A 57671-nucleotide genomic window follows, 5' to 3' on the forward strand; every position below is an offset into this window, starting at 1 on the left:
CATCCTTGCGGCGGGGTCTGGCACACAGCACCCGACCGTTGTCGATGTGCACCCAGGCCACCGTATCGATGAAGTCCGCACCCGATACTCCTGTCACCCGGGTAGCCTAACGAGGATCGCGTACCCGCATCTCGCGCTCCCGACGCCGAAAGCGACGACCGAGGTCGAGCGACATGGAATCGAGGCGCCCCTCACGCCGCGATACGCAGACCCAGTTCCGACTGCCCCAGCGCCACACCCACTCGCGTGACGGCCTCGTCCAGTCCGGCACGGGGCAGCGGCGCCCCGTCGAACATCTCCACCGCGACGGCCCCGTCGAGAATTTCCCAGGTGCCCGCGATCCGACCGCCCACCACGACCAGCGGCGCGATCCACCCCGCCGTCCGACTCACCGCTCGCCGATGCGCGGCCGGCAGCAGCGCGGTGTCGCCGGTACCGGGGCCCAGAACGTACTGGTCGAATCCGCCCAATAGATGCACCGAGGTCGCGGGATCGGTATCGAGGAGTTCGTCGACATCCGCGCGACGCAGATGGCCGCGGCGGCCTTCGACCTCGACTTCGATCAGTTCGTCCCCCAGATCGGCGAACCAGCGCCGCACGGTCGCCTTACGGTGGGCGCCCCGGGTGAGCCAGGCATCGAACGTGTCCGGAGTGGCGGGGCCGTAGACACCCAGGTAGGCGGGAATCACGATCGCCGCGGCCCGGTCCGGTTCCGGGAGGCCGGGCCAGTCGGGGATCGCCCGGGCGGGGGTGGTGAACGTGACCGCGTTACCGCGCATCGGCCCGTGGCACAACGCTCCCTGCCAGGCCAGGGGTTTGAGCAGCGTTCCCCACCCCGAGCCCAGATGTTCGGCCAACGGAGCGAGTTCCGGTTCGGTGACCAGTTCGGCGACCAGCTCCGCTCGGGTGAGTATCGCGGTGTCGAGCAGATGCGCGACCCTGTCGGCCAGTGTCGCCATCTGTGCCGGGGAGATGCCGAAATTACGCTGCCAGACCGGTTTCTCCCAGGTGCGCGCGGCGCCGACGAGACCGAGGCAGGCCGCCGCCAGATCCGGCGTCATGGCATGCAGTGTTCCCCGCATGGCCCAGGTCTTGATCAGCTCACCGGCGGCCAACGCGCGCCCCACCGCATCGCGTTCCGGGTGCTGCCGACGCAGCGCAACGGCCAGTTCCGCGGTGGAGGCCACCTGCGCCTGCACTCCGCACAGCCGCCGGGCCACCGCGACCGCGTCGTCCGCGGTCGGCGGGGCGACGAATTGTCGCCGTAACCGCCAGGCGAACACCTGCTCCCAGCCGACCCGGATCATCGACCCACCTTCCGCATCCGATGTCGTTGCATTTCGTCCGGTGCACCGGGCACCCCCGCATACCGTAGGCCGGCACACCGACACCGAGGGCGGGTGATATCGCCCGGCGACGCCCGGCCGGCACGGCGAAACGCATCGATCCGGCGAAGCTGCCCCCGCGGAGGCCGTAGCGGACGTACCATTCCGACGTGGCCGATACGAATCCCCCCACCACCCTGCGGGTTCTGGTCTACAGCAGCGATGCCGACACCCGGAGCCAGGTGATCCTGGCGCTGGGCAGACGGCCGCACCCCGCTCTACCGCCGTTCGACTACATCGAAGTGGCCACCGCACCGGTGGTGTTGCAGCACATGGACGCGGGTGAGGTCGATCTGGCCATTCTCGACGGTGAATCCACCCCCGTCGGCGGTCTCGGTGTCGCCAAACAGCTCAAGGACGAAATCGATAACTGCCCACCGCTGGTGGTGCTCACCGGCCGGGCCGATGACGCCTGGTTGGCGAGTTGGTCCCGTGCGGAGGCCATGGTCGCGCACCCCATCGATCCGTTCCGCCTCACCGAAACCGTGGTGGCGTTACTGCGGAACCGCTCGGCGGCCTGAAGCACATCCAGCCCCTTCCATGACCGTTCACGTGCCCTGATTAGCCTCGTTTGCTCATAAATGTCAGTTTCGAATTCGATCAAATGGGCTGTTGAAACCGTGATCGTGCAGCCGAAACGGTTGTAGGCTGTGCCGTAGCTCACATGAGCGCGGGAGATGACGCGATACCCCGCGACGCCAGATTCCCCCACAGCCCCGCCTCGTCGGACGAGCCACCCTCACCCGACGAGGCCATGAGGCGATCCGGCATTGCGGGGCACCCGCCACCCACCCGAACCCCATTGAGGACGGACGGCACAACCGCCCGCTCCAGTTCGCAAGGAGGGGAAGTGCAGTCGTGAACACCGAACTGCCGATACTGGTACTCGGCGCGGTCGCCGCCGCATTCGCCGTGGTCTCGGTGCTGATCGCGAGCCTGATCGGTCCGAAACGCTACAACCGAGCGAAACTACAGGCCTACGAATGCGGTATAGAGCCCACGCCCCACGCGGTCTCCGGGGGCCCGGGAAGTACGACGGGGCAACGTTTCCCGGTGAAGTACTACCTCACCGCGATGTTGTTCATCATCTTCGACATCGAGATCGTCTTCCTCTACCCGTGGGCGGTCCACATCGATGCGCTGGGGGTGTTCGGCCTGGTCGCCATGGCGTTGTTCATCGTCAACGTCTCGGTCGCCTACGCCTACGAATGGCGTCGCGGCGGCCTGGGCTGGGACTGACGCGCACGAACCGACAACCGATCCCCCGCGCCCGCGGGGGGTGCCCCCGTAGTCGACCCCCAGGAGTAACCGACATGGGTCTGGAAGAAAAACTGCCCAGCGGCTTCGTGCTCAGTACCGTCGAAGCCCTGGCGGGTTATATGCGCAAGGGTTCGCTGTGGCCGGCCACCTTCGGCCTCGCCTGCTGCGCCATCGAGATGATGTCCACCGGTGCCGGACGCTTCGACTCGGCGCGCTTCGGTATGGAGGTGTTCCGCGCCTCCCCTCGACAGGCCGATCTGATGATCGTCGCCGGTCGGGTGAGCCAGAAGATGGCACCGGTTCTACGGCAGGTCTACGACCAGATGACCGAGCCGAAATGGGTACTGGCCATGGGTGTCTGCGCCTCCTCGGGAGGCATGTTCAACAACTATGCCATCGTCCAGGGCGTAGACCATGTGGTGCCGGTCGACATCTACCTACCCGGCTGCCCCCCACGGCCGGAGATGCTGCTCAACGCGATTCTGGCGCTGCACGACAAGATTCAACGGACGCCGATGGGTGTGAACCGCGAAGAGGCCATCCGCGCCGCGGAACAGGCCGCACTGGCGGCCACGCCGACCATCCGCATGGAGGGCCTGCTGCGATGAGCGTCGACCACCCCGAAAACACCGGCACTTCCGGCGGATCCGCACACCCCGCCGACACCGACGCCGAGATCATCGGTGTCCGCCGCGGCATGTTCGGCGCATCCGACACCGAGGACACCTCCGGATACGGGCGACTGATCCGCAAGATCACCCTGCCCGGCAGTACCCCGCCACCGTACGGCGGTTACTTCGACACCATCGTCGAAGCACTGGAACATGCGCTGCCGTCGGGGATCGACTTCGAGACCGCCATCGAGAAGGTTGTGGTCGACCGCGACGAACTCACCCTGCACGTACGACGAGAACGGCTACCGACCGTGGCCCGCGCACTACGCGACGACCCGGCACTGCGGTTCGAACTCTGCCTCGGGGTCAGCGGCGTCCACTACCCGGAGGACACCGACCGCGAACTGCACGCCGTGTACCACCTGATGTCGATCACCCACGGTCGGCGAGTGCGCCTGGAGGTGTCCGTTCCCGACACCGATCCCCATATTCCGTCGCTGTACCGGGTGTATCCCACCACCGACTGGCACGAGCGGGAAACCTACGACTTCTTCGGTATCCGGTTCGACGGGCATCCCTCGCTCACCCGCATCACCATGCCCGACGACTGGCGCGGTCACCCCCAGCGCAAGGACTACCCGCTCGGCGGGATACCGGTCGAATACAAGGGCGCGCGCATCCCGCCGCCCGACGAGCGGAGGGCATACAGCTGATGAGCGAAATCGATATCAGGCCCGGTACCACCCCCGGGCAGGAGCGCGGCAACCCGAGCGGAAATCCCGGCGAACCCCCTCGCGCCGACGACACCACCGGACCGAACGAAGCACCTGTCGTCACCGTGGTGGGGCAGGACTGGAGCGATGTCGCCGAGGCCCTGCGCGGAGCGGGCGAGGAACGCATCGTCGTCAATATGGGTCCGCAGCATCCGTCGACCCACGGTGTGCTGCGGCTGATCCTGGAGATCGAGGGCGAGACCGTGGTCGAGGCCCGCTGCGGAATCGGCTACCTGCACACCGGGATCGAGAAGAACCTCGAATTCCGCACCTGGGCGCAGGGCGTCACCTTCGTCACCCGCATGGACTACCTGTCGCCGTTCTTCAACGAAACCGCCTACTGCCTCGGGGTGGAGAAACTGCTCGGCATCACCGAACAGATCCCCGAACGCGCCACCGTGGCGCGGGTCATGCTCATGGAGCTCAACCGGATCTCCTCGCATCTGGTGGCGCTGGCGACCGGCGGCATGGAACTCGGCGCACTCACCCCGATGCTGTTCGGGTTCCGGGAACGCGAACTCGTCCTCGACGTCTTCGAGGCCATCACCGGGCTGCGGATGAACCACGCCTACATCCGTCCCGGCGGACTCGCCCAGGACATCCCCGACGACGCCGTGACCAAGGTGCGCGAACTGCTGCAACTGATGCCGAAACGGTTGCGGGACATGGAGCACCTGCTCACCCACAACCCGATCTTCAAGGCCCGCACCTGCAATATCGGCTACCTCGATCTCACCGGCTGTATGGCACTCGGGATCACCGGCCCGGTCCTGCGCTCCACCGGGCTACCGCACGACCTGCGCAAGGCCATGCCCTACTGCGATTACCAAACCTACGAATTCGATATCCCCACCACCGACACCTGTGACTGCTACGGGCGCTACCTCATCCGGATCGAGGAGATGAAGGAGTCGCTGAAGATCGTCGAACAGTGCCTGGACCGGCTGCGGCCCGGGCCGGTGATGATCGAGGACCAGAAGATCGCCTGGCCCGCCGACCTCCAACTCGGCCCCGACGGTCTCGGCAACTCGCCCCGACACATCGGTCGGATCATGGGCACCTCCATGGAGGGGCTGATCCACCATTTCAAGCTCGTCACCGAAGGTATTCGGGTCCCCGCAGGCCAGGTGTACGTCGCGGTGGAATCGCCGCGCGGCGAACTGGGGGTGCACATGGTCAGCGACGGCGGCACCCGGCCCTATCGCGTGCACTACCGCGACCCCTCGTTCACGAATCTGCAAGCGGTGGCGGCCATGTGCGAAGGCGGGATGGTCGCCGATGTGATCGCCGCCGTGGCAAGTATCGATCCCGTCATGGGCGGAGTGGACCGATGACCGAAATACTGTTGCGTCTGAGCACCCGGCCGGAACCCTTCCCGGCCGAGGTCCGAGCGCGTCTGGAACCGGACGCGAAACAGATCATCGCCCGATACCCGCAGCCGCGGTCGGCGCTACTGCCGCTACTACACCTGGTACAGGCCGAAGAAGGGTATGTCAGCGGTGCCGGTATCGACTTCTGCGCCGAACAACTCGGTCTCACCGCCGCCGAGGTCACCGCGGTGGCCACCTTCTACTCGATGTACCGGCGCACCCCCACCGGCGACTACCACGTGGGGGTGTGCACCAACACCCTGTGTGCCGTCCTGGGCGGGGACGCCATCCTCGCCGCCCTGCGCGAACACCTGGGCATCGAGCACGGACAGACCACCGAGGACGGCACCATCACCCTCGAACACATCGAGTGCAACGCGGCCTGCGACTACGCCCCCGTCGTCATGGTGAACTGGGAGTTCTTCGACAACCAGACCCCGGAATCGGCGCGGGCCCTCGTCGACGCCCTACGCCGCGGCGACACCGTGACCCCCACCCGCGGCGCACCGCTGTGCACCTTCCGAGAGACCGCCCGCATCCTGGCCGGTTTCCCCGACGAACGCCCCGGAGCCCTCGACGGCGAACCGGGCGCTCCCACACTCGCCGGGGTGGACCTCGCGCGCGAACACGGGATGAGCGCGCCCGACCCCGCCGACACCGATCCCACCAGGGGTGCGTGATATGACGACGCTGACACCCGTACTCAGCCGGAACTGGGGCCGACCGCGTTCGTGGACCCTGGACGCCTATCGCGCACACGACGGATACCGGGCCCTGCCGATCGCCCTGGGCATGTCCCCCGACGAGGTCATCCAAACGGTCAAGGACGCGGGATTGCGCGGCCGCGGCGGCGCCGGATTCCCCACCGGAATGAAATGGGGTTTCATCCCGCAGGCCCCCGAACCCGACGGCAGCGTCAAACCCCACTACCTGGTGGTCAACGCCGACGAATCCGAGCCGGGGACCTGCAAGGACATCCCCCTCATGCTCGCCGAACCGCATGCGTTGATCGAAGGGGTGATCATCGCCGCCTACGCCATCCGCGCCGGACACGCCTTCATCTACCTGCGCGGCGAGGTCGTTCCCGTACTGCGCCGCCTACAGGCGGCGGTCGCCGAGGCCTACGCCGCCGGGTTGCTGGGCCGAAATATCCTCGGCTCCGGCTACGACCTCGAACTGATCGTGCACGCCGGCGCAGGGGCCTATATCTGCGGTGAGGAGACAGCGCTGCTGGATTCCCTCGAGGGCCGCCGCGGTCAGCCCCGACTACGACCGCCGTTTCCCGCGGTGGCGGGTCTTTACGCGAGCCCGACCGTGGTCAACAATGTCGAATCCATCGCCAGCGTGCCACCCATAATCCGCAACGGCACCGCCTGGTTCCGATCCATGGGCAGCGAGAAATCCCCCGGATTCACCCTGTACTCGCTGTCCGGCCACGTCACCCGACCGGGCCAGTACGAGGCCCCGCTGGGGATCACCCTGCGGGAACTGCTCGACTACGCCGGCGGTGTCCGCGCCGGCCATGATCTGAAGTTCTGGACCCCCGGCGGCTCGTCCACCCCCCTGCTCACCGCCGAACACCTCGATATTCCCCTGGACTACGAGAACGTGGCCGCCGCCGGCTCCATGCTCGGCACCAAGGCGCTGCAGATCTTCGACGAAACCACCTGCGTGGTACGAGCGGTTCTGCGCTGGACGGAGTTCTACGCACACGAATCCTGCGGTAAGTGCACACCGTGCCGGGAAGGCACCTATTGGCTGGTTCAGCTGCTCACCCGACTCGAGGCCGGTAAAGGCACCGAGGCCGACCTGGAGAAACTGAACGACATCTGCGACAACATCAACGGCAAATCGTTCTGCGCCCTCGGCGACGGCGCCGCCAGTCCGATCATCTCCTCACTGAAGTATTTCCGCGACGAGTACCTCGAGCATCTACGGCACGGCGGCTGCCCGTTCGACCCCGCCCGCAGCACCGCCTGGGCCGACGCCGCGCCCGGAGAGGGAGTCCGATGACCGCCACCGTCCGCACCGACACCAGCAGCAGCCGGCCCGCCGACCTGGTCACCGTCACCATCGACGGCACCACCGTCAGCGTTCCCGCGGGCACCCTGCTCATCCGCGCCGCGGAGCTGATCGGCATCCAGATCCCCCGCTTCTGCGACCATCCACTCCTCGACCCGGTCGGCGCCTGCCGCCAATGCCTGGTGGAGGTGGAGGGACAACGCAAACCGGTGGCCTCCTGCACCGTGGCCGTCACCGACGGGATGGTCGCGCACACCCAGCTCGGTTCCCCGGTCGCCCGGAAGGCCCAAGAGGGTGTGATGGAGCTGCTGCTGATCAACCATCCGCTGGACTGCCCGATCTGCGACAAGGGCGGCGAATGCCCATTGCAGAACCAGGCCATGTCCACCGGACGACCCGAAACCCGATTCGAGGGCACCAAACGCACCTATCCCAAACCCATCCCGCTGTCCAGCGCAGTGCTGCTGGACCGGGAACGGTGTGTTCTGTGCGCCCGCTGCACCCGGTTCTCCCAGCAGATCGCGGGTGATCCCTTCATCGAACTGCTGGAGCGTGGGGCATTACAACAGGTCGGCACCGCCGACGCCGAACCCCTCAACTCCTATTTCTCCGGCAACACCGTGCAGATCTGTCCGGTCGGGGCGCTCACCGGCACCAGTTACCGGTTCCGCGCCCGCCCGTTCGATCTGGTGTCCAGCCCGAATATCTGCGAACACTGCGCCTCGGGCTGCGCCCAACGCACAGACCACCGTCGCGGTAAGGTCCTGCGCCGGCTGGCCGGCGACGACCCGCAGGTGAACGAGGAATGGAATTGCGACAAGGGCCGCTGGGCATTCGCCTACGGCACCGAACCCGATCGGATCACCACCCCGCTGCTGCGCGGCCCCGACGGTGAACTGGCCCCCTGCTCCTGGTCCGAGGCCCTCGCCGCCGCCGCACGTGGTCTGCGGGCGGCGTCCGACGGTGTGGGGGTGCTGGTCGGCGGCCGGGCCACCCAGGAAGACGCCTACGCCTACGCCAAGTTCGCCCGCGTCGTGCTGGGGACCAACGATATAGATTTCCGGGCCCGCCTCCATTCCGCCGAGGAGGCCGACTTCCTCGCCGCTCGCGTCGCGAACCGGGCCGGCGGGGTGAGCTACGACGGGCTGGCCGCCGCACCGGTCGTGCTGCTCGTCGACTTCGAGCCCGAAGAAGAATCGCCGATCGTCTATCTGCGTCTGCGTAAGGCGGCCCGCACCCGCAACCTGCGGATCTACTCCCTGGCCGCCTACGCCTCCCGCGGACTGGAGCGTATGTCGGGCACACTCATCCCGACGATCCCGGGCGACCAGGCCCGGCTGTTGGACATCATTCGGGCATGCGGCTCCCCCGACGGCAACCCGAACCCGGGTCACCACTCGGAACTCGACACCGTATTCGCCGAACTCGGCCGGCTGCTTCGCCAACCGGGTGCGGTGGTCATGGTCGGAGAACGTGCCGCCGCCGCACCCGGCACCCTGTCGGCGACGGCACGACTGGCCGACGAGACCGGCGCCGCCCTGGCCTGGGTGCCGCGCCGGGCCGGTGAACGCGGCGCGGTGGCGGCCGGTGCGCTGCCCGACCTGCTGCCGGGCGGGCATCCGCTGATCGACGCCCGCGCCCGCAGCCGGGTCGGTGCGGTGTGGAACATGCCGGAGCCGCCCACCGAACCCGGACGCGATACCGACGGTATCCTCGCCCGCGCCTCCGCCCGACGCGCACTCCTCGTCGGCGGTGTGGAACTCGCCGACCTGCCCGATCCACACCGGGCCCGGACCGCGATCGACATCACCGGTTTCGTCGTCGCACTCGAACAGCGGCACAGCGAGGTCACCGCCCGCGCCGATGTGGTCTTCCCGGTGGCCACGGCCATGGAGAAATCCGGCACATTCCTCACCTGGGAGGGCCGTCCACGTCCCTTCGACACCGCCCTGGGCGAAAGCACCGTCCGGCGCGCCGCGGCACCGCTGTCCGACCAACGGGTCCTGCACGCCCTCGCCGCCGAGATGGGCGTATCACTGGGACTGCCCGATACCGCCGCCGCCCGTGCCGAACTCGCCCGAATCGGCACCTGGGACGGGCCGCCACCACCCGACCCCACCCGGCTTCCCGACCCGCTTCCCCGCCCCGAACCCGGCACCGCCGTCCTGACCGGCTGGCGGATGCTGCTGGACCGGGGACGTATGCAGGACGGGGCACCCGATCTGGCCGGCACCGCCCGACCACCGGTGGCGCGACTGTCCGCAACCACCGCGGCGGAAATCGGCGCCCGTGACGGCCATCCGATCACCGTGCACACCGACAACGGTGCGATCACCCTTCCCCTGACCGTCACCGAGATGCCCGACCGGGTGGTGTGGCTACCACTGAACTCGCCCGGATCCACGGTGTACGCCGACCTGGGCGCCCGACCCGGTGAGGTCGTGACCCTACGACGCGCCGACGAGCGGACGGAGGAGGAACACCCCCATGTATGACCTGTCGCTCTTCGGCCACGACCCCCTGTGGCTGGTTGTCGCCAAAGCGATCGCCATCTTCATCTTCCTCCTGCTCACCGTGCTGTTCGGGGTGCTCGTCGAACGCAAGGTGGTGGCCTGGATGCAGATGCGCGTCGGCCCGAACCGCGTCGGCCCCAAAGGACTGCTGCAAAGCGCTGCCGACGGGGTGAAGATGGCGTTCAAAGAGGACATCGTCCCCGCCATCGTGGACAAACCGATCTTCGTCCTCGCCCCCGTCATCGCGGTGATCGCGGCGGTTATGGCCTTCGCGGTGATCCCGTTCGGTCCCGAGGTGTCCGTCCTCGGCCACACCACCGCACTCCAACTCACCGACCTGCCCGTCGGGGTGCTCTACATCCTGGCGATCACCTCCATCGGCGTCTACGGGATCGTGCTCGCCGGATGGGCATCCGGTTCGACATACCCGCTGCTGGGCGGGCTGCGCTCCACCGCCCAGGTCATCTCCTACGAAATCGCCATGGCCCTGTGCTTCGCCGCGGTGTTCCTACTCGGCGGCACCATGGCCACCTCCGGGATCGTCGCCGCGCAGGACGACACCTGGTACGTCTTCCTGCTGCTGCCGTCGTTCCTCATCTACTGCGTCTCCATGGTCGGCGAAACCAACCGGGCCCCGTTCGACCTCCCGGAGGCCGAAGGCGAGCTGGTCGGTGGTTTCCACACCGAATACTCGTCACTGAAGTTCGCCATGTTCATGCTCGCCGAATACGTGAACATGACCACGGTCTCGGCCCTGGCGACCACCATGTTCCTCGGCGGCTGGGCGGCACCGTGGCCGTTGAACCTGTGGTCGGGCGCGAACAGCGGCTGGTGGCCACTGCTGTGGTTCACCGCCAAGGTGTGGATGTTCCTGTTCGTGTTCATCTGGTTGCGCGGCACCCTGCCGCGACTGCGCTACGACCAGTTCATGAACCTGGGCTGGAAACTACTCATCCCTGTCTCGCTGCTGTGGGTGCTGCTGGTGGCTGCCGCCCGGGTCGCCGAAAACGAGGGCTACCACATCCGCACACCCGTCCTCGTCATCGGCGGTGTGGCGATCACCGCCGCGATGATCGGTCTGTTCCTGCGCGCCGGCCGTGCCCCCGCAACCGCACCACCGGCCGAACCCGCACCGGCCGAGCCGCGCGGTGACACCGAATCGTCCGGCGGCGAACCCGTCTTCCTCGGGTTCCCGGTGCCGCCGCTACCGGAGAACCCCACCCACATCCGCACCGAACCCGGTCTGCTGGAACCGCTCGCGGGTTTCGCGGTCACCGCCGCCACGATGTTCAAGAAACCCAATACGGAGTTCTATCCGGAACAGAAGGTGCCCACCGCGCCCCGCTACCACGGTCGCCACCAGCTCAACCGGTATCCGGACGGGCTGGAGAAATGCATCGGCTGCGAACTGTGCGCTTGGGCCTGCCCCGCCGACGCCATCTATGTGGAGGGCGCCGACAACACCGAGGATCAACGGTACTCCCCCGGCGAACGATACGGCCGCGTCTATCAGATCAACTATCTACGCTGCATCGGCTGCGGACTGTGTATCGAGGCCTGCCCGACCCGGGCGCTCACCATGACCAACGAGTACGAACTCACCGACGACAACCGCGCCGACCTCATCTACGAAAAGGACCGGTTGCTCGCCCCCCTCGAGCCGAGCATGCAGGCGCCCCCGCACCCCATGCAACCCGGCACCACCGAGGCCGACTACTACCTGGGCACCGTTCGCGGCGCCGAGGACCGGCCCACCGCGGCCGCGGAAGGAGGCACCCGATGATCCCGGGGAGCGCACTCGCCGCCGAACCACTCACCCACACCGGGACCGGCGAAACCGTGCAGTTCTGGATCCTGGCCCCCCTCGCCCTGATCGGTGCCCTCGGCACGGTATTCGCCGCCAAGGCCGTCTATTCGGCGATCTGCCTGGCCGCCACCATGATCTCACTGGCCGTCATGTACATCGCCCAGGACGCCCTGTTCCTCGGGGTGGTGCAGATCGTCGTCTACACCGGCGCGGTCATGATGCTGTTCCTGTTCGTCCTCATGCTCGTCGGCGTCGACTCGGCCGAATCGCTGCGCGAAACCCTACGCGGTCAACGAATCGCGGCCGTCGCGGTCGGTATCGGCTTCGGACTGCTGCTCGTCGCCGGTATCGCTCGCGGCATCCGCAACTCCGCGGTCGAATTCCCCGCCACCGGATTCGACGGACGCGAGGTGATCACCGAACTGGCCGAACTGATCTTCGTCCGCTATGTCTGGGCGTTCGAACTCACCGGCGCGCTGCTCATCACCGCCACCATCGGCGCCATGGTGCTCGCCCACCGGGAACGCTTCGGGCCGCGAACGGACCAGCGGGAACTGTCGCGCCGTCGATTCCGCGACCTCGAACACGGTCGCCCCACCCCGCTGCCCACCCCCGGCGTCTACGCCCGACACAACGCCGTCGACGTCCCCGCCCGACTACCGGACGGCTCCTTCGAGGAGCTGTCGGTCTCGACGATTCTGCGGCACCGCCGTACCCAGGCCCTCACCGAAGCCGCCGTCATCTCGGTGGGTTCGGCGAAGGGCGGCCCCGGCCACGACGAGGAAGGCACACGGTGAATCCGGAAAACTATCTGTTCCTATCCGCGCTGCTGTTCACCATCGGCGCTGCCGGGGTGCTGTTGCGGCGCAACGCCATCGTGGTGTTCATGTGCATCGAGCTCATGCTCAACGCGGTCAACCTGGCCTTCGTGGCCTTCGCCCGCATGCACGCGAATCTGGACGGTCAGGTGTTCGCGTTCTTCACCATGGTGGTCGCCGCGGCCGAGGTCGTGGTGGGTTTGGCCATCATCATCACCATTTTCCGCGCCCGTCGCTCGACCTCGGTCGACGACGCCAACCTGCTGAAGTTCTGACGTGGATACCGCAACGCTGTGGCTGCTGCCCGCCCTGCCCCTGGCCGGCGCCGCCGTACTGCTGCTCGTCGGACGCCGTACCGACGCGTGGGGCCACCTGCTCGCCACCTTCGCCGCGCTCGCATCCTTCGCGGTGGCGCTCATCGCCTTCGCCGATATGCTCGGCCGCGCCGAAACCGAACGTCCCATCGCGCTGACACTGTTCGAGTGGGTACCGGTCGGCGGCCTGCAGGTCGATTTCGGACTCCAACTCGATCAGCTGTCGATGTGCTTCGCACTGCTGATCACCGGGGTCGGTTCGCTCATCCACATCTACTCGGTCGGATATATGAGCGACGACCCCGGACGCCGCCGCTTCTTCGCCTACCTCAACCTGTTCCTCGCGGCCATGCTGCTGCTGGTGCTGGCGAACAACTACCTGGTGCTGTACCTCGGGTGGGAAGGTGTCGGCCTGGCCTCCTACCTGCTGATCGGCTTCTGGTACCACAAACCGTCGGCGGCCACCGCGGCCAAGAAGGCGTTCGTGGTCAACCGGGTCGGCGATATGGGTCTGGCACTGGCCATGATGGTCATGTTCTCCACTTTCGGCTCCATCGGTTTCGCCGACGTTTTCGGCGCCGCCGAAACCGCGAGCGACGGCACCCTCACCGCCATCGGATTGCTGCTGCTCCTGGCGGCCTGCGGTAAGTCCGCCCAGGTGCCGCTGCAGTCCTGGCTCGGTGACGCCATGGAGGGGCCCACCCCGGTGTCGGCGCTCATCCATGCCGCCACCATGGTGACCGCCGGCGTATACCTGATCGCCCGCTCCAACCCCGTCTACGACCTGGCCCCCACCGCGCGAACCGCGGTGGTGCTGGTCGGCGCGGTGACCCTGTTGTTCGGGGCGATCATCGGCTGCGCCAAGGACGACATCAAGAAGGCGCTGGCAGCCTCCACCATGAGCCAGATCGGTTACATGGTGCTCGCCGTCGGACTCGGCCCGGCCGGATACGCCGTCGCCATCATGCACCTGCTCACCCACGGCTTCTTCAAAGCGGGACTGTTCCTCGGCGCCGGGTCGGTGATGCACGCCATGAACGACGAAACCGATATGCGCCGCTACGGTGGCCTACGCACCCTCCTGCCCATCACCTATGTGACCTTCGGGCTCGGATACCTGGCCATTATCGGTGTGCCCCCGTTCGCCGGATTCTTCTCCAAGGATCGGATCATCGAGGCCGCCTTCGCCGCCGAAGGCGCCGCCGGTCCGATTCTCGGCGCCGTCACCCTGTTCGGCGCGGGACTCACCGCCTTCTACATGACCCGGGTGATGCTGTTGACATTTTTCGGGGAACGTCGCTGGAAACCGGACACCCATCCGCACGAGGCCCCCGCTGTCATGACCGGACCGATGATCCTACTGGCCATCGGCTCGGTGGCCTCGGGCGCGCTGTTCGTATGGGGTTCCGCACTCCAGCACTGGCTCGCACCCGTCGTCGGGGAACAGCACGGTGAGCCCGCGCTGCCCGTTCCGGTGATCACCGCCTCGGCGCTGCTCACAGTGGCCGCGGGCGTCGCACTCGCCTATGCGCGGTACGCGCGCGTCACAGTGCCCGAAACCGCACCGGAAACGGTGAGCGCGCTGACCGTCGCCGCCCGTCGTGACCTGTACGGGGACGCGGTCAACGAGGCCGTGTTCATGCGTCCCGGCCGGCATCTGACCCGTTCCCTGGTCTTCGTCGACAGTCGCGGTATCGACGGTCTGGTCAACGGGACGGCCGCGGCCATCGGCGGACTGTCGGCGCGAATCCGCCGGGTACAGACCGGTTTCGTCCGGTCCTACGCCCTGTCCATGTTGGCCGGCGCGGCCTTGGTGGCCGCCGCCCTACTGGCGGTGAGGATCTGGTGAACGCCATGCCCTGGTTGTCCATACTGTGGTTGCTTCCCGTGGCGGGTGCGGTGGTCGTCGGACTGCTACCCGCCGCCCACCAACTCGCGGCACGCTGGGTGGGCCTGCTCGCCTCGGTGACCGTCCTCGCGGTGGCGATCGGACTGGCCGTGGCCTTCGAACCGGGCGGCGAACACTTCCAGTTCGTCGAATCGGTCCGCTGGATACCGGCTTTCGGTGCCGGCTACACCCTCGGCGTGGACGGTATCGCCCTGGTGCTGATCCTGCTCACCACGGCGCTGGTGCCGGTGCTCATCGTCGCGGGCTGGCACGACGACCGCGCGGTCGGCACCGGCCGGCGGGTGGCGCACACCTACATCGCGCTCATCCTGCTGGTCGAGGCGATGGTGTTGGTCTCCTTCCTCGCCCTCGACATCCTGCTGTTCTACGTGTTCTTCGAGGCGATGCTCATCCCGATGTACTTCCTCATCGGTGGATTCGGGCCGCGCACCGACGCCGCGCAGATCCGCGGGCAGCGTTCCCGGGCGGCGGTGAAATTCCTGCTGTACAACCTGTTCGGCGGGCTCATCATGCTCGCCGCCGTCATCGGCCTGTACGTGCTCACCGTACGGGAGGGTCTCGGCGACGGTTCGGCAGGAACCTTCGATCTGCGCACCGTGATCGAGGCCGCGGGCAACGGCCAACTGGGCGCCGGTCCCGGGGTGCTCAACGCTCTGTTCCTGGGTTTCATGTTCGCCTTCGCAGTGAAGGCGCCACTGTGGCCGCTGCACACCTGGCTCCCGGATGCCGCGGTGGCCGCCACCCCGTCCAGCGCGGTGCTGATGATGGCGGTGGTCGACAAGGTCGGTACCTTCGGGATGCTGCGCTACTGTCTGCTGCTGTTCCCCGACTCCGCCCGGACCTACGCCCCGCTGGTCGTCGCCCTCGCCGTGATCGGCATCCTCTACGGCGCTCTGCTGGCCATCGGCCAGACCGATGTGATGCGACTGATCGCCTACACTTCCATCTCGCACTTCGGTTTCATCATTCTCGGCATCTTCGCCATGACCAGCCAAGGCCAGGCGGGGGCGACGCTGTACATGGTCAATCACGGCATCTCCACCGCGGCCCTGTTCCTGATCGCCGGATTCCTGGTATCGCGGCGCGGCACCCGCCTCATCGCAGACTACGGCGGTGTCCAGAAAGTGGCGCCGGTCCTGGCGGGCACCTTCCTCGTCGCGGGCCTGGCCACCCTGTCACTACCCGGGCTGGCACCATTCGTCAGCGAATTCCTGGTTCTGATCGGCACATTCGGTCGCTACCGGGTCGCGGCCGTGATCGCCACCGTCGCCCTGGTATTGGCGGCGATCTATGTGCTGTGGTTGTACCAGCGGATGATGACCGGTCCGGTGACCCAAGGCAACCACGGGATCAAAGACCTCGTCCCGCGGGAACTGGCCGTGGTGGTTCCACTCCTCGGCGCGCTCATCGTTCTCGGGGTATATCCGAAACCGATGCTGGAGTTCATCGATCCCGCGGTGGATCGGACCCTCACCACCATCGGCATCCACGATCCGCAACCCACCGCCCCGGTGACCCCGGAGGCGAGCTCGGCGAACACCGGAGGCGCGCACCATGAGCGGTGAACTCGAAATCGGGACGGTCCTGGCCGCGTCCGTCGCCACGCCCAGTATCGAATATCACGCGCTGGCGCCGATGCTCATCGTCTTCGGCGCCGCCGTACTCGGGGTGCTGGTGGAGGCGTTTCTACCGCGGCGAGTTCGCTACCCGGTCCATCTGGCGCTCACCATCACGGCACTCACCGTGGCGCTGGTGGCAGTGATCCTGTTGGCGGGAACGGAAACCTCCGCCGTAGGCGGTGCGGTCGTAATCGACGGAGTAACCCTTTTCCTACAGGGAACCCTGCTGGTCGTGGCGATTCTGGCGATACCGGTCCTGGCCGAACGCGGCCCGCTGCCCCGACCGCGTTCGGGCCCGGGAACCTGGAGTCGCGCCGCGGCCACCACCGCCTACGCGATGGATGCCTTCACCCCGCAGGCCTCGGCCGTGCCCGGAAGTTCGGCCGAACGGTCCGCCGAACGCGCCGGTGTCGATGCCACCGAGGTGTTTCCGCTCGTCCTGTTGGCACTCGGTGGTCTCCTGTTGTTCCCGGCGGCCGGCGATCTGCTCACTATGTTCGTGGCGCTCGAGGTGCTGTCACTGCCGCTGTATCTGCTGTGCGGACTGGCCCGGCGGCAGCGACTGCTGTCGCAGGAGTCGGCGATGAAGTACTTCCTGCTCGGCGCGTTCTCCTCCGCCTTCTTCCTGTACGGGGTAGCGCTGCTCTACGGGCAGGCGGGCACGGTACGCCTGCCCGGTATCGCCGATGCCATCGCCGCGGATGCCGGTGAGTCCACCTTTGCCCTGCTCGGGGTGGCGCTCCTGGCGGTCGGCCTGTTGTTCAAGATCGGCGCGGTACCATTCCAGGCCTGGGTGCCCGATGTGTACCAGGGCGCTCCGACGCCGATCACAGCGTTCATGGCGGCCGCCACCAAGATCGCCGCGCTCGGCGCGATGCTGCGCGTCCTGCACATCGCCGTCCCGGGCCTGGTCGACGATTGGCGGCCGGTACTCGCGGCCATCGCCGTCGCCACCATGCTGGTGGGCGCGATCATGGCCATTACCCAAACCGATGTGAAGCGCATGCTGGCGTACTCATCGATTGCGCACGCCGGTTTCCTGCTCACCGCACTGGTCGCCGCCAATGCGGCCGGTATTTCCTCGGTGCTGTTCTATCTCGCCGTCTACGGGGTCGGCACACTGGGCGCGTTCGCGCTGGTGGGCCTGGTGCGGGAAGCCGACGGCACCGAGGCCACCGCCCTGTCCCGGTGGGCCGGGCTGGGCCGGCGGGCACCGTGGCAGGCGGCGATCTTCGCGCTGCTGTTGCTGTCCTTCGCCGGGATCCCGTTGACCGGCGGCTTCGTAGCGAAGTTCGCCGTATTCCAGGCCGCGGCCGAGGGCGATGCCGCGGCCCTGGTGGTGGTTGGTGTACTCGCCAGTGCCATTGCGGCCTTCTTCTACATCCGGGTGATCGTGTTGATGTTCTTCACCGCCGAGCCCGCCGATGCCCCGGTGGTCACCGCTCCGAAGCCGACCACAACAGTGGTTGCTGTGACGGCCGTCGTCACGCTGGTGCTGGGCATCATCCCCCAACCGCTGCTGGACCTGGCCGAGCACGCCGGCACCTTCGTTCGGTAATCAATCGGGTGGCCGGTCGGCGGACCGGCCACCCTTCTCCTGTCGAATCCCGCCTCGAGAGCAGATTTCTACCGGCAAAAATGCGCAGGCAGTCCTTCTCACTCCTATGGCCTCACTCCTATGGCGGTATCGCGGCCGAGCAAGGATAGGGCAGCCGTAGAAGCGGCGAGTGCGGATCGATTCGGCCTAGGCGGTCATCTGTGCAATTTGCGAGTGCCACGGCACCTTTTGTGTGATCCGACGTCTCCCCAGGAATATCACATTTCAAAATGCGCATATCTTGGTATCGGCAATTTTTCTACTACCCACGATATTCCCTCCCCGGACCCACGGAACGCGTGACTCTCGCCGCCGATGGCGGCGAGATATCGAGAAACGGATCGTCAGATGACAAAGGCGTCCATGATACTGCCCGCGCTCGTCGCAATCGTGCCGCCGAGCAATCCGCCCACGATCATCTTCGGCGAGGCCAGCGCCCCACCGTTCCACTTCTCCCAGGCGAACCGCCCGCCGGCGAAGGTGATCCCCATGATTCCGGATAGCAGGGCGAACCAGGTGAAGTAGCGAACGAGCCCGAGGATCTCGGCCGACAGCGGCGGCGCCTCGGGCGTCGTATCGGCGACCTGAGCGACGGCCGTGCCCGTAAGAACCATGTCGTGTAGTGCGTACACCATCATGCTCACCCCGATAACGGGTCGTCGGATCATATGGAGCATCTGACACAGAAGAACAGCAAAAGTATCCGGTCCGCCGTCTACCAGCGTCAATCGGTAATTCGCCCAGCACCCTTGACGGCATACGGCCCATCGAACGAAACGCACGCCGCGGTATCGCCCGCCGCCCCCGCGGCGACGGCCGGGCGCACGACCGCGAAACGAAAAGCGGTGCCGACGTCCGCACGGTTTCACGTCGGCACCGCGCGAGATCGTCAGGTCCAGAGCGCGGCGATCAGCACATTGACGATGCCCAAACCGCCCGCTGCATGCGTCATCCAGGCAAGTTCCTTACCACGTTTCGCCTCCGCACGACCCATTTCGGCGAAGGCGGCGACCAGGAAGGCAACCACGAGCTTGACACCGATCTTCACCATGTTCAGATCCTTGTCGAGCGAGTCGATGGCCTCGGCCATTCCCACCAGGACCAGACCGGTGAGGATCTGCAGGCGCGCGCCCCAGACCATGAGGGAGTTGACGGTGGGTTGCCCGGCCGCATAACCGCCGACCAGCGCCGCCATACCGAGCAGGTGCGTAACGAGCACGGCGTTGTAGACGAAATCCATAGAGTAGAACGCTACTCGATCACACAGCCTTCTACTACATGTGGTCGTAATCAGTGGGATATGCTTCGACCTCCGCGCCGGCCGGCGGTTCTCACACTCCACACCGGCCATATCGAACTCTGAAACCGCGATACCCTCTGCTCCTCTGGGCCCGGGGCGTGGCTTGTTTCGGACACAGTGCTCACCACACCCGGTATTCGACGGTCCCGGTATAACCCGTGGCCCGTCCGGTGATCACGGTCAGCCGCAGAGACCACCGACCGGCCAACGGGACATGGGTGGGGCGGGACACGAAATAGTGGGGGGCGAGCTCCACCGGTTCGACCCGACGAAAAGCGATATCAATCGGTCCCAGATCACCGTCCGCACGGACGAGGCGGGCGGTGACCTCGGACGCATCGATCGGGTGACCATCCGTGTCGTACAGGCGAACCGTCAGTTCCTGTTTCCCCGCCGCCGCACCGTCCACGGCGATATCCGCGCGCACCGGCCCCAAGTCGATGACCAGGGTGGTCGGGGGATCATAGGCATCACGTGCGGGCGTGACCCCGGCCAGCGCGGCCGTGACCGCCAGCACGGCCAGCTGCGCACCCAACTCGACCCGCACCACCACCGTGGGATTCGCGCGGCTGCGGACCATTCTATGGGCGATCGCCGCCGCGACGACGGCGACAAGCACCAGGACGAGCTTCAGCAACAGCAGCCGTCCCCAGTCGGTGGCCCATAGTGCGGGCACGGGATACACCGAACGCCAGGCCTGATAGGTACCTGTGATCGCGAGTACCGCAACGGCGCCCAGCGCGATACCGCCGAACCGGGACGGCCATGCGATCGGTCCGGCGCGGCGCCACACCAGCACTGCGAGGACGAGACCACCCACCCACACCGACATGGCGACCAGATGCGCGACCGTAGCGGCGATCGCGGCGTATCGTTCCGGTCCGGAGATGGCGTGGCCCGCGAATACGGTCGATCCCACGATCACCGGTACCGCCATCGACAACGCGACCCGGCGGGCCGGGAACACCGCGGGCACGACGGCGGCCACCGCTCGGACCAGCATCGCCACCCCCGGCGTCGAGGTGACCGCCTGCCACCACACCCGAGGGTCGGTCCATCCGTCCGCAGCGCCGAGCCGGGCGGGTATCGCCGCCACGATGAGCATCGAGCTCACCGCAGTTGTGACGGCACCGATCCTGATCAGTTGCGCCACCGCCGGAGCGAAAACCCGGTCCCGGTGGCCGAGCCGGGCCACGACGGGGATACCGACCACCAGCGCCATACCGAGATACGCGAAACCGGCGAGGATGCGAACCACCGTGTCCGCGGCAACCGATACCGGATCGCGCGGCGGGTCGCCCGAGGTCGTATCGGGAGATACCCCGATACCGAAGACGCTGGACCCACCGACCGTATGCCCGTCGGCCGACAGCACCGTCCAGCCGAGCAGATAGGTGCCGTCCGGCAGGTCCGGGAACAGAGCAACCGAAACGGTGTGCGCGTTGTCCGCGTAGACCGGCTCACCGGTGTCGACTCGTCTTCCGTCGCCGTCGACCACCGTGATCCCCGTATCCGCCACCGTCACGGGTTCGTCGAACATCACCGAGACCTGTCGCGGTGTGGTGTCGACGGTCGCCCCATACGCGGGGTCGGTGCCGACGAGCGCGGCATGGGCCGCCGCCGGTGCGGTGGCCCACCAGAGGAGGGCCACCGCCATGACGAGCACCGCCGCAATCCGAGGCCTCGTTCCCGAACCGACCGCCCGGCGAACGAACGGAGCCCATCGGGCCCTTCGACCGGGCCGCGGACGGAGCGGAAATACGATCCGGTACCCCGAGCCCGATGAGCCGAAAACGCGCACCGCTCCGATACGCCGGGATCCGGGCGATATCGCCGACCACACCCGCGCATTCGGCGGGATCCGGTATGTCGCGGTCGGATCGTTTCCTCCCGACGCACGGGTCGGTTGCTCACCTTCGTCCCGAAATCCGCGGGTACCACCGTGGTGCGGGTGGGCGGCCACAACCGGTTCGCTCATTCGGCGGACTTGCGGCGCGCCAGGGGCAGTCCGGCGAGCACGAGCGACAGTCCGGCGAGCACGAGCGCGACGAACGCGACGACCAATGCCAACCGGCCGATCCCGGTGTCGTCGGCATTCGGTTCGTCGTGTCCCGGATTCACATCGGTGGTTTCCCGCTCTCGCGCCGCACCGTGCGCATGGTCGGAGGCGGGGTCGGAGAGCCGCAGGATCGGAGCGGGTTTATCCGGTTCGGTGCCGTCGAAACTCTGTTCCACCCAGGAGACGACGGTGCCATCGCTGTAGGTCTGGATCGTGGGCAGCGCCAATGTGGGCACCGCGGGCAATGGACCCACCTGCAGGCGGAACTCGGCGAACTCGCCGGGATGGATCGCGGACGCCTCGTCGCGGGCGCGGAAGGTCACCGAGGAGACAGCCTCGGTGACAGTGCCGCCGTGGTCGTCGGTGACCGGAGTGGGCAGGGCGGTTCGGCGCACCGTGACCTCCCATCCCGGAGTGGTTTCGGCGCGGACCGTGGCCATGGGATACCGCTCGGGTAGAACCACTTCCAACGCCACCGTGCTCGCGGTCGTCGATTCGGTCGGAACCCGCAGGGTCACCACCGCGCTCCGCCCGGCCACCGCGTCCACGGCCGAGGCCGTCACATGGGCCGATGCCACTGCCGCCGTGACCGACTGCGCACCGGACACGACGAATGCGAGCAACACGGCGAACGCTCGTCGATACCTCATCGATCGACTCCCCGTACCGGCGCTCATCCGACGAACCCGCCCGATTGTCCGAGCAGCCCGAGAATATCGCGCCGCAGCCGCAGATAGTCGGGATCGTCGTGGTCACGCGGGCGCGGCAACTCGATGGGCAGATCCCGCACTATCTTTCCGGGGCGGGGCGTCAGTACGACCACCCGGTCGGCCAAGCGCAGTGCCTCGTCGACATCGTGGGTCACCAGGACCGCGGTGAAACCGTCCTGTTGCCACAGTCGCGCTATCTCGGTTTGCATCGTGGCCCTGGTCAGGGCGTCGAGCTTGCCGAGCGGTTCGTCCAGTAGGAAAAGCCGCGGCCGGTTCACCAGGGCCCGCGCCAACGCCACCCGCTGGGCCATACCCCCGGACAATTGCGCGGGAAACGCATCGCGGAAACCGTCGAGTCCGACGAGCGCCAATGTTTCGGCGATACGTTCCCGATCGGCGACCTGGGTGCCGCGGGCCTGCGGACCGAGTGCGATGTTCTGTTCCACGGTGCGCCAGGGGAACAGCGTCGGGTCCTGAAACATCAGGGCGCGATGCGGATGCGGTCCACGGATCGGATCGCCGTCGGCGCGTAGCTCACCGCGGGAGGGCCGCTCCAGGCCTGACAGCAACCGCAGCAGGGTGGATTTACCACAGCCGGACGGCCCGAGCAGCGCGACGAACTGGCCGGGTTCGATACGCAGCGATATGTTCGTCAGCACTCGCAGTCGCCCGAGTTCCTGGGCGCGGGTCGGGGTCGGCGCCGGACGTCCGAGCAGTCGATCCGCCAAGGTGCGTTTTCGCGCCGCGGCCACGCGGAACTGGTGGGACACCCCTTCGATCTCGATGGCGCTTCCGCGGACGACACCGGAATCGCCCACCAGGCCCCGCACATCGGAATTCACCATCGCACCAGGTCTTTCTCCCAGATCAGCACTCGGTTGCGTACTCGGAACAGCACCAGCATCAAAGTGCGGCAGACCACCACCATGATGATGATCGCGGCATACATGCGCGGATAGGCGGCCCACCCCTTGGTCCATTGGATGTACCATCCGAGTCCGTTGTCCACCCCGAGCAGTTCGGCGACGGCGAGCGCGCCGAGCGAGGCACCCAGCCCCATGAACAGTCCGGTGAAGATGCTCGGCAGCGCACCGGGTACCGCCACCCGCCAGATGAGAAACCGTTTGGACGCGCCGAGGGTTTGGGCGACGTCGAAATAGCCGCGGGGGACCCCGGCGATACCGGCCCTGGTGAGCACCGCGACCGGGAACCACACCCCGAAGGCGACCATGAAGACACTGCCGCTGTAGGTACTCGGGAACAGAACGAGCACCACCGGTAGCAGAGTGCCCGCGGGCACCGGCCCCGCGGTCTGGAGCACCGGGTTCCCCCAGTAGGACGCGATCTTCGACCAGCCCATGGCGATACCGGTGCTCACCCCCGCCACCGAACCGATGACGAACCCGGTCAGCAACAGGACCAGGGAATGCCAGGTGCTCGCGGCCAGAATCTCGGCATCGGTGTAGAACACCAGCAGCATCTGCTGCGGCGAGGCGAAATGCGGCGGCCGCAGCAATCCGGTTTTGGCGGTACCGAACTCCCACACCAGCATCCATACGCCGATGAGGCCGATCCACGGGGTCCGGTACCGCAGCCGCAGGGCGGCTTCCCGGTTCCGGTATCCGAACACGGCCCACCCGGTCAGGGCCACCGTCCACAGGGCGAAGAGGATGCCCACCGCCAGGGGGTCGGCGACGTCCAGGGCGTCCGGGACGAACAAGGTCGCCCCCGATGTGAGCACCCATATCGACCAGGTGCATACGAAGCCGAGGGTCGGTGGATAGCGTCTACGGCCGCCGCCGGTCGGGGGCGTCGGGGACCGTGGCACGGTGTCGATGGTGCTGGTGGTCGTCATAATGGCGTCACCAGCTCAGGCCCAGATCGACGTACACCTTGTCCGCGAGGGCCCGCGGATCGGTTTTCTTGTCGAGGTAACCGGTTTTGGCGAATTTTTCGATGCCCGGGATGATCTCGTCCTTCAGTCGGGCCGCCGAGGGGTTGAAACCATAGGTCTTCAGGATGGCCTCGATGGTGTCGCGGTCCGCAGCCGCGTACTGGTTGTCGACCTCGATGGCCGCGGTCTGCGCAATATTGGCGCCCGCCCATCGACTGCCCTCGGCCCATGCGGTGACCAAGGAACGCGCGATATCGGGTTCCTCGCGCAGCAGTCGCCCGTTCAGCACGGTCGCGCAGCAGTACAGCTGCCGGTTGGGCCCCTGGCTGTTGTTGGTCAGCTCGCGGGCCTTACCGCTCAATGTCGGCAGGAGGGCTATCGGGTCACCGGCGGCGATCGCCACGACCTCTCCGCGCTCCAGCGCATCGGGCAGCTGGTCGACGGCGAAGACCCGCCAGTCCACGTCCTGGCCGGGATCGATACCGGCATCGACCAGATCCAGGGAGAAGAACGACATCGCCGAATCCCCGATCGCCGCGACCCCGATCCGTTGGCCCCGCAGGTCGGCCACCGAGCGTAGCGGGCTGTCGTGGGGGACGACTATGCGCAGACATCCCTCGTGCAACCCGGCGGCGAGTTTGGCATCGATTCCTTGTTCGATGGGTTTGAGCCAGGAGAAGAAGATACCGGGCGCGGCATCGAGTTTCCCGGCGCCGACCGCGTCCTTGATCTCGTCGTTGCCGGTTTTGATTATCTCCACGTCCAGGCCGTGTTTCTCGAAGATCTTCTGGTGGTGCGCGACGTAGAGCGGCGCCTCGCACACCCCGCCGCCGTAGCCGATCTTCAACGTACGGGAAACCCCGCCGGCGCCCGGGGTTCGGCGCGCGGTGAGCCAGGCGGCGAATCCGCCGCCCGCGACGATCGACGCGGCGAGCCCGGCTCCCGCGAGAAGTTGCCGCCGTGACAGCGTTATGTCCTCCGGCTCGAGCGGGGCCTCGAGATCCTCGTCCTCGAGGTCCTCGGGAACTTCCGAAACGGTTGCCGGACCGCGATCGGGTTGCGCCGGCGCCGCGGGAACCGCGGTCTCCCCCGGCGAAACCGGCCGCCCGGTTGTCCCGAGCGTCTCCTGTCGCTCGTCGGTCTCGTCGGACATCGCCCGATTGCCTCCCTCTGCACCGGTGCCCACCCACGGTCGGCACGCGCCGAGCGGGGGCACCGCCAATCTCGCTGTGGCACATGAACGGTGGATATCGCGGTTATCCACCGAGGTGACCGTACACGTGGGTGTTCCGCGGCCGGTTCGCGGGCAACGGGTCGACGGACCGGTTCCGAACAGGCGGTGGTCCACCGCCGAGCACGCCCTTCGCGATCCCGGGTCCCGATGCCGCTCGAGCGGGCCCACCGGTCCCGGTCCACATTCCATACCTCTCGATGTGTGATTGTGATGAACACCACCGAATCTCGCGAGCAATTCGTCCCGACATTGCGCGGGGGACGCGAGAACCGCTCTCATACCGGGTATCTCCGACCGCCGTTTCTCACTCACCATGGGGAACGGCCGGTGATCCGTCCGGGCACGGCTCTGTGATCGAGAACGCCGGCCCGATCACGTTTGCCACGGGGCCTGCCGGGTAGTCAAACAGTGGCTCTCTCGTCGAAACACCATCCGGGTGATTACGAAGGGGGGCGAGTTGACGAGCATCGGGTGGCTAGGAGAAGTGGGTGTCTGTTGTTCTCGTGCTTCAGGCACGGGGTCTCGGTGATCTGCTCACCGCGGTCCCGGCGCTGCGTGCGCTGCGCCGGAACAGGCCCAATGATCACCTCGTGCTCGCCGCACCGCCTCGCCTGCGGGCCATCGTCGATCTGATCGCCACCGTCGACGATATGGCGCCGATCACCGTACCGAACAGTCTGCGCTGGGACGGCCCGGCCCCCGATCTGGCGGTGAATCTGCACGGCCCGGGGACCACCGCCCTGGTGGAGCTGGTCAAAACCGGGGCCCGCCGTATCCTCAGCTACCGGAATCCGGCCTTCCCGGAGATCCCCGGCCCCGAATGGCAGGCCGATCGCCATCTGATCGATCGGTGGTGCCACCTGCTCGAATTCGATGGCATCGGCGCCGATCGACGCAACCTCGGCCTGGTTCCGCCGGTGGCCACCACCAGTCACCGCGGCAGCGTGGTCGTGCACATCGGCGCGGGCGCGGCCGCGCGTCGCTGGCCGGGCGACCGGTTCGCGGCGGTAATCCGGCACCTGCTGGTACTGGGCCGCGAGGTCGTCGTCACCGGTGACGAGTTCGAACGTGATCGCGCCCTCGATATCGCAGCCCGGGCCGGGCTGTCGGTGGAGCGAGTATTGGCCGGTGAGCAGAACCTCATCGAACTGGCCGCGACCGTGGCCGAGGCGGCGTTGGTGCTGTGCGGCGATACCGGTGTTGCTCATCTGGCCACCGCCTTCGGCACCCGCACCGTACAACTTTTCGGTCCCACACCGCCGAGTCAGGTCGGACCGCCGCCGCATCTACTCGGCAGGCACGAGGTGCTGTGGGCGAATCGGACCGGTGATCGTGAGGCCGACACCCCCGACCCGGGACTGTTGCGGATCGGGGTGGGCGAGGTCATCGCGGCCGTGGATCGGCAGTTGACCACGCGCAGTCGCACCGAATCCAATCGGATGTCCTACCGCCGGGTCGGCTGAGACAGGGATGGGCCACCCGATGCGGTTCGAGCCTCATCGAGCGCTGCCGCGTAGGAGGCCAAGGCACTCGGCCAGAACTGTTCCAGATAGTCGCGCACATCACCGAGGCCCCGAGGGTCCAGCGAATACAGCCGCCGATTGCCCGCCGACCGCACCAGCACCAGCCGTGCGTCCCGGAGAACCCGCAGGTGCTGCGAGGCCGCCGAGCTACTGACCCCAACGGCCCGGGCCAGCTGACCGACCGAGTGCGGTCCGGCCCGTAAGGTCTCGACCATCGACCGACGGGTCGCATCCGCCAGCGCTACCAGGGCGTCCACCCTGTAAGTCACCACTGAAATAGTGTGGGCGATTCGGGCGGACCCCGGCAAATACCTTTTGCACTTCATTCCCCCTGGTAGAAGCATTAAACCTCGGGTTCGTTATCGTTCGGTGACAATGCGCCGGGCAGTTCACCGTCACGTGACAGTTCCCACAGAGTTCCCCCAGGTCACGGATTCGGTCGTAACTTCATTGGCATGCCCGTGATCTTTCCGTTACCGTTTCGTCGGGGAGCCGTGACCACGGCCGAAAAACGCCATCCGATCACCGCGCAGGTTGTCGCCACCACCACGGCGGTCGGCGCCGCGTTGGGTCTACTCGCGGCAGGCGCCACCGATCCCAACCGAGCCGATATCACCCCGGTCGCCGTCAGCCGGGAAGTCGAGCCCATGAGCATGAGCACTCTTCCCGAGCCACCGACCGCTCCGGTGAACTTCGATCCACTCCGCGCCCTCATCGAACACCGACCGCATACCGTGCGTCCGGTCGACGCCCCCGTGAGCTCCACCTTCGGCGCCCGCTGGGGCACCGTACACCGAGGGATGGATTTCGCCGGCCAGATGCACGCGCCGATCAAGGCGGTGACCGATGGTGTGGTGATCGAGGCCGGGCCCGCCACCGGTTTCGGACTGTGGGTACGAGTCCAGCAGGACGACGGCACCGTCGGGGTGTACGGCCATATGCAGGACATCCTCGTCCATGTCGGTCAGCCGGTGCGCGCCGGTGACGTGATCGCCACCGTCGGAAGTCGCGGCCAATCCACCGGTCCGCACCTGCACTACGAGGTGCACCTGCCCAACAACGCCGCCGTCGACCCCATGCCGTGGCTGTCCGCGCGCGGAGTGGACGCCTCACACTGATCCGAGCCGCCGGCGGGAACGCCGGCACCCGCTCCGGTCGTAGCCGAGCACGGCCACGGAACCGGGGCACCGACCGCGCACAACATTCCGGGTGATGCGGTCGGTGCCCCGGTTTCTCCGTTCGCAATCATGATTTCCACGAATGCCGTGGCACATCCGAAAACCCTTCCCGACGCCGAAACCTGTCGGCCGGATCACCTTGCCCGGACATACCCGGCCGTCCGTGGCGAATCCCGTATGGGCCGCGGCCGTTTCGTGATCGACGCCCACCCCGCACTCCATCGTCCGCGCCCGACACCACCTTTTCGGTCCCCCGGTCACCAACCGGGGCTCAACGCAGCCGCTCCGCCTCGCGGGTGAGTGCGACCAAGGTCTCACTGAGACCGACCAGTTCCTCGGTATCCGCCCCCTCGCTGATCGCCGTCGCCACATCCTCGGCAGCACAACGAGCGGCGAACCAACGATCGGCCAGATCGGCGGCCTCCTGCGCACTGAGAATCACCGAATCCGCAGGAATCCCGGTGCCCTTCACATTGTTGCGATGTTCGTAGGCGCGCTGCCGGCAGGACTGACGGCAATACCGACGACGACGTCCCGAGGGCGAATCCACGATCTCTCGCCCACACCACGAACACGACAACGACCGGCGCGACATGACCCGACACCCTAATCGCTATCGCCCCCGATCACACAACGGGCACGGCCGACCGGTATTACGCCGCAGCAGCGTAGAATAATCGGGTTCTCCCCCACCCGGGAACCAAACAGCCCGCACGAACGTTGACAGAACACAGGGTTTTCGACCGACCGGCACCATCCGGCCGGCCCGACCCACGGTTCGCACCTCGGCGAACGGCCCACGAACACGACCGACCCGGTCTGCGTTTCATCCGGCCTACCGACAACGCAACACGCACGATTCGCGGCTCGGCGTCGCGTTATCGTGCCCGGCGGCGCCGCGCCGAAGGCACGGCATAAACACAGAGAGGACCAGTACAGATGGCAGATCGCGTACTCCGGGGTAGTCGGCTCGGAGCGGTGAGTTATGAGACCGACCGCGACCATGATCTGGCACCGCGCCGGATTGCCCGGTACCGGACCGACAATGGTGAAGAATTCGACGTGCCCTTCGCCGACGACGCCGAGATCCCACCCACATGGTTGTGCCGCAATGGCCAGGAGGGTGTGCTGATCGAAGGCACCACACAGGAGGCGAAGAAGGTCAAGCCGCCGCGTACGCACTGGGACATGCTGTTGGAGCGGCGCAGTAAAGAAGAGCTCGAGGAGCTGCTCAAGGAGCGGCTGGAACTGTTGAAGTCGCGTCGCCGCGGCTGACTCCCGGTCCATCGATCGCCGAGAGGCCGCTCACTCCGCGGAGTGAGCGGCCTCTCGCGTTCGGGGCCGGCCCGGCCGGCGCCTCGGTGAGGGGGCGGAGTCGGCTCAGTGGCTGGCGACCTTACGGTATTGCAACAATGCCAGCGGTATGGCGACGATCAGAATGCCCACCGAGCACATGACGGCGTACTCGATACAGTGATCGGCGGCCCACCCGGTGGGGGTGCCGAACGACGGCGGCGAACTGTTGTCGAACAATTTCCGACCGGCCGCCGAGACCGCGGTGATGGGATTCCACGCGGCGATGGTGCGCAGCGGACCGGGCAGGGTTTCGGCGGAGATGAACGCCGAGGAGATGAACGACAACGGGAACAGCCAGATCAGGCCGGCGCTCTGCGCGACCTCGACGGTGGGCGACAGCAGACCGGTAACCGCCCCCACCCAGGACATGGCGAAGGCGAACAACAGAATCACCGCGAAGGCGAGGGCCGCGGCGGCGAGCGAACCGTGGATACGCCAGCCGACAATATATCCGCAGCCGACCATCACCACCAGGCTGAGAACATTGACCACCAGATCCGACAGGGTGCGTCCCATCAATACCGCCAACCGAGACATCGGCAAGGTCCGCATCCGGTCGATGATCCCGGTTTGCAGATCACCGGCCAGGCCCACGGTGGTGAAGGCGGCGTTGAATGCGACGGTCTGGGCGAAGATCCCGGCCAGAAGGAATTCTCGATACTGGCCGCCGCCCAGCGAGGCGCCGAAGACATAGGCGAAGAGGAAGACGAACATCAGCGGCTGCACGGTGGCGCTCACCAGCAGGGTGGGCACCCGCAGAATGGTCAACAGGTTGCGGTAGGCGACGATCGCGCTGTCCCGAACCATTCGACCGCGCAGCGATATCTCCGACGGCGGCGTGACGCTTCCGACCGTCGGGGTGTCCCCACCGGGAAGGTCGGTCTCGGGAATTTCCTTTCGGACCACGGTGTCGGTGGTGCTCACGACATGATCTCCTCGGGTACATCGTCGGTGTCCGGCTCGGGCTGCGGGGTGGCCGAGGTGCCGGTGAGGGACAGGAAGACGTCGTCCAGGCTGGGGCGGTGGACGGAGGCGTCGACCACGCACACCCCTGCGTCGTCGAGGCGGCGCAAGGCTTCGACCATGGTGCGCGAACCGTCCCCGACCACCACCGACACGTCCTCGGTACCGGGTTCGTGAGTGGGCTCGCCGATACCGACCTGGGCCAGCACCGTCAGCGCGGGCTGCGGTTCCTGACCGACCGCCAGGGTGACGGTGAGCCGATCCCCGCCGATGGAGGTCTTGAGTTCGTCGGCGGAGCCGCGAGCGATGACTCGCCCATGGTCGAGCACGGTGATCCGGTCGGCCAGCCGATCGGCTTCCTCCAGATACTGGGTGGTGAGCAGTACGGTGGTGCCGTCGTTCACCAGTTCTCCGATCACACTCCACATATCGAGGCGGGCGCGCGGGTCGAGGCCGGTGGTGGGCTCGTCCAGGACGACCACCGGCGGTCGGGCCACCAGGGCCCCGGCCAGGTCGAGACGCCGGGCCATACCCCCGGAGTAGGTGCCGGCCGGCCGGTTCGCCGCATGGTCGAGACCGAACGCGGTGAGCAGTTCCCGGGCCCGGGTCGCCGCCTGCCGGTGCGACATACCGTAGAGCCGCGCCACCATGCGCAGGTTCTCGTATCCGGTGAGATTGGCGTCGACGGCGGCGTATTGACCCGACAGCCCGATCCGTTTCCGCGCCGCCCCCGGATCGGCGAGTACGTCGACCCCGGCGACACGCACCGAACCGGCGCACGGTCGCAACAGTGTGGTGACTATCCGCACCGTGGTGGTCTTACCGGCGCCGTTGGGACCCAATAGTCCCATCACGGTACCGGCCGGGATATCGAGATCGATACCGTCGAGCACGCGCACCCGACCGTAGTTCTTGACCAGGTCGCGGATCTGCACCGCCAGGCTCACCGCTCCGTCTCCTTTTCCTCGAGATGCCGCCGCAGGATGGGCCCGATCACCGCGAGCGCTTCGGGCGTGGTCATTTCGGCATGGGTACAGGGCAACAGGTGTTCACGCACGATGCCGGTGATATGTTCCCGCCAGCCGTCGGCGCTGCGATCGGGGTTCTCCCTGTTCACCGGGTCGGCGGCGGCGGTGAAGAACAGCAGGTCACCGTCGTGGACCCCCGGACGGAAACCGTGCGCCTGCACGGTGCCGTCGGCGTATCCGGTGTAGAGCCGTTCCAGGTGTTCGACGGTCAACGCGGCGAACGGACCCGGTTGGGCGCGCAGCAGTTCGGCGACATCCGTCAGGCTCATCTCGGGGTCGAGTGCGCCATGGGCGTTCACCGCGTCGCCACCGAATTCACCGACGATATCGGCGATACTCGGCATCGCCCGATCCAGTAGTTCGTCGGAGAGCCGATAGCTGTCCAGCATGGCCAGCAGCGCGACCCGCTCACCCGCACGTTGCAGGCGCACGGCGATCTCGTGCGCGATCAGCCCGCCCAGCGACCAGCCGAGCAGATGGTAGGGCCCGTGCGGTTGCACCGATCGGATATGCGCCACATAGTGGTCGGCCGCGGCGGCGATCGAGTCGAACCCGGTATGCCCGGCCACATGCGGCGCCTGCAAACCGTAGACCGGCCGATCCGCGGGCAGGTGTCGGAGCAGGCCGGAATAACACCACGCCAGCCCGATGGCGGGATGTACGCAGAACAAGGGCGCCGCCGAGGATTCCGTGGCCGGTCGCAGCGGCAGGATCGGGTCCAGCGCCCGGTTCACGGCATCATCGGCGGATCCGGCGTCGAGCCGAGCGGCAATGGCGGCGGGGGTGGAATCGCCGAACATCAATTGCACCGGCAGGTCGATACCGTCGGCGCGCAGCCGTGCCACGACCTTGGTGGCCAGCAGCGAGTTACCGCCCAGTTCGAAGAATCCGTCGTCGACACCGACCCGCTCCACCCCGAGTGCCTCGGCGAATGCCGCACAGAGCAGGGTTTCGGTGCGGGTGGTGGGCGCCCGATAGCCCTCGGCTCCGGTGAACACCGGTTCCGGCAGGGCCCGACGGTCGAGTTTGCCGACGGGGGTGAGCGGCACCCGGTCGATCAGCATGATCGACTGGGGGACCATGTAGTTCGGCACCAACCGCGCCACGTGGGCGGTGAGCTCGGCCGGGGTCGGGGTGTGGCCGTCGCCCGGCTTCACATATGAGACCAGTGTCGTCGCACCGGCCGGGGTGCGGTGCCCGATGGTCAGTGAGAACTCCACCGATTCGTGCCGGGCCAGCGCCGCGTCGATCTCACCGAGTTCGATCCGGAAACCGCGGATCTTGACCTGATGGTCGGTGCGGCCCACGTAGTCGATGACGCCCGGTCCACCGTCGGCGGAGGGCAGGATGCGCACCAGATCGCCGGTGCGGTACATCCGCTCCCCCGGTTTGCCGAAGGGGTTGGCGACGAATCGCTGCGCGGTGAGTCCCGGTCTGTCGTGGTAGCCACGGGCCAGCGCCGCGCCGGACAGGAACAGTTCCCCGGTGACGCCCAGCGGCACGGGATGCAGCCGGGCATCGAGGACGCAGGCGTCGACACCGCGGATCGGCGCCCCGATCGGGATGGGCCCGTCCGGGTGCAGGGGCGGCGACACGATGGTGACGATGGTGGTCTCGGTGGGGCCGTAGACATTGTGCAGTCGGCGTCCCGGCGCCCATCGGGTGACCAGTTCCGGTGGCAGCGCTTCCCCACCGACGAGCACGTGTCGGAAATCGGTGAGTCCGCTCGGGTCCACGGTGCCCAGCGCCGAGGTGGTGATGAAGGCGTGGGTGATCCGTTCGGTGGCCAGGACCCGACCCAGTTCGGCTCCACCCACCACACCGGGTGGTGTGATCACCAGGGTGGCCGCACCGCCGAGGGCGAACAGCAGATCCAGCATGGCCGCGTCGAAGCTCGGCGTGGCGAAGTGCAGAACACGGCTGCCGGGCCGGACCTCGAAACGCTGTGCTGTTTCGGCGGCGAAATTGGACAGGCCGCCATGGGTCACCACGACACCCTTCGGGATTCCCGTCGAACCGGAGGTATAGATGACGTAGGCGGGATGTGCCGTGCGCAACGGGACGGTCCGCTCCCGGTCGGTGATCGGGTCGTCGGCCGCCTCCAGCACCTGCCGGCGGATCTCGGGATCGTCGAGCACCAACCACTCGGTGTGATCGGTCGCCCCGGACAGCGCGGCACGGTGGGTCGAGATCGTGATCCCCAGACCCGCACCGGAATCGGAGAGCATATGCGCGATCCGGTGCGGCGGATAGCCGGGATCGACCGGAACGAACGCGGCACCGGCCTTGGCGACCGCCAACACGGTGGCCACCGATTCCACCGATCGCGGAATCCCCAATGCCACCAGACTTTCCGGACCGACCCCGAGGCCGATGAGCAGTCGGGCCAGCTTGTTGCTCCACCGGTCGAGCGCGTCGTAGGTGATCTCGGTGTCACCGGCCCGCAATGCCACCGCCTGTCGGTCGACCTCGGCCGCGTCGGTGAACACCTCGGGTAGGGTGACCGGCCGGTCGGGGCGGGCGCCGCGCACGGGGACCAACGCGGATCGTTCGACGGGGTCGAGCAACTCCAGATCACCCACCGCCGTCGCGGAATCCGCGACGACCGCGCCCAGCAGCCGGACCAGGCGGTTGCCGAAACGGGCGGCGGTGGTTTCGTCGAACAGATCGACGCTGTAGTTGACCGCCACGGTGATCCCGTTCGGTTCCCGCTCCGGGGTGTGGGATTCGGTGATGGTGAATTGCAGGTCGAATTTGGCGATACCGCCATCGGTCTCGACGGTGTCGATGCGCAGCCCGGGCAGCTCCAGCGTCCCCACCGGTTCGTTGCGCACCGACAACATCACCTGGAACAGCGGGTGATGGGACTGCGATCGCGCCGGGTTGATCACCTCCACCAGACGTTCGAACGGCAGGTCCGCGTGCGCGAAGGCATCGAGATCGGTCTCGCGGACGGTGTCGAGCAGTGCGGTGAACGGCCGGTGCGGTTCGATCCGGGTACGGAGGACCAAGGTGTTGACGAACATCCCGACCAGAGGGTCGAGGGCCGGATGATCCCGGCCGGCGATCGGGGTGCCGACGGCGATATCGTCGCTGCCGCTCATCCGATGCAGCAGCACCGCCAACGCGGCGTGCAGCACCATGAACAGGCTGACATTGTGTCGGGCGGCGATATCGTGCAGCCCGCGGTGGATCTTCGGGTCGAGAACGCAGCCCACGGTACCGCCGCGGTAGGAGGGAACGGGTGGGCGCGGGCGGTCGGTGGGCAGATCGAGCAGTTCCGGCAGCCCGGCCAGGGTGTGGCGCCAGTATTCGAGCTGTCGGCTGATCGGCGATGCCGGATCGTCCTCGGAGCCGAGCAGGTCCTGCTGCCACAGGGTGTAGTCCACGTACTGGATCGGCGGGATATCCGGCCGCGGATCGATTCCGGCGAGAACCGCGCGGTAGGCGGTGGCCATATCCGCCGCCAACGGTTCCAACGACCATCCGTCCACGGCGATGTGATGCACCACCAACACCAGGATGTATTCCTCTGGGACATCGGCCACGGTGAGCAGCGTCGCGCGCAACGGCACCTCGGTGGCCAGATCGAATCCGGGGGTGGTGAGCCGGTGGATCGCCTCGGCCGCGTCCGCGACGGTGACGGTGCTCTCCTCCAGTGGAACCACGGCATCGATGGGACCGAGCACCACCTGCGCGGGCTCACCATCGATCTCCGGGAATACCGTGCGCAGGGTTTCGTGCCGCTCCTGCAGGCAGTGCAGCGCGGTGGCCAGAGCGATCCGGTTCAGCTCACCGCGCAGCCGCAATACGACGGGCACGTTGTAGGCGCCGCTGCCCTGCCCGGCCACGCCGGCCTCGAACCGGTTGAGGAACCAGAGCCGCCGCTGCGCCGCCGAGAGCGGGATCCGCTCCGGACGTTCCCGCCGGGTCGGTTCCGGCCGGTCGTCCCGTCCGGCGCCGGTGTCGAGCAGGGCCGCGATCTCGGCCACCGTCGGCGCGGCGAAAACTGCCCGCACCTCCAGCCGGGTGCCGGTGACGGCGGCGAGCCGGGACACCAGGCGGGTGGCCAGCAGCGAGTTGCCGCCGATCTCGAAGAAACCGTCGTCGGCGAAAACGGTTTCGACATCCAGCAGCTCGCCCATGATCTCGGCGACGAGGCGCTCCGTTTCGGTGGCGGGCGGACGTCCCACCCGCTCGGTGGTGAACGGTCGAGGTTGCGGCAGGGCGTCGACATCGAGTTTGCCGACCGGGGTCAGCGGGATCTCGTCCAACAGGGCGAGCGCCGCCGGCACCATGTGCGCGGGCAGTCGTTGCGCCGCATGCGCCCGCAGACTCTCGGGTTCGGGGGGCCGCGTCGGATCGATGGGTCGGACGAAGGCCACGATACGGTCGGCGCCGGCGATCCGTCGGACGGCGGTGTGCGCGAACCCGACCTCCGGGTGGTCGGCGAGCACGGCGGTGATCTCCCCGAGCTCGATGCGGAAACCACGCACCTTCACCTGATGATCGCTGCGGCCCAGATACACCAGTTCACCGGTGGTGTTCCAGCGCACCACATCGCCGGTGCGGTAGAGCCGGGCGCCGGGCGGACCGTACGGGTCGGCCACGAACCGGGCGGCGGTGAGACCGAACCGATCGAGATATCCCTGGGCCAGACCGGGACCGCCGAGATACAGCTCCCCGGGGACGCCGATGGGGACCGGACGCAACCGTTCGTCGAGAACCAGGGCGCGGGCGCCCCGGGCGAGGGTGCCGATGGTGATCGGACCGTCACTCGCCAACTCCCCGAGGGTGATCACGATGGTGGTCTCGGTGGGTCCGTACACATTGAACATGCGACGTCCCGGCGCCCAACGCGCCACCAGGTCCGGTCCGTAGGCCTCCCCACCGACCATGAGACCGCGCAGATCCGGCAACGGCCACCGGTCGCGGTCGATGGTGGCCAGGGCGGCGGGGGTGATGAAGGTGTGGGTGACCCGTTCTCGGGTCATCAACTCGGCCAGTTCGTCGCCGCCGTACACATCCGGCGGCACGATGACCATGGCGGCACCCGAACCCACCGTCAGCAACAGGTCCAGGACCGCGGCGTCGAAACTGGGCGAGGCGAAGTGCATGGTGCGCGCGGAATGATCGATGCGCAGCCGGTCCCGGAATTCCGCGGCGAGCTCGGACAGTCCGCCGTGGGTGACCGCCACACCCTTGGGTTTCCCGGTGGAACCGGAGGTGTAGATCACGTAGGCGAGGTCGGCGAGGCGGACCGGGCGCACCCGGTCGTAATCGGTGATCGAGTTCTCACTCCCGGCGTCCTGCGGATCCGCGAGATCGTCGATCGGCAGCCATTCGATGCCCGCGCCGCCCGTCGACCGCAGCCGCCGGGCATGGTCGGAGCGGGTGATCCCGAACACGCAACCGGAGTCGGTGAGCATATGGGCGATCCGCTCGACCGGGTAGTTCGGGTCCACGGGGACGAACGCGGCACCGGTTTTGGTGATCGCGAGCACCGCGGTCACCGAGTCGACCGATCTGGTCAGCCCCATCGCCACCCGATCCCCGGGACCGAGGCCACGCCGGATCAACCGCCACGCCAGAATGTTCGAACGCCGGTCGAGTTCGGCGTAGTCGAGGGTGGTCTCCCCCGCCCGAATCGCGGGCCGCATGGGATACACCGACGCGGTTGCGGTGAAAACCGCGGCCAGGGTGCGCGGTATCCCGCCGGCCGGGCCGAGCGCCGGGGCGAGCCGAACGCGTTCGAATTCGGTGCGGGTATCGATATCGCGGATCGGCACCTCGGGATCGGCGCCGACGGCGGTGAGCACCCGAAGGAAACGGTAGGCCAGGGTTTCGACCGTTCGTACGTCGAAAAGTTCTGTGGCATAAACGAATTCGATCTCGGTCGCCCCGTCGGCGAATTCCCCGACCCGCAGCTCCAGATCGAATTTGGCCCGCGCGATATCGAGTTCCCGGGCGGATACGGTGAGTTCCGGCAGCGCCAATTCGGGCAGCGAATCGTCCCGCACGGTCAAGGCGACCTGGAACAGCGGGTGTCGGCCGGTGACGCGCGGATCGTGGCCGAGTTCGTCGACCACCCGCTCGAACGGGACATCGGCGTGGGCCAGGGCCGCGAGTTCGTTGTCCCGATCGGCGCGCAGCAGCGCGGTGAAGGCGAGATCGGGATCCACATCCGAACGCAGCACCACGGTATTGACGAACATGCCGACGAGGTCGTCGAGCATCCGGTGGGCGCGACCCGCCACCGGGGTGCCGATGGCGATATCCCGACCGCCGGTCACCGCGCGCAACAGCACCGCCAACGCCGAACGCAGCAGCATGAACGGGCCGACCCCCTGGGCGCGGGCCAGGTCGGCGAGGGCACGAACCAGCGGGGCGGGAATGGTGCGACGCACCACTGCCGCGTCCTGGGTGGGGTTATCGGGGCGCGGGCGGTCGTAGGGCAGTGGCAGTTCTTCCGGCAGGTCGGCGAGTCGATCGCGCCAATAGCCGAGCTGTCGACCGGCCGGGCTCTCGGGGTCGGTATCGCTACCGAGATATTCCCGCTGCCAGAGCCCGAAATCGGCATACTGCACCGGAAGCGGCGGCCAGATCGGCGCCCCACCGCGACACCGCGCCGTATAGGCGACGGCGAGGTCTCGGGTCAACGGCCCGAGCGACCGGCCGTCCGCGGCGATATGGTGCAGCACGATACCGAGCAGGTACCGACCGACGCCGGTGCGCAGCAGTACCGCCCGCAACGGGGTGTCGATGGTGAGATCGAAACCGCCGCGGGCCAGATCCCGCAGTATGGTTTCGGCGGTCTCGGGGGATACGTCCCGGGGCTGCGGTACGGACAATGCACGGTCGGCGGGCAGCACCCGCTGATAGGCGCCGTCTCCGTCCTCCGGGAAGACGGTGCGCAATATCTCGTGTCGTTCGACGAGATCGGCCAACGCCGCGCGCAGTGCCGCCACATCCAGGTCACCGGTTATATCGAGGACGAAAGCGATGTTGTAGGCACTGGATTCGGGAGCGAATCGGTTGAGGAACCACAGTCGCTGTTGCGGCAGTGACAGCGGAACCCGATCCGGTCGCGGAATCCGGGCGGTGAGCGGAAGCCGGTGAGCGGTCGGCGCCTGCGCGATCCGCTCGGCCAATGCGGCGACGGTCGGTGCGTCGAAGATGGTGCGCACCGGCAACTCCACCCCGAACCGCTCGTCCAGGACGGTGACCAGTCGGGTGGCCAACAGGGAGTTACCGCCCAGATCGAAGAAACCGTCCTCGACACCGACGCTCGCCCGTCCCAGCACCTCGGCGAATGCCTCGGCGATCCGTCGCTCGGTCTCGGTGGCCGGTGCCCGCGATCCGGTCCCGGATTCCCCGCGGAACACCGGTTCGGGCAGGGCCTTGCGGTCGAGTTTGCCGGACGGGGTCTTCGGCAGTTCATCCAGGACGGTGATCGCCGCGGGCACCATGTACTCGGGCAACAGCCCGCGCACGGTTTTCCGGATCTCCGCCGGGTCGACCGGTCCGCTCACCGTCACATACGCGGCGAGCCGCTCCCGGTCACGGGTGTCGGTGTGCACCACCGTGACCGCGGAGCGCACCCCGGGGTGGGCGCACAGCGCGTGATCGATCTCGTGCAACTCGATCCGGAAACCCCGAATCTTGATCTGGCCGTCGGCGCGGCCGAGGAACCGCAACCGCCCGGATCGTTCGATCACCACCAGATCACCGGTGCGGTACATACGTTCCCCACGGCGTCCGAGCGGGTTGGCGACGAAACGGGCGGCGGTCAGACCATGCCGACCGTGGTAGCCCCGGGCCAGACCCGGCCCGGACAGGTACAACTCACCGGGTGTGCCCGGCGGCACCGGCTGCAATCGGTCGTCCAGGACGAACAGCCGCATACCGCGCACCGGGTGCCCGAGCGGCACCGGACGGCCGGCCCGCATGGGACCGGAGATGGTCGCCGCCACCGTGGCCTCGGACGGGCCGTACATATTGTGCATGCGATACCGGGGCGCCCAGCTGTCGACGAGTTCCTGGCTGCAGGCCTCACCACCGACCATGACGGAGCACAGTGTGTCGAAGTCCTGCGGCGGGACGGTGGCCAGGGCGGCCGGGGTGATGAAGGCATGGGTCACCCGTTCGGTGCGCAGGAGTGTCGCCAGTTCCCGGCCCCCGTAGATATCGGCGGGAGCGACCACCACCGTGGCGCCGGCGGCGAAGCCGAGCAACAGTTCCAGCACCGAGGCGTCGAAACTGGGCGAGGCGAAATGCAGGGTGCGGGATCGGTCGGTGACCCCGAACCGGTAGCGCTGCTCACCGGCGAACGAGGCCAACCCGGCATGGGTGACGATCACCGCTTTGGGGGTGCCGGTGGAGCCGGAGGTGTAGATGAAATAGGCCGGGTGGGCGGTGCGCAACGGCCTATACCGGTCGGCGTCGGTGATCGGCGTGGCCGGATGGCCGGCGCAGGCGTCGGTGACGGCCGGTGTGCCGAGCACCAACCAGGTGCCGGCGCGGCTGGTAGGCCAGTCGGGCAGACCGGCATGGTGGTCCGGGTCGGTGATACCGAGCAGCGCACCGGAATCGGCGAGCATATGCGCGATTCGCTCGCGCGGGTAACCGGGGTCGACCGGAACGTACGCGGCACCGGTTTTGGCGACCGCCCAGACGGCGACGATCGAATCCAGGCCGCGGGGCAGCGCGACGGCCACCACCGTCTCCGGGGCGGCGCCGTGCGCGATGAGCAGCCGGGCGAGCCGGTTCGACCGCTCGTCCAGCTCTCGATAGGTGGTGTCGCGGGCGCGGTAACGGACCGCGACGGCGTCCGGCAGCCGTTCGGCGATCTCGGTGAACATTCGGGCCAGGGTGGTCGGCGGTTCGGCCGGTCCCCCGGCGATGGGCACCAGGTTCGCGCGTTCGTGCCGGTCGAGCAGGTCGATATCGCCGAGTGGACGCTGCGGCTCGGCGACCACCGCCGACAGAGTGGTCACGAACCGGCGGGCGAACGCCTCGACCGTGCGCGCGTCGAAGATATCGGTGGCGTAGCCGAATTCGGCGCGCAGATCACCATCGGCGCCGTCGTCGTGGATCTCCAGCTGGAGATCGAACTTGGCCACCTCGGCGGCGGGCGGCAAGATCTCGGCACACACCCCGGGCAGGTCCAGATGCAGCTCGGGCGCGTTGTCGTAGGACAGCATCACCTGGAACAGCGGATGCCGTGATCCGGAACGCTCCGGATTGACCAGTTCCACGAGCCGTTCGAACGGCACATCGGCATTGGCGAAGGCGTTCAGGTCGGTTTCGCGGATGTGATCGAGCATTCGGTCGAAACCGGCGGCGGGGTCGACGGCGGTGCGCAGGACCAGGGTGTTGACGAACATGCCGACCAGCTCGTCCAGCGCCGGATCGGAGCGGCCCGCGATCGGAGTGCCGATGACGATATCGGTGCTGCCGCACAGCCGGGACAGCAGCGCGGCCAGTGTGGCATGCATGACCATGAACATGCTGACACCGCGGTCCGCGGCCAACTCGGTTGCCTCGCGGCGGATCTCGGCCGGGATGGTGAAAGCGATCCGCGCCCCCTCGGTGGATCGGTGCAGCGGACGTGGCCGGTCCAACGGCAGGTCCAGCTGATCCGGCAGACCGGCCAGCTCCGCGCGCCAGTAGACGATCTGCCGGCTGAGCGCGCTCGTCGGATCGGTTTCCTCACCCAGCAGTTCCCGCTGCCAGATCGCGAAATCGGCATACTGCACCGGCAGCGGGGTCCACTGCGGCGCCCGCCCCTCGGCGCGGGCCGCCACCGCGGTCACCAGATCTCGGGCCAGGGGGGCGATGGACCAACCGTCGCCGCAGATGTGGTGCAACACCAGGACGAGCACATGGCGATCGGTGTCGGTGGCGTACAGCGCCACCCGGATCGGGGCCTCGGCGCGCAGGTCGAAACCGCGGCCGGCGAACTCCTGGACCAGCGCGGTGATATCGGCACCGTCGGCATCGATCACGTCCAGGCCGAGCGGGATATCGGCGGCGGGGTGCACCAGTTGGTAGGGGCCCTCCGAGGTTTCCGGAAAGGTGGTGCGCAGACTTTCGTGCCGTTCCAGCACATCGGTCAGGCCCGCGCGCAGCGCCTCGATATCGAGACTGCCGTCCAGGGCGACGGCGAGCGGCATGTTGTAGAGGGCGGCGTGTTCGGCGAACCGGTTGAGAATCCACAACCGTTGCTGGGCAGGTGACAACGGTATGCGAGCGGGCCGCTCGACCGGCACCAGGCTCGGCGCGACGATATCCATGGCGTCGGCGGCGAGGCGTTCGCTCAGGGCGGCGACACTGCCCGCCTCGAACAGGTCGCGGATGGTGAGCCGCACGCTCAAGGCGGCATTGATCCGCGCTACCGCCCGTGCGGCGACCAGGGAATTACCGCCCAGTTCGAAGAAGCCGTCCTCGATCCCGATCTCATCGAGGGACAGCAGGTCGGCGAATATCTCGGTAAGGGTCCGCTCCGTCTCGGTGCGCGGCGCGGTGCGCACCCGTTCCCCGGTGTCGCCGGGGGCGGGCAGCGCGGCCCGGTCGATCTTGCCGTTGCTGTTGAGCGGCAGTTCGTCGAGCGCGACCACCGCGGCGGGAACCATATAGGCGGGTAGGGTCCGCGACAGCCGGGCGCGCAGCGCCTCGGTATCGATCCGGACCGGTTCGCCGTCGCTGCCACGGACCGCCACCACATAGGCGACCAGTCGGTCGCCGGCGGGCCCGGCGTGCGCGACGCAGACCGCACGCGCGATATGGTCCTCGGCCAGCAGCGCGGCCTCGATTTCGCCGAGTTCGATGCGCAGACCGCGGATCTTGACCTGGAAGTCGGTGCGGCCCAGATACTCCAGGACCCCGACGCCGCCCTGGGGGTCGTCGCGAACGGGTTGCCATCGGGCCAGATCCCCGGTTCGGTACATGCGCGCCCCAGGGGTGAAAGGTTCGGCGACGAACCGTTCGGCCGTCAGCGCCGCCTGGCCGACGTATCCGCGGGCCAACTGCATTCCGGCCAGATACAACTCGCCCACCGCGCCCGGCGGTACCGGCCGTAGGCGGGAGTCCAGGACATAGGTTCGGGTGTTCCACACCGGCGAGCCGATGGGCACACTCGTGGGCTCGGATGGACAGGGCCAGTAGGTGACGTCGACGGCGGCCTCGGTCGGGCCGTAGAGGTTGTGCAGTTGGGTTCCCGGCAGTGCGGCGTGGAAATCGCGCACGGTCGCGGCCGGTAGCGCTTCGCCGCTGCAGAACACCCGACGCAGTCCCACGCAGCCGCGCATCTCGGCATCGGTGACGAAAACCGACAGCATCGATGGCACGAAATGCGCTGTGGTGATGTGTTTTTCCGCGATGACGTCGGCCAGGTACTGCGGATCGCGGTGCCCGTCGGGTCGGGCCAGCACCAGTCGGGCGCCGACCTGCAAGGGCCAGAAGAACTCCCATACCGACACATCGAAGGTCGCGGGGGTTTTCTGAAGTACCGCGTCGGTGTCGTCGAGCGGATATTCGTGCTGCATCCAGCGCAGCCGGTTCACGATGGCCCGGTGCGCGATGCCCACGCCCTTGGGGGTTCCGGTGGATCCGGAGGTGAAGAGGACGTAGGCGAGGTGGTCGACGTGGAGCGGCCGGATCCGATCGGCGTCGGTGATCGGCGCCGCGTCCATCCCGGACAGGTCCAGACCGTCGAGGGCGAGTGTCGGCGTGTGGTCGGGCAGGGTGGCCCCCTCGCGGTCCAGAACCAGCACCGCGACCGGTTGGGCGCGGGCCATGATCCGGGACAGTCGCTCGACCGGATGCTCCGGGTCCATCGGCAGATACGCGGCGCCGGTCTTGACGATCGCGTACATCCCGACCACCAGTTCGAGGCTGCGGCGCAGGCACAGTCCGACCACCCGCTCCGGTCCGGCGCCGCAGGAGATGAGCAACCGGGCCAGTCGATTGGCGCGCTCGTCGAGTTCGCGGTAGGTCAGCGTCTCGTTCTCGAACTCCACGGCCACGGCGTCCGGGCAGACGGCCACCCGCTCGGCGAAGAGGTCGACCAGGGTGGCCGGGGCGAGGTCGACGGCGGTGTCGTTCCACGTGCGCAGGACCAGATCCCGTTCGGCCTCGGTGATGGCCGGCAGGCCGAATGCGGGAGTGTCGGACGGGACGGCGAGGAAACGGTTCAGGAAGTCGAGGAACCGCTCGTGGTGGGCCGCCAGTTCGGCCTCGCCGTAGAGCTGCGGGTTGGCCTCGAAGTCGAGGTGGATCCGGTTGCCGGCGCCGTAGTAGAGGTTGACCGACAGGTCCTCCACCGGGCCGGTCGCCATCACCTGCGGCGATCCCTCCACATCACCGAACTGCAGCTTGTTGCCGAACAACATGACGTTGATCATCGGCCCGAAGAAGCCCCGCGAACCCCGCGAGTAGCCACAGTCCCGGCGGATGTCCTCGTGCCGGTAGCGCTGATGTCGCAATGCACCGGTGATCTGCTGCTGCACGATGCGCACCGCGTCCTCGACCGTGGTGTCGCTCCCGAACCGGACCCGCAGCGGCACCACATTCGACACCACACCGGCCGAGCGGCGCAATGCAACGGTTGTGCGGGCGGAGACGGGCAGGCTCAGCACCACATCGTTCTCACCGGTCACCGCGCGCACATAGCAGGCCAGCGCGGCGGCGAACACACTCGGCTGCGAGGCGTTCAGCCTGTCCGCCACCGCGGTCACCCTGGCCTCGGTCAGCTCGTCGAGGCGCGCCGCGGCCAGGCGCCGGCCCGGATCGGGGGCGGACGACGGATTGGCGGCCGTGGACAGGGTGAGCACCTCGCCCACACCGGCCAACAGTTCCCGCCAGTAGAGACCGTCGGTGACGAACCGGTCGGAATTGCGGTATTCGATTTCGCCGGCGTACAACTCGGCCAGCGGCATGGCCCGCGATACCGACGGTTCGCGCTGTTGTTCGAGAGCGGTATAGATCTCGGCGGTGCGGGTGTTGCCGCTCATGGCGCCGTAGCCGTCGATGAGGATGTGGTGGGCACGCGAGTACCAGATGTAGTCACGCTCGCCGGTGCGCAGCACCGCATTGATGATGAGCGGGTCACGTTCCAGATCGAAGGGGGCGCGGGTGGCCTCGTCCATCCAGCGCCGCGCGGCGGCGGACGGATCGGGTTCGTCGCGGAAATCGAGCCGGATGAAGGTGGGCTTCAGGTCGGGGTCGAGTACCTGATGGGGGACCCCGTCGATGGTCACGAGACGTAGGAGATCTGTTTCCGTTTCCCGCCCGTAACGTTCCAGAGCGGTGAACAGGCGGTCGATATCGAGGTCGCCGTGTATTTCGACGGATTGGGCGATGATGAGGGGAACGTCTGGTCGGATGCGCTGGGCGTACCAGATACCCATCTGCGCGGGGGACAGCGGAAAGGCCTGTGCCAAGAGTTCGCCGGCCGACAAGTCACCGATTTGCTCGGTGGCCACAGATCTCATCAATCACTCCGTTCTACCGCTGGTTGATGTATCTCCCCGAACACAGTCGCGGCGGGCGAGAAGACGCCGGACGTAGGACGTGATCCACGACCTATGATTCGGAACGTTCGGGGGCGCGGATGGCCGGATATTGAATCGTTGCACAGCCGTGAGCGATCACCCGGACGACACGCCGAGTGAGCAAATTTTCCGCAAAACACACAGCTCGGACAACGATATTCGACTGCTCAGGACAGAATGTCGAGCAGCGGACCGACCGGGATGATCTCGATGGCTATCGGCGAGCGAACAGCAAATGAACCGATCGGCGTCGCGCGCCGAGAGTGCTTCCGGCAACGAAGATCACGGCGCGGAAACGGCGGGACGCGCCGAGCGTCGGTGGCGACGCGGATCAGGAGGCGGAGGTCTCGGCGGCGCTACGGGAGATATCGGTCCGCGCACGACGACCGGTTCGCCGGACGATAACGGCGGAGACCAGGCCGACCGCGGTCGCCACCACGGCGACCAGCTCCGGTACCGGGCCCAGCCGGGTCGCCGGTGTCGTCGCATCCCGCAGCGGCAGCCGGGCCACCAGCACCTCCGGCTCGAACAGCGGGGTCTGCTGCTGTACGGCGCCGTCTGCGGTGATGATCGCACTCACGCCCGAGGTCGCGGCGACGACCAGCGCCCGCCCGTGTTCCGCCGCCCGCACCCGCGACATGGCCAACTGCTGATAGGTCATCTCGCTGTCACCGAAAGTGGCGTTGTTCGTGGGGACGGTGAGCAGCTGCGCACCCGCCCGCACGGCCTGATGAAAAGCACGATCGAAGGCCACCTCGTAGCAGGTGGCGACACCGATGTCGACACCGGCGGCGTGCACGGTCCCGTCGCCGTGTCCGGGAACGAAATAACCCGCCCGGTCGGCATAGGAGGAGAACAGCCGGAAGAATCCGCGCATCGGCAGATATTCGCCGAACGGCTGGATGATCTTCTTGTCGTGTCGTTCACCGGGGCCGTCACCGGCGGTCCAGACCAGAACCGAGTTGGTGGTGGTCCGATCGTCGTTCACCAGGACCGCGCCCACCAGGATGGGCGCGCCGATCCGCCGCGCGGCGCGATCGATACCGGCCGCGGCGTCGGGATTGCGCAGCGGGTCGATATCGGACGAGTTCTCCGGCCAGATCACCAGATCGGGTGCCGGAACCAGACCGGCGGCGACCTCGTCGGCGAGCTGCTCGGTCCGGCGGACATGGTTGTCGAGGACGGCGCGGCGCTGGGCGTTGAAGTCCAGTCCGAGCCGCGGCACACTGCCTTGGACGGCGGCCACGGTGATCATCGCCTCCCCCGCGCGCGGCGCGGGGAGTGTGGTGCGCAGCACGAAACCGGAGAGTGGGAGGAGCACACACCCCGCGGCGGCCACGGCGACGGCGCGCCGGGAAGTCCCGGCACCGCTCGCGATCGCCGCGGGCTCGGTTCCTCCCGGATCCATCCCGGTGAGGTACGGGCGCAGGGCCGAGACGAGTGCGGCGCCGCAGGTGCCGGTGAGCGCGACGGCGAACCCGATCAAGGGCGCCCCACCGAGCGCGGCGAGCGGCAGGAACCAGCCGTCGGCCTGTCCGAAAGCCAGCCGCCCCCAGGGGAACCCGCCGAACGGGAAACTCGATCGCCCCCATTCGACGGCGGTCCAGGCCGCCGCGAGCCACAGCGGCCGGCCGGGCAGGGCGCCGAGGGCGCGGGCCACCAACCCGAACACACCGATATAGACCGCGCAGGCGGTGGACAGCGCCAGCCACGGCACCGGACCGACATAGATACCGGTCCACGGCAGCAGCGGGAGGAAGAAGCCCAGACCGGCGAGGAGGCCGTAGCCGAATGCGCCGCGCCACCGGGGTGTTCCGCCCACCACGAGAGTGAGCAGCGCGATTCCCACCGGTGCGAGGAACCACCACGACCGCGGCGGGAAGCTACCGAACAGCAGCAGTCCGGCCGCGACCGCCCCCGCCGACCGCACCGCTACCGGCCGGCGGGCGCACCGGGCGAGTAGACCGTCGAGCCACCGGCGCGTGGGCTCATGCGCCATGAATCGTCACTCCCCGGTGCACTGTGCGCAGGCACCGCGGCAACGGGTCGTCCGGGGTCAGGGGCGGCAGACCCGGAACTCGGGAGCGCGGATCGGTGGACCATCGCTGCACCGAATCCGCTGGAGCGGCCACCACGAGTTCCTCGGCCTCCCAGACCGCGTAGGAGGCGGGGGCACCCGGGACGAGCGTTCCGGCGATACCGTCGCGCACCCCGCCCGCCCGCCACGCCCCTCGGGTCGCGGCGGCGAAGGCGGCCCGCGGTGACAACCCGTATCCCGGGGTGCGATGGTTGACGGCCGCCCGGATCGCCGCCCACGGATCGAGCGCGGTCACCGGTGCATCCGATCCGATGGCCAATGACACCCCGGCCGACGCCAAGGGGGCGAACGGGTGCGCGGTCGCGGCGCGCTCGGCGCCGAGCCGTTCGGCGTACATACCGTCGGGGCCACCCCAGGCCGCGTCGAAGGCCGGCTGGATACTGGCGATCACCCCCCATGCCGCGAGTGCCGCGATCTGCTCGGCGTCCACCAGCGCCGCGTGCTCGACCCGATGACCGAGCGCCGCCACCGCGGGACCGCCCAACTCGGCGACGACCCGGCCGATTCCGGCCACCACGGCATCCATCGCGGCATCCCCGATGACATGGAAACCGGCCTGTATCCCGGCCTCCGTGCAGGCCCGCACATGCGCGGCGATATCGTCGGCGTCCAGATAGCCGATACCGGCGCCGGAATGGTCGGCATAGGGCCTGCGCAGCCACGCCGTCCGCGAGCCGAACGAGCCGTCCACGAACAGATCCCCACCGAGCGCATGTGCGCCGACTTCGGCGAGCAAGGTCCGGGCCTCGTCGGCCGTGCGCACCGCCTGCCCCCAATACACGCGCCGTTGCACCCCGTGCTCGAATTCGAGCAGTTCCCGCGCGTCGTCGGCGCCGGCGATATCGGGTCCGGCGCATTCGTGCACCGCCACCACCCCGCGCGCCGCCGCCAGGTCCAGCGCCGCCCGCCGCGCGGCGTCCCGCTGTTCTCGGGGGAGCAGGGCCCGCACCGCGGCCCGGACGCGGTGATGGGCCTGCGCGCGCACCGGCTCGCCTCGGTGATACCCCTCCGTCGCGGTCGCATCGGGTACCGCCTCCAGCAGTGCCGTGGACACCACCGCGGAATGTCCGTCCACCCGCGACAGGTACACCGGCCGTCCCGACCCCGCCGCGGTATCGATCTCCTCGACGGTCGGCGGGCGGCGTTCCGGCCACCGGGTCTCGTCCCATCCGTCCCCGATCACCGCGGCATCGGGGTGCCGCGCCGCGAAATCGGCGATCAGTTCGAGACAGTGCGCCACCGACCGCGCCCCCGTCAGATCCAATCCGGTCAGCTGCATTCCGAGTGCGGTGGTGTGCAGATGCGGTTCCACGAACGCCGGTGCGACGAACGCCCCGTCCAGATCGATGACCTCGGCGTCCGGGTGCAGCGCCCGCCCCACCCGGTCGGCGCCCAGCCACACCACGATCCCGTCGGTGACCGCCATCGCCGTGGCATCCGGCGCACTGGAACTGTAGATTCGACCCCCGACCAGCAGCTGCGTACTCACGATTGTCCAGTCTGCCGTACCCGTCGGCCGCCCGCGCGAGCCGGTCGGGCGAGCGTGAGCTCGGCGACGATTCCCGGACCGGGCCGGCTAGGTGGGCGAACCGGTGACCAGGGTGAGTACGGCGTCGAGCGCGCCCGCCGCCGTGAGCAGAGCTCGGGAGCGGGCCTCGATATCGGCCTCCCGGGCGGCCAACCCGGCAGTGACATCGCCCGATCGGTACCCGCGCCGCACGGCCGACATGAGGGTGCGCACCGTGTCCACCCGGTAGCCGGCGCCACGTAGTTGGTGGACGATTCGCGCGTCCCGGACCTGGTCCGGGGTATAGCGGCGGGTACCGCGCGGGGCGACCCGATCGGGGACCACGAGTCCCTCGGCATCCCAGTGTCGCAGCGTCGACGCGCGTACCCCGAGTGCGGTGGCGAGCTCGGACACGCTCATGGCATCGGACGGTCGCACATCACGAACCGGTTCGTCGGCTATCGCCGCGATGGCGGCCGTGGCGGCGGCGAGTTCGGCGCGTTCCCGGTGGAGCCGGGCATGTGCCGCGTCGAGCAGGGCCGGTGTCGCCGCCGGTTGGTCCCCGTGCACCGTTCGCATGATTCGCTTGGCCTCCACCGGCCCGACCCCGGCGGCCAGCGCGCGGTATGCCCGCGCGGAATACAGGTGAATCTCGGTGTAGACGCGATAGCCGGAATCGGTACGCGTCGCCGGCGGGAGCACACCGTCACGTTCCAGGTTGCGCACCTGCTGGACCGAGTACCCGCTGCGGCGCGCCAGTTCCCCGGTCCGCATGGTGGGCGATTGGAGAGTCGACACCCCGATTTCTCATCTTTCCGCAGGTTACTCGTGGACTTGCGACGCAAAGGCTCCATAAGCACTTTAATGAAACGCTGGAGCTCATGAGCATCGACGAGATCATCGACCACCTGACCGGCCTCGAAGGCGTACTGATCCTGCGCCCGGGTCCCGGAGACGGTTCACCGGAGATCACCTGGGGCGACATCTTCTGCTACTACTCGCCGGAGGGCACGGTCCCGGAGCGGACCCAACCGTTCGCGACGATCGTCACCAAGAACTATCCCGGCGACGAACGGTCCCGGTTGGACCGTCCCGGCGCGTTCCGCCTCAATGTGCATCCGGGGCGGGAGACCTTCATCCGCTGGACCGGCCGATCACCGCGTGAGGTGCCCGACGATATCGATGTGAGCGTCACCGACACCGTTGTCCCCCACCCTGTCTACGGCTCCGCCGGTTGGCTCGCGATCGTCGAACCGGGTCCCCGGACCGCCGAGACGGCGCGGGAACTGCTGCGCGAGGCCTACGATCTGGCCCGCGCCCGTCGGGAACGGCGGACGGCCTCGACGCAGTAGCAGTGACCGGGCCCGGAGCGCCGGCTCAGCGTTCGATGGCGGGTCGACCGACGGGCCGCGGATCGTCGTACCACTCCCCGACCACGACCCCGTCGATATCGACGACGCCGGCGCGCCGCGGAACCGTCGATGCGATCCGGGCCACCCATCGCGCGGCCACCGCGGCGACCACCGGCCGCAGCAGTATCCGGGTCGGTGGGAACAGCATCAACAGCCCCGCCACCGAGGTGACCAGTCCGGGAACGAACAGCAGTATCCCGCCCGATGCGACGAGCGCCCCGTCCGCGACCGCGGCCCCGGGGGAGATCTCCCCACGCCCGGCCCGGCCGAACTGCTCGACCACCCGGCGCCACTGGCCGCCCAGCATCAGCACCCCCACCGCCGAGCAGGCGAGCAACAGGAGAATCGCAGGCATGGCGCCGAGCAGGTGTACGGCTACCGCGAATGCGGCGATCTCGACAACGGCGTAGGCGACGAATACGACGGCGGGCATGACGTTCCTTCCGGACGATGTACCCCTACAACGCACGAGCCGCCGGATTTTCTCCCGGTCGGCGCCCGATGTGGCCGATCACCCACCCGGCCGGACCAGACCGGTCTCGTAGGCCAGTACCACCGCCTGGACGCGATCCCGCAGGCCGAGTTTGGTCAACACCCGGCCCACATGGGTTTTGACGGTGGCCTCGGACAGGTACAGCTGTTCGGCGATCTCGGCGTTCGACCGTCCGGCGGCGATATGTTCGAGCACCTCTCGTTCCCGGGCGGTGAGCACATCGAGTATCCGTGGGTCCCGAGTGGGGGCGGGTTCCTCGGCGATCATGCGGGCGATCAGGCGTTTGGTCACCTTGGGCGAGACGACGGCATCCCCGGCGGCCACACTGCGAATCGCCGAGATCAGGTCCTCGGGCGGGGTGTCCTTGAGCAGGAAGCCACTGGCCCCGGCACGCAGCGCGCCGAGCGCGTGTTCGTCGAGGTCGAAGGTGGTCATCACCAGCACTCGGCTGCCGTGGCCCGCCTCGAGGATGCGGCCGGTGGCGGTGACACCGTCGACCACCGGCATGCGCACATCCATCAGCACTACGTCCGGCGTCAGTTCGGCGGCCCGGGACACCGCGGCGGCACCGTTGTCGGCCTCACCGACCACCTCGATATCGGGGTGGGCGCCGAGCACCATCTTCAACCCCATACGCATCAGTTCCTGGTCGTCGACGACGAGAACGGTGATCGGCACGTCACTCAATGTAACCGCCGCCCAGGAACGCTCGGCGCACGGTCGCCGGCCCACGCCCAGGTCCGGGGAGCCTACTGTCCCGGCTCCTGGCGGCCATCAACGCCTTCTCGCTATCGCGCGCTATCGGACATCCCTGTCCGGGAATATCCCGTAACGCACGTTACTCCCGGTCCGGCGTGGCGAGCGGGATCATGGCGTACACCCGCCAACTGCCCTCCGAGGTGCGTCCCACCTCCAATGTTCCACCCAACACCGCCACCCGTTCCCGCATCCCGGCCAGACCCAGACCACTGCCCGGAATCCGGGGCTCCTGCACCGGTACACCCCCCGAATCGGTGATCTCGATTTCCACGTCGTCGGCCCGCCGGTGCACCCGCACCCATGCTTTCGGGTTGGCACCCGCATGCCGCAACGTATTGGTGAGCGCCTCCTGCACGACCCGGTGCACCCCCAGACTCACCTCCGGGGAGACGGCGTCGAGTTCCCCGCACAGTTCCAGCTCGACGGCCAACCCGGCGCCGCGCATCATCTGCGCCAGTTTCGCGATACCCGCCGTACCGTGCTGCGGCAGTTGTTCGGGGGCATGTTCGGTGCGCAGCAGCGCGACGGTGCGACGTAGTTCCCGTAATGCCTCGCGGCCGGTGCCGGCAATGGTGCCCAGGGCCTGTTCGACGGTGTCCGGATCGTGGCGCAACGCGTAGCGGGCGCCGTCGGCCTGGACGATCATCACGCTCACCGCATGCGCGATCACATCGTGCAGTTCCCGGGCGATCCGGGTGCGTTCGGCGGAGACGGCGTCGTGGGCACGTCGTTCCCGGTCGTATTCGGCGACCGCCAGACGGGCCTCGACCTCGGCGTTGTAGGCATGGCGGGCACCGGTGAACTCGGCCAGACTCCAGCAGAAGGCGTAGTACACGCAGACGAACGCGATATCGGCGCTTCGGATCCCGAGGAGCGCGATCATCGCGTACGCCGACTCGACGAACAGGCCGAGCAGATACACCAGACCGTCGCGACGTCCCACATACGCGACCAGGGTGTAGAGCAGGATGCCCAGGCCGAGCAGTGCCGGATGTACGGCCCGGTCGTCGAGGATCACCCCCACCGCGGTGGAGGTGATCGCCAAAGCGAGCATGGTCGCGGCCATCAGCCGGGGATAGATCCGGCGTAACACCACCGGCAGCGGCAACAACACCGACATCATCAGGTAGCCGAGCGTGTGGTGGGCGTCGTCGACCTGCAGCACATCCAGCACCAGCAGCGCCGCCGCCAGCACGGAATCGGCGACAACGGGTTTTTCACGAAGCCACAGACTGAACCGGCGCACGCGCTTCAGCCTAGAGCCGCCGGGCCTCCCGGCGACCGGCCGCGACAGATCGGCCCGACGCGCAATATCTCCCATCGGCGGGCGAGGCCGACTACCTTGTTGCGGGTGAGTATGGCGACTTCCACCGGATCGGGCACCGCCCCGTCCGGCCACGACATCGACGCCGAATTCGCGGCCCTGCCGTTGAGCGCACTCGCCGACGCGGCGCTGACCGCGGCCCGTGCCGCGGGAGCCGAGCACGCCGACCTGCGGGTACACCGGCTTCTCACCCAGTCGATCCGGTTACGGGACGGCCGGGTCGAGGCGCTCACCGACGCCGCGGAACTGGGTTTCGCGGTTCGGGTGATCGTCGACGGCACCTGGGGTTTCGCCTCGCATGCGGCATTGACCCCGGAGACCGCGATCGAGGTGGCGCGCAAGGCGGTCGGGGTGGCGACCGCACTGCGGGCCCTGAACCGGGAACGGGTGGAGCTCGCGCCGGAGCCGTGTTACTCCGATACCCGCTGGGTATCGGCGTACGAGATCGACCCGTTCACCGTGCCGGCGGCGGAGAAGGTCGCGCTGCTACAGGACTATTCGACCCGCCTGACCGGCGCCGACGGAGTCGACCATGTGACCGCGACCCTGTTGCAGGTCAAAGAGCAGACCTACTACGCGGATACCGCCGGGTCGTCCGTCATCCAGCAGCGGGTCCGCCTCCACCCCCAGTTGGAGGCGATCACGGTCGACGCCGCGTCCGGGGCATTCGAGACCATGCGCACCCTGGCCGCCCCCGCCGGACGCGGCTGGGAGTATGTCACCGGCGCCGACGGGATCTGGGACTGGGACACCGAGCTCGCCCGCATTCCGGAGTGGTTGGCCGAGAAAGTGAAGGCCCCCGGTGTGGAACCCGGGCCGACCGATCTGGTGATCGATCCGACGAACCTGTGGCTGACCATCCACGAGTCCATCGGCCACGCCACCGAATACGATCGGGCCATCGGTTACGAATCCGCCTACGCCGGTACATCCTTCGCCACCCCCGACAAACTCGACACCCTCCGCTACGGCACTCCGATCATGACCGTCACCGCCGACCGCACCGAACCGCACGGCCTGGCCACCGTCGGCTACGACGACGACGGGGTCGCCGGGCAGCGCTGGGACCTGATCCGCGACGGCGTCCTGGTCGGTTATCAACTCGATCGGGTGTTCGCGCCCCGCCTGGGACTGTCCCGATCCAATGGCTGCTCCTACGCCGACTCCCCCCACCATGTGCCCATCCAGCGGATGGCCAATGTCTCGCTGCAACCCGACCCGGACCGCGACACCACCACCGAGGAGTTGATCTCCCGCGTCGACAACGGGATCTATATCGTCGGCGACCGGTCCTGGTCGATCGATATGCAGCGCTACAACTTCCAGTTCACCGGCCAGCGGTTCTTCCGAATCCGCAACGGCCGCCTCGACGGGCAGCTGCGCGATGTCGCCTACCAGGCGACCACCACCGATTTCTGGGGCGCCATGGAGGCGGTCGGCGGACCGTCCACCTGGTGGCTCGGCGGCGCGTTCAACTGCGGTAAGGCGCAACCGGGACAGGTGGCCGCGGTCAGCCACGGTTGCCCGTCCGTGCTGGTACGCGGCGTGAACATTCTCAATACCCGCACGGAGGCAACGCGATGAACGTGACGGATATGGTGTCCGCGGACGCGGTGGTCGACCGGGCGTTGGCCCTGTCGCGGGCCGACGAGGCGATTGTCATCGTCACCGACGCCCACGAGGCGTCGCTGCGGTGGGCCGGGAATTCCATGACCACCAACGGCACCTCGGTATCCCGGCAGTGGTCGGTGATCTCGGTGTTCCGGGACGGGCCGCGTTCGGCGCGGGTGGGCAGTATCGTCGCCTCCGGTGTCGATGCCGCCGATATCGAGCCGGTGGTCCGGGCGAGCGAGGAGGCCGCCCGCACCGCCGAACCCGCCCGCGACGCCATGCCGCTGCTCGAGCCCGATCCCACGCAGTCCACCGATGATTGGACACAACCGCCCGGTGCCACCGGTATCGAGGTGTTCGCCGATCTCGCCGCGGATCTGTCCGCCGGCTTCAACGGCAGCGACCGCTACTACGGTTTCGCCCACCACCAGGTACACACCACCTGGCTCGGCACCTCCACCGGTCTGCGGCGACGCTATGTCCAGCCGACGGGCTCGGTGGAGATCAACGGGAAACGCGGTGACGGCATCGCACCGGCCAGCGCGTGGGTGGGGGTGGGCACCACCGATTTCACCGATGTCGACACCCCGGCACTGCTGGCCGAGCTGTCCCGTCGCCTGGACTGGTCGGCCCGTCGGGTCGAGTTGCCGGCGAGCCGTTACGAAACCCTGCTGCCGCCTTCCGCGGTGGCCGACCTGCTGATTGCCATGCACTGGTCCATGGAGGGACGCGGCGCACAGGAGGGGCATACCGCCTTCTCTCGTCCGGGCGGCACCCGTATCGGGGAACGACTCACCGATCTCCCGCTCACCCTGTACTCCGATCCGGAAGCTCCCGGTCTGCGCTATCGGCCGTTCGTCGCAACCTCGTCCTCCTCCGAATCACTGTCGGTCTTCGACAACGGGATGCCCGTCGAGCGGGTGGACTGGATCCGCGACGGGGTGATCTCCGCGCTCATCTACCCGCGGGCCATTGCCGCCGAATACGATGCGACGCCCACCGTCCCCGGGGAGAACCTGTTGCTGACCGGCGGATCGGAGGCCGACCTCGACGATATGATCGCCCGCACCGAGCGCGGTCTGCTGCTGACCACACTCTGGTACATCCGTGAGGTGGATCCGGCGACGCTACTGCTCACCGGCCTCACCCGTGACGGGGTCTATCTCGTCGAGGACGGCGAGGTCACCGCAGCGGTGAACAATTTCCGCTTCAACGAAAGCCCCTTGGACCTGTTGCGTCGGGCCACCGAGGCGGGCGTCACCGGCCCCACCCTGCCACGCGAATGGAAGGACTGGTTCACCCGAACGGCCATGCCGCCGTTGCGGATACCCGACTTCCACATGTCGTCGGTCAGCCAGGCGACCTGAGGCCCGGTGCCGATCAGGCGGCGGGGGTGATCTCGATCCCGACCGTGCCGGATCTACCGCGCCGCAGGGTGCTGCCGAGGATCACCAGCGGACCGAGGAGCCAGTACTTACGGCGCAGCAGGCGACGCACGCGATCCGTCGCGGCCGCGTCGAGGATCCGAGCGGTGCCTTCGATCGCCGTACCGCGAGGCGTGCCCTTGGCATTGCAGGGTTGTACGGTGACCGCGGGGTTACGGCGCAGCCGTTTGACCTTCCAGCTGTCGGTGGCGGTCCAGACGTAGAGTTTGCCCTCCTCGGCGACCGCCCACAACGGGGTCGCGACGGGGGTGCCGTCCTTGCGGTAGGTCGTCAGCAGCACGTAGTCGGCGGTGCCGACCTCGCCGAGCGTATTCGTCATGTTCGCAGCGTAATCGGCGAACCGGTTCGGGCGGCACCGTTGTACCGTGAAGGATCCACCGCGACCGTTCAGATATCGTCGGCCATTCGGTACTCGCCTCGTTCGAGCCGGGCCAGCACACCCGCGGTCCATCCCGCCAGGTTGTCGAACACCCCGCTCCACAGCTCCAGCAGATCGGTGGCGTGCGGGGTCTCGTGGCGTCCCGGGTAATCGTCGACCGTTCCGAGTAATTCGTCACGGACGCCTCGACTACGTTTGCGCTGCTCACGCAGTTTCTCTATCACCTGCGCCCGCGGCAGCGCGTCCATGAAGGCGATACCCGCGCCGAGTTCCTCCATATCGATGCTCACCAGTGCCGCATCCAGGAGTGTTCGGAACTCGGCTTCTCCCGCATCGGTCAGCTCGTACAGGGTGCGCCCCGGCCCCCGGTCGCCGCCCTCGGTGCCCAGGGCGCGCAGTTTGCCCTCCCGGTCGAGCTGTTTGAGAGCGTGGTAGATCGATCCGGGTTTCACATTGGTCCAGGTATCGGCCCGCCAGGACAGGAGTTCCCGGCGTACCGCGTAGCCGTGCGCGGGCTGCCGGCGACGCAATACGCCCAGGACCAACAGTCGCACTGTCGCCATGGACTCTCCTCTCGCCGGAACAATAGTAGTCAAACTTGATCTCCAGGCACCGCAGGCCTACCTTTGGTATTCAAAATTGACTACCGAAGGGACTCCTCATGGCCGATACCGCCGTCCCCCTCCTACCCAGCAGCGACCTCACCCGCACCTTGGACTTCTATCGAACCCTCGGATACACCGTCACCCACGAACAGACCAGGCCGTATATCTACGGCGCCGTTATCGCCCACGACTGCGAACTGCACTTCACCGCGGCACCGAAGAACGGCGGGCCGGCCGCCGGCTGTCTCGTCATGGTCGACGATGTGGCCGATCGCCACCGCGCCTTCACCGAGGCCCTGCGCGGCCGCTACGGCAAGATCCCCGCCACGGGTTTCGGCCGTATCACCCGATTCCGCCCCGGACAGTCCCGATTCACCCTGATCGACCCCGACGGCACCTCGATCATCTACATCCAGCGCGGTGAACCCGACGTCGAACATGGCGGCTCCACACAACTCGACGGCCTGGCCCGGGTCCTCGACAATGCCCGTATCCTGCGCGATTTCAAGAACGACGACAAAAGCGCGGAACGGGCCCTGGAAGCAGGTTTGCGCCGATTCGGCGCCCGGGCCACGCCGATCGAACTCGGCCGCGCCCTGGCGGCACTCGCCGAGTTGGCGGTCGCCTCGGGCGAGCCCGACAAAGCGGCCGCCCGACGTGCGGATCTGGCGGCCCTCGAACTCACCGACGCCGAGCGCGTCGAACTCGCCCGCGAGCTCGACGCGGCAACCGACCTCGCCGAATGGTTGGAACGACAGAGCCGATCGACGGCCCGCTCAAGCCGCGGTGAGGACCCGGGGCCCGTCCTCGGTCACGGCCACCGTGTGTTCGGAGTGGGCGGTGCGTGAGCCGTCCGCGGAACGAATGGTCCAGCCGTCCGCATCGTCGGTGACGATCCGATCGGTCGTCCGCGCGAACCACGGTTCTATGGCGATGACCAGGCCGGGCCGCAGCGGATAGCCTCGACCCGGCCGGCCCGCATTGGGGACGTGTGGATCCTCGTGCATGGTGCGTCCCAGACCGTGTCCCCCGAATTCGGTGTTCACCGGATAACCGTGGGCCCGCGCGACCGCCGAGATGGCGGCGGAGATATCGCCGATCCGATTCCCGGGCACGGCGACCTCGATGGCCGCCGCCAAGGCTTCCTCGGTGGCGCGGACGAGTCGCAGATCCTCCGGATCGGCGGTACCGACGACCACGGTGGTCGCGGCGTCCGCCACCCAGCCGTCGACCGAGAGC

At 67.8% G+C, this 57671-nt stretch carries 43 protein-coding genes (1 of these 43 running past the window's edge); 21 read left to right on the forward strand and 22 right to left on the reverse strand.

The window, feature by feature from the left end:
• Nucleotides 1–191: 191 nt before the first annotated feature.
• Nucleotides 192–1307, reverse strand: a complete 1116-nt coding sequence (locus tag ON32_RS11655; RefSeq protein ID WP_040790901.1) for a winged helix DNA-binding domain-containing protein — start codon at nt 1305–1307, stop codon at nt 192–194.
• A 188-nt stretch (nt 1308–1495) separates the two neighbouring features.
• On the opposite strand from ON32_RS11655, the gene ON32_RS11660 reads away from it, so the two are divergent.
• From ON32_RS11660 to nuoN, 14 genes are all read left to right on the forward strand, one after another.
• The gene (locus tag ON32_RS11660; protein WP_040790902.1) at nt 1496–1906 is read left to right on the forward strand and encodes an Rv3143 family two-component system response regulator; all 411 of its coding nucleotides are present in this window, start codon (nt 1496–1498) and stop codon (nt 1904–1906) included.
• A gap of 337 nt (nt 1907–2243) precedes the next feature.
• The gene (locus ON32_RS11665) at nt 2244–2624 is read left to right on the forward strand and encodes an NADH-quinone oxidoreductase subunit A (RefSeq protein ID WP_040790903.1); all 381 of its coding nucleotides are present in this window, start codon (nt 2244–2246) and stop codon (nt 2622–2624) included.
• A gap of 74 nt (nt 2625–2698) precedes the next feature.
• Nucleotides 2699–3253 (forward strand): NuoB/complex I 20 kDa subunit family protein, encoded by a 555-nt coding sequence (locus ON32_RS11670; RefSeq protein WP_040790904.1) that lies wholly within the window; start codon nt 2699–2701, stop codon nt 3251–3253.
• Nucleotides 3250–3972, forward strand: a complete 723-nt coding sequence (locus tag ON32_RS11675) for an NADH-quinone oxidoreductase subunit C (protein ID WP_040790905.1) — start codon at nt 3250–3252, stop codon at nt 3970–3972. The genes ON32_RS11670 and ON32_RS11675 overlap by 4 nt, the downstream gene beginning before the upstream one ends.
• Nucleotides 3972–5366: an NADH-quinone oxidoreductase subunit D gene (locus tag ON32_RS11680; protein ID WP_245550977.1), complete on the forward strand. Its 1395-nt coding sequence runs from the start codon at nt 3972–3974 to the stop codon at nt 5364–5366. Before ON32_RS11675 ends, ON32_RS11680 begins: the two co-directional genes overlap by 1 nt.
• Nucleotides 5363–6082: an NADH-quinone oxidoreductase subunit NuoE gene (gene nuoE / locus ON32_RS11685; RefSeq protein ID WP_040790906.1), complete on the forward strand. Its 720-nt coding sequence runs from the start codon at nt 5363–5365 to the stop codon at nt 6080–6082. Before ON32_RS11680 ends, nuoE begins: the two co-directional genes overlap by 4 nt.
• Before the next feature lies 1 nt (nt 6083).
• Nucleotides 6084–7415, forward strand: coding sequence for an NADH-quinone oxidoreductase subunit NuoF (gene nuoF, locus ON32_RS11690; RefSeq protein WP_040790907.1), 1332 nt, complete (start codon nt 6084–6086; stop codon nt 7413–7415).
• Complete coding sequence (locus tag ON32_RS11695) at nt 7412–9919, forward strand: NADH-quinone oxidoreductase subunit G (RefSeq protein ID WP_051133146.1); 2508 nt, start codon at nt 7412–7414, stop codon at nt 9917–9919. Before nuoF ends, ON32_RS11695 begins: the two co-directional genes overlap by 4 nt.
• Entirely contained in the window at nt 9912–11720 is a 1809-nt protein-coding gene (gene nuoH / locus ON32_RS11700; protein ID WP_040790908.1) for an NADH-quinone oxidoreductase subunit NuoH, read from the forward strand. The genes ON32_RS11695 and nuoH overlap by 8 nt, the downstream gene beginning before the upstream one ends.
• Nucleotides 11717–12541, forward strand: a complete 825-nt coding sequence (locus ON32_RS11705) for an NADH-quinone oxidoreductase subunit J (protein WP_040790909.1) — start codon at nt 11717–11719, stop codon at nt 12539–12541. Before nuoH ends, ON32_RS11705 begins: the two co-directional genes overlap by 4 nt.
• Entirely contained in the window at nt 12538–12837 is a 300-nt protein-coding gene (nuoK, locus tag ON32_RS11710; RefSeq protein ID WP_040790910.1) for an NADH-quinone oxidoreductase subunit NuoK, read from the forward strand. The genes ON32_RS11705 and nuoK overlap by 4 nt, the downstream gene beginning before the upstream one ends.
• 1 nt (nt 12838) lies before the next feature.
• Nucleotides 12839–14725: an NADH-quinone oxidoreductase subunit L gene (gene nuoL / locus ON32_RS11715; RefSeq protein WP_040790911.1), complete on the forward strand. Its 1887-nt coding sequence runs from the start codon at nt 12839–12841 to the stop codon at nt 14723–14725.
• A complete protein-coding gene (locus ON32_RS11720; RefSeq protein ID WP_085995175.1) occupies nt 14722–16350 on the forward strand; it encodes an NADH-quinone oxidoreductase subunit M in 1629 nt (542 codons plus the stop codon). Before nuoL ends, ON32_RS11720 begins: the two co-directional genes overlap by 4 nt.
• A complete protein-coding gene (nuoN, locus tag ON32_RS11725; RefSeq protein WP_040790912.1) occupies nt 16340–17962 on the forward strand; it encodes an NADH-quinone oxidoreductase subunit NuoN in 1623 nt (540 codons plus the stop codon). Before ON32_RS11720 ends, nuoN begins: the two co-directional genes overlap by 11 nt.
• 383 nt (nt 17963–18345) lie before the next feature.
• On the opposite strand, the gene ON32_RS11730 is transcribed toward nuoN, so the two are convergent.
• From ON32_RS11730 to ON32_RS11760, 7 genes are all read right to left on the reverse strand, one after another.
• A complete protein-coding gene (locus ON32_RS11730; RefSeq protein WP_174361629.1) occupies nt 18346–18639 on the reverse strand; it encodes a hypothetical protein in 294 nt (97 codons plus the stop codon).
• Between the two features lie 251 nt (nt 18640–18890).
• Nucleotides 18891–19241 (reverse strand): hypothetical protein, encoded by a 351-nt coding sequence (locus tag ON32_RS11735; RefSeq protein ID WP_040790913.1) that lies wholly within the window; start codon nt 19239–19241, stop codon nt 18891–18893.
• Nucleotides 19242–19422: 181 nt separating this feature from the next.
• Nucleotides 19423–20958 carry a copper resistance CopC/CopD family protein gene (locus ON32_RS11740; RefSeq protein WP_217998046.1) on the reverse strand — a complete coding sequence of 512 codons (1536 nt, stop codon included), beginning with the start codon at nt 20956–20958 and terminating at the stop codon, nt 19423–19425.
• 317 nt (nt 20959–21275) lie between these two features.
• Entirely contained in the window at nt 21276–22010 is a 735-nt protein-coding gene (locus ON32_RS11745; protein WP_040790915.1) for a YcnI family copper-binding membrane protein, read from the reverse strand.
• A 23-nt stretch (nt 22011–22033) separates the two neighbouring features.
• On the reverse strand, nt 22034–22915 hold the full coding sequence (locus ON32_RS11750) for an ABC transporter ATP-binding protein (protein ID WP_051133148.1): 882 nt from the start codon (nt 22913–22915) through the stop codon (nt 22034–22036).
• The gene (locus ON32_RS11755; protein ID WP_040790916.1) at nt 22909–23925 is read right to left on the reverse strand and encodes an ABC transporter permease; all 1017 of its coding nucleotides are present in this window, start codon (nt 23923–23925) and stop codon (nt 22909–22911) included. Before ON32_RS11755 ends, ON32_RS11750 begins: the two co-directional genes overlap by 7 nt.
• 7 nt (nt 23926–23932) lie before the next feature.
• The gene (locus tag ON32_RS11760) at nt 23933–25117 is read right to left on the reverse strand and encodes an ABC transporter substrate-binding protein (RefSeq protein WP_051133149.1); all 1185 of its coding nucleotides are present in this window, start codon (nt 25115–25117) and stop codon (nt 23933–23935) included.
• A 569-nt stretch (nt 25118–25686) separates the two neighbouring features.
• Between ON32_RS11760 and ON32_RS11770 the strand changes: the two genes are divergently transcribed.
• Nucleotides 25687–26661: a glycosyltransferase family 9 protein gene (locus ON32_RS11770; RefSeq protein WP_040790919.1), complete on the forward strand. Its 975-nt coding sequence runs from the start codon at nt 25687–25689 to the stop codon at nt 26659–26661.
• Here the strand turns inward: ON32_RS11770 and ON32_RS11775 are convergent.
• Nucleotides 26643–27047 (reverse strand): ArsR/SmtB family transcription factor, encoded by a 405-nt coding sequence (locus ON32_RS11775; protein WP_373284293.1) that lies wholly within the window; start codon nt 27045–27047, stop codon nt 26643–26645. The two genes, ON32_RS11770 and ON32_RS11775, sit on opposite strands and share 19 nt — an antisense overlap.
• Nucleotides 27048–27215: 168 nt before the next feature.
• Between ON32_RS11775 and ON32_RS11780 the strand changes: the two genes are divergently transcribed.
• Nucleotides 27216–27839 carry a M23 family metallopeptidase gene (locus ON32_RS11780; protein WP_245550981.1) on the forward strand — a complete coding sequence of 208 codons (624 nt, stop codon included), beginning with the start codon at nt 27216–27218 and terminating at the stop codon, nt 27837–27839.
• Nucleotides 27840–28170: 331 nt separating this feature from the next.
• Here ON32_RS11780 and ON32_RS11790 read toward each other — a convergent pair whose 3' ends face one another.
• Nucleotides 28171–28494, reverse strand: a complete 324-nt coding sequence (locus tag ON32_RS11790) for a hypothetical protein (protein WP_040790922.1) — start codon at nt 28492–28494, stop codon at nt 28171–28173.
• Between the two features lie 344 nt (nt 28495–28838).
• Here ON32_RS11790 and ON32_RS11795 point away from each other — a divergent pair, with 344 nt between their 5' ends.
• Complete coding sequence (locus ON32_RS11795; RefSeq protein WP_040790923.1) at nt 28839–29174, forward strand: RNA polymerase-binding protein RbpA; 336 nt, start codon at nt 28839–28841, stop codon at nt 29172–29174.
• 105 nt (nt 29175–29279) lie between these two features.
• Here ON32_RS11795 and ON32_RS11800 read toward each other — a convergent pair whose 3' ends face one another.
• The 6 genes from ON32_RS11800 to ON32_RS11825 all read right to left on the reverse strand — a co-directional run bounded on the left by ON32_RS11800 (nt 29280) and on the right by ON32_RS11825 (nt 49178).
• Nucleotides 29280–30062, reverse strand: a complete 783-nt coding sequence (locus ON32_RS11800) for an ABC transporter permease (protein ID WP_040791217.1) — start codon at nt 30060–30062, stop codon at nt 29280–29282.
• A 113-nt stretch (nt 30063–30175) separates the two neighbouring features.
• Nucleotides 30176–31165 (reverse strand): daunorubicin resistance protein DrrA family ABC transporter ATP-binding protein, encoded by a 990-nt coding sequence (locus ON32_RS11805; RefSeq protein WP_040790924.1) that lies wholly within the window; start codon nt 31163–31165, stop codon nt 30176–30178.
• The gene (locus ON32_RS11810; protein WP_083874386.1) at nt 31162–44739 is read right to left on the reverse strand and encodes a non-ribosomal peptide synthetase; all 13578 of its coding nucleotides are present in this window, start codon (nt 44737–44739) and stop codon (nt 31162–31164) included. The genes ON32_RS11805 and ON32_RS11810 overlap by 4 nt, the downstream gene beginning before the upstream one ends.
• 391 nt (nt 44740–45130) lie before the next feature.
• Entirely contained in the window at nt 45131–46798 is a 1668-nt protein-coding gene (lnt, locus tag ON32_RS11815; RefSeq protein ID WP_051133151.1) for an apolipoprotein N-acyltransferase, read from the reverse strand.
• Nucleotides 46788–48386, reverse strand: coding sequence for an amidohydrolase (locus ON32_RS11820; protein WP_040790926.1), 1599 nt, complete (start codon nt 48384–48386; stop codon nt 46788–46790). The genes lnt and ON32_RS11820 overlap by 11 nt, the downstream gene beginning before the upstream one ends.
• A gap of 87 nt (nt 48387–48473) precedes the next feature.
• Nucleotides 48474–49178 (reverse strand): MerR family transcriptional regulator, encoded by a 705-nt coding sequence (locus ON32_RS11825; protein ID WP_040790927.1) that lies wholly within the window; start codon nt 49176–49178, stop codon nt 48474–48476.
• Nucleotides 49179–49285: 107 nt separating this feature from the next.
• On the opposite strand from ON32_RS11825, the gene ON32_RS11830 reads away from it, so the two are divergent.
• Entirely contained in the window at nt 49286–49756 is a 471-nt protein-coding gene (locus ON32_RS11830) for a DUF6194 family protein (protein WP_040790928.1), read from the forward strand.
• A gap of 25 nt (nt 49757–49781) precedes the next feature.
• Here the strand turns inward: ON32_RS11830 and ON32_RS11835 are convergent, their stop codons facing one another.
• From ON32_RS11835 to ON32_RS11845, 3 genes are all read right to left on the reverse strand, one after another.
• Nucleotides 49782–50249: an FxsA family protein gene (locus ON32_RS11835; protein ID WP_040790929.1), complete on the reverse strand. Its 468-nt coding sequence runs from the start codon at nt 50247–50249 to the stop codon at nt 49782–49784.
• 78 nt (nt 50250–50327) lie between these two features.
• Entirely contained in the window at nt 50328–50987 is a 660-nt protein-coding gene (locus ON32_RS11840; RefSeq protein WP_040790930.1) for a response regulator, read from the reverse strand.
• A 160-nt stretch (nt 50988–51147) separates the two neighbouring features.
• On the reverse strand, nt 51148–52314 hold the full coding sequence (locus tag ON32_RS11845; RefSeq protein ID WP_040790931.1) for a sensor histidine kinase: 1167 nt from the start codon (nt 52312–52314) through the stop codon (nt 51148–51150).
• Nucleotides 52315–52425: 111 nt separating this feature from the next.
• Here ON32_RS11845 and ON32_RS11850 point away from each other — a divergent pair, with 111 nt between their 5' ends.
• Both ON32_RS11850 and ON32_RS11855 read left to right on the forward strand, forming a co-directional pair.
• Complete coding sequence (locus ON32_RS11850; RefSeq protein ID WP_040790932.1) at nt 52426–53976, forward strand: TldD/PmbA family protein; 1551 nt, start codon at nt 52426–52428, stop codon at nt 53974–53976.
• An 11-nt stretch (nt 53977–53987) separates the two neighbouring features.
• Nucleotides 53988–55370 (forward strand): TldD/PmbA family protein, encoded by a 1383-nt coding sequence (locus ON32_RS11855; RefSeq protein WP_040791219.1) that lies wholly within the window; start codon nt 53988–53990, stop codon nt 55368–55370.
• Between the two features lie 13 nt (nt 55371–55383).
• On the opposite strand, the gene ON32_RS11860 is transcribed toward ON32_RS11855, so the two are convergent.
• Together ON32_RS11860 and ON32_RS11865 are read right to left on the reverse strand one after the other, a co-directional pair.
• A complete protein-coding gene (locus ON32_RS11860) occupies nt 55384–55767 on the reverse strand; it encodes a PPOX class F420-dependent oxidoreductase (protein WP_040790933.1) in 384 nt (127 codons plus the stop codon).
• 68 nt (nt 55768–55835) lie between these two features.
• Nucleotides 55836–56390, reverse strand: coding sequence for a PadR family transcriptional regulator (locus tag ON32_RS11865; RefSeq protein WP_040790934.1), 555 nt, complete (start codon nt 56388–56390; stop codon nt 55836–55838).
• A 98-nt stretch (nt 56391–56488) separates the two neighbouring features.
• On the opposite strand from ON32_RS11865, the gene ON32_RS11870 reads away from it, so the two are divergent.
• Nucleotides 56489–57280 carry a DUF8817 family protein gene (locus tag ON32_RS11870; RefSeq protein WP_217998047.1) on the forward strand — a complete coding sequence of 264 codons (792 nt, stop codon included), beginning with the start codon at nt 56489–56491 and terminating at the stop codon, nt 57278–57280.
• Here ON32_RS11870 and map read toward each other — a convergent pair.
• Nucleotides 57209–57671, reverse strand: the 3' portion of a protein-coding gene (gene map, locus ON32_RS11875) for a type I methionyl aminopeptidase (protein WP_040790935.1). It continues 305 nt past the right edge of the window; only the last 463 of its 768 coding nucleotides appear in the window; the start codon falls outside the window, past its right edge; it ends in the stop codon at nt 57209–57211. The two genes, ON32_RS11870 and map, sit on opposite strands and share 72 nt — an antisense overlap.

The organism is Nocardia paucivorans NBRC 100373 (assembly GCF_000308675.1).
In the GTDB taxonomy this organism is placed as follows: Bacteria; Actinomycetota; Actinomycetes; order Mycobacteriales; family Mycobacteriaceae; genus Nocardia; species Nocardia paucivorans.

Coding starts and splice junctions, on each gene's coding strand:
- ON32_RS11775 (WP_373284293.1), bottom strand. CDS start 27,047: ATGAAGTGCAAAAGGTATTTGCCGGGGTCCGCCCGAATCGCCCACACT.
- ON32_RS11825 (WP_040790927.1), bottom strand. CDS start 49,178: ATGCGGACCGGGGAACTGGCGCGCCGCAGCGGGTACTCGGTCCAGCAG.
- ON32_RS11850 (WP_040790932.1), top strand. CDS start 52,426: ATGGCGACTTCCACCGGATCGGGCACCGCCCCGTCCGGCCACGACATC.
- ON32_RS11730 (WP_174361629.1), bottom strand. CDS start 18,639: ATGATGGTGTACGCACTACACGACATGGTTCTTACGGGCACGGCCGTC.
- nuoH (WP_040790908.1), top strand. CDS start 9,912: ATGTATGACCTGTCGCTCTTCGGCCACGACCCCCTGTGGCTGGTTGTC.
- ON32_RS11670 (WP_040790904.1), top strand. CDS start 2,699: ATGGGTCTGGAAGAAAAACTGCCCAGCGGCTTCGTGCTCAGTACCGTC.
- ON32_RS11790 (WP_040790922.1), bottom strand. CDS start 28,494: ATGTCGCGCCGGTCGTTGTCGTGTTCGTGGTGTGGGCGAGAGATCGTG.
- ON32_RS11830 (WP_040790928.1), top strand. CDS start 49,286: ATGAGCATCGACGAGATCATCGACCACCTGACCGGCCTCGAAGGCGTA.
- ON32_RS11760 (WP_051133149.1), bottom strand. CDS start 25,117: ATGTCCGACGAGACCGACGAGCGACAGGAGACGCTCGGGACAACCGGG.
- lnt (WP_051133151.1), bottom strand. CDS start 46,798: ATGGCGCATGAGCCCACGCGCCGGTGGCTCGACGGTCTACTCGCCCGG.
- ON32_RS11810 (WP_083874386.1), bottom strand. CDS start 44,739: ATGAGATCTGTGGCCACCGAGCAAATCGGTGACTTGTCGGCCGGCGAA.
- ON32_RS11735 (WP_040790913.1), bottom strand. CDS start 19,241: ATGGATTTCGTCTACAACGCCGTGCTCGTTACGCACCTGCTCGGTATG.
- ON32_RS11795 (WP_040790923.1), top strand. CDS start 28,839: ATGGCAGATCGCGTACTCCGGGGTAGTCGGCTCGGAGCGGTGAGTTAT.
- ON32_RS11655 (WP_040790901.1), bottom strand. CDS start 1,307: ATGATCCGGGTCGGCTGGGAGCAGGTGTTCGCCTGGCGGTTACGGCGA.
- nuoE (WP_040790906.1), top strand. CDS start 5,363: ATGACCGAAATACTGTTGCGTCTGAGCACCCGGCCGGAACCCTTCCCG.
- nuoF (WP_040790907.1), top strand. CDS start 6,084: ATGACGACGCTGACACCCGTACTCAGCCGGAACTGGGGCCGACCGCGT.
- ON32_RS11835 (WP_040790929.1), bottom strand. CDS start 50,249: ATGCCCGCCGTCGTATTCGTCGCCTACGCCGTTGTCGAGATCGCCGCA.
- ON32_RS11860 (WP_040790933.1), bottom strand. CDS start 55,767: ATGACGAATACGCTCGGCGAGGTCGGCACCGCCGACTACGTGCTGCTG.
- ON32_RS11745 (WP_040790915.1), bottom strand. CDS start 22,010: ATGAGGTATCGACGAGCGTTCGCCGTGTTGCTCGCATTCGTCGTGTCC.
- ON32_RS11855 (WP_040791219.1), top strand. CDS start 53,988: ATGGTGTCCGCGGACGCGGTGGTCGACCGGGCGTTGGCCCTGTCGCGG.
- ON32_RS11740 (WP_217998046.1), bottom strand. CDS start 20,958: ATGGCGGTGGCCCTCCTCTGGTGGGCCACCGCACCGGCGGCGGCCCAT.
- ON32_RS11695 (WP_051133146.1), top strand. CDS start 7,412: ATGACCGCCACCGTCCGCACCGACACCAGCAGCAGCCGGCCCGCCGAC.
- ON32_RS11680 (WP_245550977.1), top strand. CDS start 3,972: ATGAGCGAAATCGATATCAGGCCCGGTACCACCCCCGGGCAGGAGCGC.
- ON32_RS11750 (WP_051133148.1), bottom strand. CDS start 22,915: ATGGTGAATTCCGATGTGCGGGGCCTGGTGGGCGATTCCGGTGTCGTC.
- ON32_RS11870 (WP_217998047.1), top strand. CDS start 56,489: ATGGCCGATACCGCCGTCCCCCTCCTACCCAGCAGCGACCTCACCCGC.
- ON32_RS11865 (WP_040790934.1), bottom strand. CDS start 56,390: ATGGCGACAGTGCGACTGTTGGTCCTGGGCGTATTGCGTCGCCGGCAG.
- ON32_RS11675 (WP_040790905.1), top strand. CDS start 3,250: ATGAGCGTCGACCACCCCGAAAACACCGGCACTTCCGGCGGATCCGCA.
- nuoN (WP_040790912.1), top strand. CDS start 16,340: ATGAGCGGTGAACTCGAAATCGGGACGGTCCTGGCCGCGTCCGTCGCC.
- ON32_RS11705 (WP_040790909.1), top strand. CDS start 11,717: ATGATCCCGGGGAGCGCACTCGCCGCCGAACCACTCACCCACACCGGG.
- ON32_RS11800 (WP_040791217.1), bottom strand. CDS start 30,062: ATGGTTCGGGACAGCGCGATCGTCGCCTACCGCAACCTGTTGACCATT.
- ON32_RS11755 (WP_040790916.1), bottom strand. CDS start 23,925: ATGACGACCACCAGCACCATCGACACCGTGCCACGGTCCCCGACGCCC.